Below are 56,302 nucleotides of genomic sequence, written 5' to 3' on the forward strand. Positions count from 1 at the left end.
AAGGCGGCGCTCGGCCTATGACAACTCCGTCTTTGGACAATTGGGAAAAGCGCAAACGTTTTGTCGAATTGCCACGCAAGCGCCAAATGGCCTTTATGGACACTGGCGGTCCGGGGCCGGTGCTGCTGATGCTCCACGGTTTTTCCGACACCAGCCGCAGCTTTTCCGTTATCGAACCTTATCTCAAGGAATATCGGCTGATTGCTCCTGACCTGCCCGGTCATGGCGCATCCTCCGTAGGACACGGTTTTCATGTCACAGACTTCGCTGAAACGATTGACCGCTTCCTGACGCTTATGGGCGTCTCGCGGTTCTTTGTGCTTGGCCATTCCATGGGTGCCATGACGGCAATCGAACTGGCGGCCCGGCGGTCCTCTTCCGTTCGAGGGCTTGCGCTCATCTCAGGGACGCTGGAGCCCGATTTCGGCACCGAAAGCAAACTTGCCAGGGATATTCTGGCGCTACGCGATCCGATCAAACCGGCGGGCGGTTTCCTGCATGACTGGTATTCCTGCAGTCGACCGGTCGACGAGGAATTCCTGTTCCGAATGAAACGCGACGCGGCAAATATGGCGGCCACGACCTGGCATGGCGTTCTGAAAGCTTTTGCGGAAACTGATCTGCATTACAGCGCGTCGAAAATAAATGCGCCCGTGCTTTGCCTCGCCGGTTCTGAAGACCCTCTGTTCGATGATTCCCATCGCCAGCAACTCTTCGAGGCTTTCCCCCTGGCGCAAACCGTAACCTTGCCGGGCCATGGCCACAATCCGCACTGGGAAAATCCGCAAGGCGTTTCCACCTTGGTCACCGAATTCTTCGCCGAAGTGATGACGGATGCAAGCCCTGTCCGCGTCGAGACAGCCGCCGACAAGCGCTGACGTCCCCGCATGATTTCGGCAAACGCGGAGAATTCGATTTCGATTCCGGCGCCGATGCGATAACGCTTCGCAGCGTAAACGAAATCCGGCCCGCCATGACAGAAACGACGCATCTCCGCCTGAACCCGCTGCATCTCGCCGCCGCCTTTGCGAGCGGCTGCCTTTTGACATTGATGGTACATTTCAACGGTCAGCTTGCCCATTATGGCAATGCGCTGTTTTCCTCCTGGACGGCGCATGGAACCGGCACGGTGGCGGCGTTGATCTATCTCGCCATCATGCGCCCAAAAAAAGACACCGCGGCACCGGCAAAACCGAAGGCCCCGCTCTGGGCCTATTGCGGCGGGGTCGTGGGTGCCGCCATCGTCATCCTCACCTCCACGGCCGTCAATTCGCCTCTGGCGCTTTCCGGCACCATTGCGCTCGGTCTTGGCGGACAGGTGATCTTCAGTCTTCTGGCCGATCTTTTCGGCCTCTTCGGCCTGCCAAAACGGCGGCCGGACGTGCAGGACATGGCAGCGGTGGCCCTCATTCTCTGCGGCAGCGCATTGATCATTCTTGTCGGGAGAGCGGCATGATCGTCTGGATCGCCATGGCCTTTGCCGGCGGCGTCTTCGTGGCGCTGAGCCGGCAGATCAACGGCCGCCTCAGCCTGTCCAACTCACCGCTGATCGCCTCCTTCTGGAACCACATCGTCGGTTTCGCGGTGCTGACCGTCATCGGCCTCATCGTCGGCGGCCTCATTCCGCCGGGCGCTGCCGACGCGCCCTGGCTTGCCTTTATCGGCGGCCCGATCGGCGTCGTTTTCATCGCTTCGGGAAGCTGGCTCATTCCCCGCATCGGCGCGGTCAACACCGCCCTTCTCGTCATCAGCGGCCAGATGGTATCGGGCGTCGTGCTCGATCTTTTCAGCGATCACCCGCCAAAAATCTGGGCAAGCGCGCTTGGCATCCTGCTCATCCTTGCCGGCATGGTGCTGACACAGCGCCGCCGCCGCTAGGCATTCCGTTAAAATCAAAGGCGATCAGGAATCGCTACCGCGCGAGAACATGCCGAGCAGCGTCTTGCCGCCGCTTTTGCCGCCACTGCTCGCAAGCGTCGGTCGGTTGCCATTCAGCTTCGGCACCACCACCATGCGCTTGATTTCGCCGCGCTTGAAGGCCGCGAGGAAGCGCGGATAGTCGCGGAACACGACACAGCCATTCGATTCGCCGCGTTTCGCCAGCATGTAGGTATGGGCGAGAAGGCCGTCGCGGCCATGCGGGTTGACGCCGCTTTCCGGTGTCAGGCGAATGGCTTCGACGCCATGGAAGCGAGCCTCGCGCATCGTCAAGCGGTAGCTGGAAGGTGGCGTCGAGCCGCGCATCCGCACATGCACGTAGTCAGGATTGTCGCGCATCTTGCCGATGCCGGAATGCGCTTCCAGCTTTTCGCCATTCGGCATATGCACCACGCCGGAGGAAATATCGTAGATCGCCGTGCCATTGCCGCGATCCGGCCACGGAACAGCATCCATCTTGCTCGGCTCACGCATGGGATTGTCAGGCTTCGCAAAGGCGAGCATGGCGCCGGTGCTCTGCTTCGGTGACGCGGGCGCGCGCAGGGGAACCGGCGCATCGAAAGCGGGCGCGGAGGCAACAGCGGGAACATGGTCCTCGGCCTTGGACGGCGTGGCAGGACGCGGAGACGGCTCGACTGCCTGGGCGCTCGCGGCTTCAGGCCTGAAACTCGGCAGCGGCACGTCGTCGGGAAGCAGGCTGCTTGCCTCTTCTTCGATCTGCGGACGCGCCAGCGCCACTTCAAATGCCGGATGCTGCGAAACAGCGCTCTGATAGGCAACCTCGGAGGTGCGACCCAGCGCCGAATCGACGATTGCCGAGGGTTTCAGCGCCGCAAGTTCCTTCACCGTCGCCTGCCCTTTGGCATTGGCGGCCGCACCGAAGCGCTCGCGAAATTCCTTTGCGCCGATTTCGGGCATGATGCCGGCAAGGCGGACGGCCTTCTGCTGGCCGTGGCTGTGATCGCTCAGGCGGGAAAACTTGCGGACGTGAATATCCCGCGCGGCCGCGTGACCGATCGCCGTCTCGGCGGAATCGAGCCGTGCCACCAATGTCTTCTCAAATTGCCCGACGCCATGCGACGCCGCCGCCATGCTGTGCAGCGAGGCAAAGGCGGCAAATGCGAAAAGACCGGCGAAAGCGCCGCCGCCGAGAATCGCGGACATGCGTCCGAGCGAAGAGGATTTGCCTCTCTTGGCGGAAGACGAACCGGCAAAGCCGGCACCATTATAGGCCGCAGCAGAAAACGCCATGATACTCGTTACTCGAACCGTTCACGCACACCCGGACGACGCCGGAGGGATTTTGGGACATCCGAAGGGCGGGCGGACACCACGCCGGTTTCGGAACTGACTGGCTCGAAGCATGACGAATTATGGTAACCAAAGTGTTTACGAGTCCCTGCAAAAATATTTCGTTAAGGTCTGCGCATTGTAAGGCGAAGGCAAAACAATGACTTGCGCGGGTACTGCGTGCATCGGCACTGCATCGTCCCGGGAAATGCCCCTCAAAGGAGCGTCATCGGCCTAAAAAATTCCGTCGCCGCATTGTCAGGTAAATTCTGACTTTGCCGGAAATTTGCTGCAAATGCGGCAGGACTTTGACAAGCTCAAGCCCCTGCCGGAAACACCCGGGCCTGCCGGATAGGACGAAAGGGGCTTGATCAGCCAAAGCCGGCTTGGCATCCTGCGAAAAAAGGGAGGCACATCATGAAGGCGCTGCTGCTCATCGATATCCAGAACGGGTTTTGCCCGGGTGGCAATCTGGCCGTTGCCGATGGAGACGCGGTCGTACCCATTGCCAATGCCCTGATCGACAATGGCGGCTATGATCTCATCGTCGCCTCGCAGGACTGGCACCCGGAAAATCACGGCAGCTTCGCATCCCAGCATCCCGGCAAGAAGCCCTTCGACATGGGCGAACTTTCCGGCAAGCCGCAAATGATGTGGCCGGACCATTGCGTGCAGGGTACGCCGGATGCGGAGTTTCACCCCGACCTGAAGATGGAAGCCTTCGATTACATCCAGCAGAAGGGCGAAAACCCCGCCATCGACAGCTATTCCGCCTTTCGCGACAATGACCAGGTGGCCACGACAGGACTGTCCGACTATCTGGCGCGCCAGGGCGTGACGCAACTCGACGTCTGCGGCCTTGCCACCGATTATTGCGTCAGTTTTTCAGTGCAGGACGCCCTCGACATGCTGCCCGGCGTCAAGGTGCGCTTCATCGAGGACGCCAGCCGCGGCATCGACTCGCAGGGCATTAAAGCCGCGGTTGTCGCCATGCGGGAAAAAGGCGCGGTCATTCTCAAGAGCCGCGACATATTGCGGGACTAGCGCCGCGCCCTTAGCGCAGCTTCGGCTTCTCCAGCACATCGATATCAGCAGCCGCATCGTCAAGACGCCTCAGGATCGCTGCGTGGGCATCCCTAAGTCCCTGATTGTAAAAAACATACCCCATTTCGTCGGCCAGAAAATCCACGAAGATTTCCGCCTGCAGAAGGCCGATTTCGGTTTCCGTCTCACGGGTGAGATAGTCCCGGATGCGTGTGGCCAGAGCCGCCTTTTCCTGCTTTTCCAGCATCGATTCTCCACCATCTGACCACATAAGCGCACGCGCGAAGAAAATGGCGACGCAGCCCTCCACGGCACGGGCCGCGTGAGCCGCTACCGTAACGGAAGCTTCAAGTTAATCAATCGATCCATTCATGCAATTCGTTTGCCAGCCGGGCGGGACGGCGATAGAGCGGCGGCAAGGAGTTTCCAGACATGTTCAATGCAGATTTTCGCGAGGGATTGAAGAGCGGTTTCCCGATCGCCCTCTCCGCCGCCCCCTTCGGTGCGCTGTTCGGCGCGGTCGCAGTCGATAATGGCCTGAGTATCACCGAAGCCACGATCATGAGCGGCACCGTCTATGCCGGTGCCAGCCAGCTCGTCGGTATCGAGCTGTTCGGCCAGAAGGTAGCGCCCTGGCTGATCGTTCTTTCCGTCTTCGCGGTCAATTTCCGCCACATCCTCTATTCGGCCGCCATTGCCCGGATGATCTCGAACTGGTCGCTTCTGCAAAAGGCTGCGGGCTTCTTCGTGCTGGTTGATCCGCAATTCGCCGAATCAGTCCGGAAATATGAGAACACCGGGACGGTCGGTTTTTCCTGGTACATGGGCTTTGCCGCACCGGTTTATGTGCTGTGGCTCGCCATGACCATTCTCGGCGCCTCGCTCGGCAATCTCGTCGGCGATCCGAAAGCCATTGGCCTCGATGTGCTTTTGCCGATCTATTTCATGGGCATGGTCTTAAGCTTCCGCCAACGGGAGAATTTCTATCCTGTCATGCTGGCAAGCGCTGCCGGCGCGACGGTCGCCTATCATTTCGTCGGTTCGCCCTGGCATGTCAGCCTCGGCGCGGTTGCCGGAATTGTCGTCGCGGTCCTCTATCCGCCGAAACCGAATGCTGAAGCGGCCAATCCCGAAAGCAAGGCGGAAACACCATGAGCGACATGCTGCACGCCGATACGCTGATCCTGATCGCACTCGCCGCCGTCGCCACCTATCTCACCCGCATCGGCGGTTATGTGTTGATGACGCGGATGAAATCTATTCCGCCGCGCATGGAGGCCGGGCTTAACGCCGTGCCGGTTGCGGTTCTGACCACGCTCGTCGCACCCGCCTTTTTCGAAGGCGGATACGAGGTGAAGATCGGCATGGTGGCAGCCCTTCTGGTCTGCCTGCGTTTTCCCGGCCTGACGATGCTCGCCATCGGCTGGGCCATCGTCATCGCCATCAGGCACTTCTCACTGTTTTAACCGGCCCGCTCCAACGGCTTCGTCGCGGCAACGAGCCACGCCTTCACCTCTTCATCGGTGATGAGCGGAGAGAGCTTCTCGAGAACGTCGGCGTGGTAGGCGTTCAGCCAGTCGAGTTCCTCGTCAGTCAGCAGGGACACGACGACCAGCCGGCGGTCGATCGGGCACCAGGTCAGCGTCTCGAAGGAGAACATCGGCTGGTCACCGCCGGCGACCTCTTCCGCCTCGCGCACATAGATCAGGTTCTCAATGCGGATGCCGAAAGCACCGGGTCGGTAATAACCCGGCTCGTTCGACAGGATCATGCCGGGCAGCAGCTCCTGCGTCGAAAGCCTTGCAATGCGCTGCGGCCCCTCATGCACGGAGAGATAGGAGCCGACGCCGTGGCCCGTGCCATGGGCATAATCTGCCCCCGCCTTCCATAGCGCGATACGCGCCAGCGGATCGAGGTCGCAGCCACGCGTTCCCTTAGGGAACCGTGCCGCACTGATGGCAATCACGCCCTTCAGCACCAGCGTGAAGAAACGCCTCTGCTCTTCCGGCACCGCACCTATCGCAACTGTACGGGTAATGTCGGTAGTGCCGTTGACATATTGTGCGCCGGAATCGACGAGGAACATCTCACCATCCGCAAGAGTGCGGTCCGTGTCCGTCGTGACGCGGTAATGGATGATGGCGGCATGGTCGCCAGCGCCGGAAATCGTGTCGAACGAAACATCCTTCAGCGGGTTCTGCATCGCCTGCCCCACCTTGGCGCGCGCTGCCTCCAGCGCCTTGACCGCAGCGATTTCGGTGACGCTGCCCGGCTGCTGGCGATCCAGCCAGCAGAGATATTCGACCATCGCCGCACCATCCTGCACATGCGCGGCAGCAGAGCCGGCAAGCTCCGCCTTGTTCTTGCGCGCCCGCGGCAGGCGGACAGGATCGGCTTCTTCAATCAGAGAGCCACCCGCCGCCGTGATCGCGCCGGTCAGCGCGACAGGCGTCAGATCGGCATCGACCATCACCCGGCCCTTGGCGCTGGCAATGGCGTGCAGACGGTCGGCAATCTTGGAGGGTGGCAGCTGCGTCGCCAGCTGCGCCAGATAGGCCTCGGTCTCGATTCCGGTCTTGCGCTTGTCGAGAAAAATATCCGCCTTGCCGTCGGCATAAATGATCCCGCGGGCGAGCGGATGCGGCGTGTGCGGCACGTCATTGCCGCGAATGTTGAAAATCCAGGCGATGGATGACGGGTCGGTAACCAGCAGGGCATCCGCGCCCTTGGCCGAGACCGTTTCCGCGAGCGAGGCGATCTTTTCCTTCGCCAGTATCCCGGTAAAGGCTTCCGGCTGGATGACAACGGGTTCCAGCGGCTCGGCGGGACGGTCCTGCCAGAGGGCATCGAGCGGGTTCTTTTCCAGAAGCACGACCGAGCCGCCCTTACCATCAAGCGCCTTTTCCAGCCGCTTCAACTCGGCGCCGGTATGCAGCCATGGATCGATGCCGAGCCGGAAACCCTGTGCCGCATGTTCGGACAGCCAGACGGAAGGCGGCGCGCCGACCAGATCACCGCCGGTAAACACCGACTGATCGACCTGAGACTTGAGCTGCGTCGTATATCGGCCATCGACAAACACCACCGCTTGCGCGCGCGTCACCAGAGCAATGCCGGCCGAACCGGTAAAGCCGGTCAGCCATGACAGGCGCTCGGCGCACTCAGGCACATATTCCCCCTGATATTCATCTGCGCGCGGCACGAGAAATCCGTCGATACCGAGGGCATCGAAACCGGCGCGCAGCGCCTCGACACGGGCCTTGCCAAATTGCGGTGCGGATTTGTTGTCGAAGGTCTGGAACATGTGTGTCTTTCAGAAACTGTCATAAGAAAAGCCGCCAACCGCGCGATAGGATCAGCAACCGGACAGGACCATGCCATGCCGATCAATCCGGTTTCAAGCCATATATGACAGAGCGGATTGCGGCGATAAATTGTGCATTTTTTGCGGAATAAGTCGTACTCAAGGCGGATTGATATGCGTCTTACGCATGCCTACCGTGAGCTTTCCCACCTAACCAAACAAAAACACATCGCTTATATCAAGGTCAACACAGCGAGAGAGACACTCTCCTGGCAAACAAGGATTTGAAGCAATGGCAAAATCTTTCCTCCGTACCGCCTTCGATCGCGTCATTGAAGCACGCGAGCGTCAGGTCAGCCGCCATGTCAACGCCGCCCTTCTGAACCTCGACGACAAGTCGCTCGAAGCGCTCGGCATGAACCGCGCCGATCTGCGCCACAAGGCAAAGTCCAGCTACGTATTCTGATGACATCTGGCGCGGCGATCCTCCCTCCACCGCGTCTGATCAGGAATACGTCGACCCGCTTGAGCAAGCTCCTCCCATGCTCGCGGGTTTCCAGGCGGCGCGAAAGCGCCGCCTTTTCTTTTGTCCGAAATAGCTGTTGCGAGAACTTCAGTCCTTGCGCAGATGCAGCGTCACCCAGCCATTGCGCCAGATAGTGCGAACATGGGAAAGCCTGGCGCCATTATAGGCGGAAAGCACCTTCCAGCGCTGCGATGCGAGAATGCCCGACAGGATGACGGTGCCGCCGGGCGCCAGATGCGTGACGAGCTGCGGCGCCATCTTGATGAGCGGCCGCGCCAGAATATTGGCGATGATGAGATCGAACGGACCATGCTTGCGGAAGGCATCCGAGTGGAAACCCGGTGCGGTTTCCAGCGCCATCCCGGAAACAATGCCGTTCAGCCGCACATTCTCCTTGGCCACCTTGACGGCAACGGGATCGATGTCCGTTGCCAGCACGGGAATGGGACGCATCTTGCGCACCGCAATCGCCAGCACACCGCTGCCGGTGCCGAGATCGAGCGCATTGCGCACGGTGCGCGCCCGCAAAACATCCTCGATCATTTCAAGGCAGCCGGCCGTCGTGCCGTGATGGCCGGTGCCGAAGGCCTGCCCCGCCTCGATCTCGATCGCCAGATCGTGCGGCTGCACCTTGTCGCGATCATGCGCGCCATGAACGATGAACCGCCCTGCCCGCACCGGCTTCAGCCCCTCGAGCGATTTGGCGATCCAGTCGACATCGGGAACGATTTCCTTCTCAATGACGAGACCGGGAAAGGCGGGGGCAAGCAAAGCGCTGACGCGCTCGCGGAACTCCTCTTCCTGCTCGGCCATCAGATAGACGGAGGCTTCCCAGATGTCGCGCTTCTCATCCACCTCGGTCGTGGCGATCGCGACATCCTCCTCGCCGAAATAGTCCGACATGAGATCGAGGATTTCACCGGCCTTGATTTCGGTCGTGGTGACATAGAGGCGGATTTCGCTCACGGCGGCTGCTTTCTCTGGCTAGGGCTACTCAGTCTGCCTTTGCCACAAAACCTTCATCAGTCCAATAAGCCCGGCGTAATTATGCCTTCGCGCCTTTAAGAAGATTCTGGAGTTTCTGCTCGGCGACGTCAGGGTTTTCGCCATAAGCGATCGTTCCCGCAAAGCGGCCGTTGGCATCAAGCAGGATCACGGACGCCGTATGATCCATGGTGTAATCACCATTCGGATCCTTTTCATCCACCGGCACCTTCTTGGCATAGATGCGATAGCCTTTCAGCGTTTCGGCAATCTTGTCGGCCGGGCCGGTGATGCCGGTGATCCGCTTCGAAACGTTGGAGACATATTGCTGCATGATCTCAGGCGTATCGCGCTCAGGATCGACGGACACGAAATAGGCCTGCAGCTTGTCGCCGGCCGGGTCAACCTTTTCCATCCAGCCGTTCAGCTCGAACAGCGTTGTCGGGCAGACTTCCGGGCAATGGGTAAAGCCGAAGAACAGCGCCGTCGGTTTGCCCTGAAACGCCTTTTCGGTGATCGGCTGGCCATTTTGCGCGGTCAGCGCGAAAGGCACGCCATAGGCCGTTTCCACCATTTCCTCACGGGTCTTCGTCATCTCGATCGTCAACCAGCTGACGACACCGGCAAGAACGACCACCACGGCCCACAATACGATGCGAATATTTCTCATTGTCCAATCCTACCCCGAAAGCCGGCGGCATATCGCAGGCCCTGCCCGACTGATAGCGAACGGCAGCGGTGACCGCAAATCAACTGGCCGTATTTGGGCTGACCGCGCTGATTTGTCACAAAGCCGCAATTGGCATTGGGATCACAGGCACCAGGCAATACCGCTCTGCACGGTAGAAAGGAAAATATCCGTGCTGTGCCGCACCCAGCCATCGAAGGCAAGAAGCACGATGGCAAGCGAGGCCACAGCCGCAAGGCTTGCCAGAATAAACTTCAGCGGATGAGAAGTGAGCGCGTTCATGTGCTTATGATAACCCGTTTCGACCAGCGCGAAAACCGCCAAAATACTGGGTTTTGGCCGCACGGGAGAGGCAATTGTTAGGGAAAGTTTAAAATCTTGCTGCGCATGATGCCGGCAGCGGTTTTTCAATCCTCGACATGATGTCTCCCGGTCCATCCGGCCACCGCATAAAGCTCAATCCTGCGTGGGCCTGTTAGAGAGCCATCAGAGGAAACCTGCCGTCATGTCCAACGCCATCAAGCAATCCGGCGCATATCTCGAAATCGTTTCCTTCCATCTGAGCGATCAGGAATTCTGCATCGACATCATGGCGATCCGGGAAATTCGCGGCTGGGCGCCGGTTACCCCGATGCCGCACACGCCGCCTTATGTTCTCGGCCTAATCAATCTGCGCGGCGCCGTCATTCCCGTCATCGACATGGCCGGCCGCCTCGGCATGAAGATGACCGAGCCTTCCGAACGCTCCGCCATCATCGTCACCGATATCGGCGGCAAGCTGGTCGGACTTCTGGTGGAACAGGTCTCCGACATGATGACCATCCGCTCCGAAGACCTGCAGCCTGCACCGGATATCATTCCGGAAGAACAGCGCAGCTTCTGCCGTGGCATCGTCGCGCTGGAAAAGAGCATGGTCTGTTTCCTCAACCTCGACACCGTCATTGCGGACGAGTTGGCGCGCGAAGCGGCCTGATCGGGTCACCGAGTTTTCGAATATAACGGGCAGGTTCTGCGGCTCGCACTGAGGGAAACGACAAAGTCGTAAACCTCTCCTCCGTCATGCTCGGGCCTGCTCCGAGCATCTGCAACCTAACGATTTACGATACGTGATTGGATCCTCGGGACGAGCCCGAGGATGACGTCGCGGGTGGATTATGCGCAGCAGAGCCGGTGGTAAAATATCACGGCTTGCCCTTTTCCCACGTTACCTGCTGGTTATAAAGCGGCACCGTCGATATCGCCATCTTGGCCGAACCGTCCTTCAGTTCGCGCGCGTGCACGAGGTAGATCAGCGTATCATTCGCCTTGTCATAGACGCGGCTGACGACGAGCTTTTTCCAGATCAGCGACATGCCCTGCCGGAACACCTCTTCCCCGCCCTTGGAGAGATCGATGTCGCCGATCTCCACCGGCCCCGTCTGGCTGCATGAAATGGCGTTATTGGAAGGGTCTTCGAACCAGTTGCCGTTCTTCAGCCGGTCGATCACGCCGCGGTCGAAATAGGTAACGTGGCAGGTCACACCCTTGATCTTCGGATCGGCGATCGCCTCGATGACGATGTCATTGCCCATCCAGTCGACGCCAACCTTGCCAACGACCTCGGAATGCGCCGCTGTTACCGGCAGCAATGCCAGAAGGCCCGCAAACAAACCCGACAGAGTTTTCTTCCTCATCGCATCTTCTCCGTTACGCTGCATAAGACATAGGTGGGCGAAGCCGTTACGCAACCCGGGAGACGGCGCGTTTCTTCATGCTGCACGGCTGGTAACCCGCCGAAGTGAGACGACCGGCGACCATACCGATCTTTTCCGGCAGATCGCGAATATGGGCAACACCCAGAGCCCGCGCCGCCGCAATCGACGCGGCCGCGCAGACAACCGCATCCTCCGCAGCATTATGATGCACAAAACGCAGCTGCAGATGGTGGGCAATGACATTCAGCTTGTGCGACACCAGATGTGGCCACACATGCCGGGCAATCTTGACGCTGCAGAGGTAGGAAAGATCGGGATAGGACTGCCGGTACTTGTCGAACGACGCCCGCATTACGCTAAAATCGAAGGCGGCATTATGGGCAATCATGGTCGCGCCGTGGAAGTCGTCGATGAACTCCTCCATCACTTCAGGAAATTCCGGCGCATCCTCGACATCAGGAGGGCGAATTCCGTGCACAGCAATGTTGAAGGGCGAAAAGCGCATATCCTTCGGCCGGATGAGACGTTCCTCGACACGAACGATCGCGCCCTCTTCTATCCACGCAAGCCCGACGGAGCAGGCGCTGCCCCGCTCCTCATTGGCGGTCTCGAAATCGATGGCGATGGTTTTCAAGAGTGATTCCCGTTGTTCCCTTCCGGCATAAACCGGATTGGCATCAAAGAGAACCGGCCTCAGTGGAACCCGCTTCCGAAAGCATCCAGTCAATGAGCGTCACGAGATCGGGATTATCAAGCATGCGCCGGGGATAAACCAGGAAATAGGCAAGCGTGCTGGCCATGTCCGTGCCGAAGGGCGCTATCAACGCGCCCTCCACAAGTTCGCGGGAAACAAGCGAACGCCGCGTCAGCGCAATGCCGTGCCCGGCCTTGGCCGCATCCAGCGCGCCATTGCTGTCGATGAAGACCGTGCCGCCGGAAGCGTCCACCTCGGATGCGCCAGCCGCCTCCAGCCAGCGCCGCCACTCGTTGCGGTTTTCGTCATGCAGCAGCGGCACGGATTTCAGGTCTCCCGCCTCCCGAAGCGGCCCGTATTTTTCCAGCAGTTGCGGTGCGCAGACCGGCAGGGTGCTGTCATCGATGAAGCGGATGCTCTCCAGCCCTTCATAACGCCCGAAACCATGCCGCACCGCCAGATCGACATCATCCCGCGAAAAATCCACCAGCCGGTTCGTCACGCTGATGCGGACATCCACATGCGGGTGTTGCTGCTGGAAGGAAGGCAATCGCGGCATCAGCCACTGTACGGCGAAGGTCGGGGTACAGCTCAGCGTCAGAACCGTGATCTCGGAGCGCGCCGTCAACTCCGCCGTGGCCTCGCGCATCATCCGGAAGGCGGTGCGGAGAGCGCCATAATAGCGCTCCCCCTCCCGCGTCAGCTGGATGCTGCGCGGTTTGCGAAAGAACAGCTGCACACCAAGACGCGCCTCCAGCTCCCGGATCTGCAAGCTGACCGCACCGGGGGTGACGTTCAACTCGTTGGAAGCAAGCGTGACGCTGCGATAACGCGCCGCGGCCTCGAAGGCCTGCAGCCCCTTCAGAGATGGAAGTTCCGTCGCCATGGTTTAGCTCAACTCAATTATCCAACGAGAAACAATCGTTTGAAAACATCTTAAAACAGGGAGTAAATAGACGCAACAGGACATGAAAGCTGCGGAACGCCAGCAATATGAGCTTCAGATAAACTCAACCGATATCGGGTGGATGGTAGCACCCCCGATCTGCGACCATGTCAATATTCATACCCCGAGGGAGACGAAGATGGCGATACAGAAACAGATGGATGCCCGTGAATGGGCGATGCTGATAGCACTTTCGCTGCTATGGGGCGGATCATTCTTTTTCATCGGCGTCGCGGTGAAGGAATTGCCGCCCGTCACCATCGTCACCTTGCGCGTCAGCCTTGCGGCCATGGCGCTGCTGGTCGTCTGTCGCATCATGGGCCTTCGTCTGCCGCGTGAATGGGCGGTGTGGCGCGCCTTTTTCGGCATGGGCCTGCTCAACAACATCATTCCCTTCTGCCTGATCGTCTGGGGCCAGACCCAGATCGCCAGCGGTCTCGCCTCGATCCTCAACGCCACGACGCCGCTCTTCACTGTCATCGTTGCCCACTTTCTGACCGCCGACGAAAAGATGACCGGCAACAAGCTCGCCGGCGTGCTAATCGGTTTTGTCGGCGTGGCGACCATGATCGGACCGGCAGCCTTTGGCGGATCATCCGGCCTGTGGGGCCAGATCGCCATTCTCGGCGCGGCCATCTCCTATTCCTTCGCGGGCATCTTCGGCCGTCGCTTTAAGGCCATGGGCGTGCCGCCGCTGATGACCGCCACCGGGCAGATATCCTCGTCGACATTGATGCTTATCCCCGCCGCACTCCTCATCGACAAACCCTGGACACTCGCCATGCCAGGCCTTGGCACCTGGGGGGCGCTGATCGGCATCGCCCTGCTATCGACAGCGCTTGCCTATCTCATCTTCTTCCGCATTCTTGCCAGCGCCGGCGCCACCAACCTCGCCCTTGTCACCTTCCTCATACCGGTCAGCGCCATTTTACTCGGCTCGCTCATTCTCGGCGAGCAGCTGGAAATCAAGCACTTCGCGGGCATGGCGATGATCGCCGCCGGACTGGCCGCCATCGATGGAAGGTTACCGGCAAAACTTCGAAGCCTGCTGCGCAACGCGCCCGCTTGACAGGGACACGGGGCAAAAGCATTCTGCGCGCATGATCGCAACGAAACACAACATCACCCGTCGCCATACCATGACCGGCCATTCGGCAGGGGAAGGTATGTCGTCGCGTTAAGCGATCCACTTCCACCCTGCCAGCCAGAGCAGGGTTCGGACACCTGCTCCACACACGCCCAAGGAGACAGGCATGCACACTGTAAAAATTGCCGACAATGAAGACAGACAGTTCCAGTTAAGCGACGTTGTCCTGCGTGCTGCACGTCTGGACGATGCCGAAGCCTTGATCGAACTGTTCAATCTGCCGGGGGTTCGTTACGGCACGCTTCGGCAACCGTTTCAATCGGTGGAAAAGACCAGGAAGGCAATGGAAAACCGCGGTCCGAACGATATTGCGATTATCGGCGAATGGCACGGAAAGATCGTTGCCAATGGCGGGTTGTATCGCCGGGCGGGACGGCAGGCCCACATCGCCGATCTGGTGATCAGTGTTCATGACGATTTCGCGGGAAAAGGTGTGGGATCGCATCTTCTTGGGGTTTTGATCGACACGGCTGACAATTGGCACGATATCCGCCGCATCGAGCTCAACGTCTTCACCGACAATCTCCCGGCCATCCGGCTTTACGAGAAATTCGGTTTCGAACGCGAAGGCACCCTGCGCAACGATGCCTATCGTGATGGAAAATACGTCGATGCCCATGTGATGGCACGGCTTCGATAGGCGGTCAGTTTTCCAGGTGATCCGCAAATATCTCCCGAATGATCCGCCGCGACCATTCGGCCATTTTTTCGTTCCGCCCGCGCTCGGCATCCAGCACGATAAGCGCCTTCCACAGTGCCCAGCCGCGCCCGCGCTGCCATGTGGCCTCATCCAGATCCAGCGCCCGGCGAAAAACAGCCCGGCTGTGCGCATCAAGCACATTCCACGCGAGAATGAGATCGGACGACGGATCACCGACGCCGGAACTGCCGAAATCGATGACCGCCGACAGCCGCCCGTCCTGCACCAGCAGATTGCCCTCGGCAATATCGCCATGCACCCACACGCCCTGGCCCTGCCAATGGCTGGAAAGGGCAAGCTGCCATATCTCCATGGCCAGCGCATGATCCACTTCATCGGCAAGGCGCGCCGCCGAGGCCCGCGCCTCCCCGTCATAGACTGCGAGCGAGCCGCCACGATGGAAATTATGCGCGCCGGCAGGTGGGCCCGCCGAAGCATCTATGCCGTGCAGGGCCTTTAAAAACGCAGCAACATCGATGGCAATGGCCGAAAGCTCGATACTGTCCAGATACCGGGCGAGAGGTTCGCCCTTGAGCCAGCGGTAGACGGACCAGCAGAATGGATATTGCTCGCCCGGCTGTCCAAGCGCCAACGGTGCCGGAATTGGGAAAGGCAGGAGAGGTCCAAGCTCCGGCAGCCACCGATGTTCCTTCTCCACCTGCGCCACATAACGCTCGGCACTCGGCATGCGGACAAGCATATCTTCGCCAAGGCGAAAGCTGCGATTGTCCCAGCCGCTCAGGTCCACCGGCTGAACATCCAGCGCCGCCCATTGCGGAAACTGGCCGGCAATCAGCGCGCGGACCTGCTGAGTGGTGACGACAATGCGGTCATCCATGATGCGTTCCCCGTTTCAGGCGCAAACCTCTAGCGGTGCAAGGCAACACAGCGATGACGCCGTATCAGCCGCCGATCAACGCCAGCCACTCATCCTCGTCCATGGTCTGCACACCCAGCTCTGCCGCCTTGGCAAGCTTGGAGCCCGCCCCCGTCCCTGCGACCAGAATATCCGTCTTTTTCGAAACGGAACCGGCAACCTTCGCGCCGAGGCTTTCGGCACGCGCCTTCGCCTCGTCACGGGTGAATTTTTCCAGCGAGCCCGTGAAGACGACGGTCTTGCCTGCCACCGGGCTGCCCTCAGTTGAAGGCTTCTCGGCCTCCTTCGGCTGAAGCTCCCGTATCAGCCGGTCGATAACATCGAGATTGCGCGGCTCCTTGTAAAACTCGATGATGGCACGGGCCACCACCTCGCCGATGCCGTCAATACTGTTGAGTTCCGCCCAGGCATCGCTCGCCGGATCGGCCGCCGCCTTCATCGCCTCCTCGAAATGCTCATAAGTGCCATAGGAACGCGCCAGAAGCTTCGCCGTGGTCTCGCCGACGTGACGGATGCCGAGCGCGAAAATCAGCCGGTGTAGATCAATCGCACGGCGGGCATCGATCGCATCGAACAGCTTCTTCACGCTAACCTTGCCGAAGCCGTCGATATTCTCGAGCTTGGTCAGATGGGATGCTTCCTGCCGCGCCTTCAGCGTAAAAATGTCAGGCGCGGTCTTGATCGAAAGTGCCGGATCGTCGCTTTCGAAGAAGAAATCGATCTGCTTGGTGCCCAGCCCTTCAATGTCGAAGGCATTACGCGAGACGAAATGTTTCAGATGCTCCACCGCCTGTGCCCGGCAGACAAAACCGCCGGTGCAGCGCGTGACCGAATCGAGCTTGCCGGTCTTTTCGTTGCGTTCCCGCACCGCATGGCTGCCGCAGACCGGACATTTCTCCGGAAAGACATATTTCGCCGCCCCAGCCGCGCGCTTCTCCAGAAGCACATCCAGCACCTGCGGAATGACATCGCCGGCGCGCTGCACGATGACAGTGTCGCCGATGCGAATGTCATGATCCTCCGGGCGGATACGCTCGCCGCTATTGCCGATGCCTTCGATATAATCGGCATTGTGCAACGTCGCATTGGTGACGACCACGCCGCCAACGGTGATCGGCGTGAGGCGCGCCACCGGCGTCAAAGCGCCGGTGCGTCCCACCTGAATTTCGATATTCTCGACGGTGGTAAAGGCCTGCTCGGCCGGAAACTTGTGTGCAGTGGCCCAGCGCGGGCTGCGGGAGCGGAAACCCAGACGTTCCTGAAGATCGAGCCGGTCGACCTTATAGACGACGCCGTCAATATCGTAATCGAGATCGGGCCGTGCGACACCGATTTCATTATAATGCTCAAGCAATTGCTGGGCGGAGGTGAATCGCTTCATCAGCGGATTGACCGGGAACCCCCACTCCCGGAACTTCTCGACGATGCCATATTGCGTATCGGCAATCCGCGCCGGCTGGCCGCCATTGGAGACTTCACCCAGCGCGTAGGCAAAGAACCGCAGCTTGCGTTTCGCCGTCACATTCGCATCGAGCTGGCGCAGAGAACCGGATGCCGTGTTGCGCGGGTTCACATAGGTCTGCTTGCCATCGGACTCCATCTGGGCGTTCAGCGCCAGGAAGTCGCTCTTGGCCATATAGACTTCGCCGCGCACCTCAACCACGTCGGGCGCGTCCGAAGGCAGTTCATTCGGAATTTCCTTGATGGTCCTGATATTGGCGGTGACGTTCTCGCCCGTCGTGCCATCGCCGCGCGTCGCCGCCGTCTTCAGCCTGCGGTTCTCGTAGCGGATCGACATGGAAAGCCCGTCGATCTTCGGCTCGGCGGTAAAGGCGATGGAATCATCCGGCAGATGCCCGAGGAAACGATAGACCGAACTGACGAAATCCCGCAGATCCTCTTCCGAAAACGTATTGTCGAGTGACAGCATCGGACGGGCATGCACGATCGGCGCGAAGGTCGGCAGCGGTGTGAAGCCGACTTTTTTCGACGGGCTGTCAGCCCGCACCAATGCCGGGAAGGCCGCTTCGATGGCATCGTTGCGCCGCTTCAGCGCATCATAGTCGGCATCGGAAATCTCCGGCGCGTCCTTGCCGTGGTAAAGCGCATCGTGACGGGCAAGCTCGGCTGCCAGAAACGCCAGCTCAGAAGAGGCTTCAAGCTCGGTCAGGTTTTCGACGGGAATCTGGTCTTTCGACATAGCGGCCTCGTTTCAGAATTACCGAACGCTTTTAGCCGAAATGAAACAGCAATAAAATCAGTTTTGCCGCCAGACTCACAAGACCCACAACACCGAAGGCGCTCTTGCAGCGCTGGGCGAACGATCAGTCCTTTGCCGCGAGCAGACGGGCCGCCGCAGCCCTCGCCTCGTCGGTCACCGACGCGCCGGCAAGCATGCGAGCGATCTCTTCGGTACGGTGGTTCGGTTCCATGGTCGCGACGCGCGTAGCGATGCGCTCGCTGCCATCGCCCGATGGGCCTTTGGAAATGAGAAGGTGGGTGGCCGCCCTCGCGGCCACCTGCGGCGCATGGGTGACGGACAGAACCTGCACGGTTTTCGACAGGCGGCGCAACCGTTGGCCGATGGCATCCGCCACCGCGCCGCCGACGCCCGTATCGATTTCATCGAACACGAGCGTCGGTGCCGAACCGCGATCCGCCAGCGCCACTTTCAGGGCCAGCAGGAAGCGGGACAATTCGCCGCCCGATGCCACTTTCATGATCGGCCCCGGCCGTGTGCCCGGATTGGTCTGGACGTGGAATTCCACCGTATCGATACCGTCGGCCGTCGCCTGCTCGGGATCGGAAGTTACCTCGACGGTAAACCGCGCCCGCTCCAGCTTCAGCGCCGGAAGTTCGGCCATGACAGCCCCGGATAACGCCTCCGCCGCATTGCGGCGCTTTTCGGAAAGTGAGCGGGCGGCCCGGTCGAAATCAGCCTTCACGACGCCGAGATTGGCCTCGAGCTTGCCAAGCTTTTCTTCGCCAGCATCGAGATCGGCGAGATCCGTCACCATTTTTTCGGCAAGCGCCGGCAGGTCAGGCACAGCAACATTATATTTGCGGCCGGCAGCGCGCAGGGCGAACAATCGTTCCTCCACCCGCTCCAGCTCACGCGGATCGAATTCGGTGCGGCGCAGCGCCGCCTCCACTTCCATCTGCGCATTGGAAAGGCTGTCCAGCGCAGCATCCAGCAACTGTACGGTATCTTCCAGCAGGCCGGGCGCTTCGTGGCTCTTGCGCTCCAGTCGGCGCATCATCGAGGCGATGACAGGCACGGGCGAAGCATTGCCGTTCAGGAATTCGCTGGCTTCGGCGATATCGCCGGCAATGCGTTCGGATTTCTGCATCACCGCCCGGCGCTCGGCCAGTTCGTCCTCTTCGCCGTCGCGCGGCGAAAGTGTTTCCAGCTCCTCGACGGAAGACCGCAGATAATCCGCCTCGCGCGCCGCCGCCTCCACCTTGGCCCGGTGCGTCTTCAGAGCACGGTCGGCATCCTTCCAGGTACGGTAGAGGCCCTGAACGCTGCGCGCCTCATCACTAAGTCCCGCAAAGGCATCGAGCAGCGTGCGGTGGGCGTCGGTATCGACCAGCGCGCGGTCGTCATGCTGGCCATGAATTTCGACCAGCATCTGCCCAAGCTGGCGCATCATCTGCACGCTCACGGCCTGATCGTTGACATAGGCCTTGGTGCGCCCGTCAGCCGATTGCACGCGGCGGAAAATCAGGTCGCCATCGTCATCAAGACCGTTTTCGCGCAGGAGAAGCCGGGTGGGATGATCGTTCGGGACTTCGAAAGCGGCGGTCACCTGCCCCTTGTCTTCGCCATGGCGCACAAGGCCGCCATCACCACGACCGCCAAGCGCAAGCGAAAGACTGTCAAGCAGGATGGATTTGCCGGCACCCGTCTCGCCCGTCAACACGGAAAGGCCCGCCTCAAAACTGAGGTCGAGCCTTTCAATCAGAACGATGTCGCGTATGGAGAGCTGGACCAGCATGGCCTATGCCCCGTCTCAGGCGCCGATGAGCTTCTTGCCGGCGCGCGAAATCCAGGACCCCTTGTTTTCTCGCGGCTCCAGGCCTTGGCCCTTCAGCAGCTTGTAGGAATCTGCATACCATTGGCTGTCGGGATAGTTGTTGCCGAGAACGGCGGCCGCGGTCTGCGCTTCGTCCACCAGGCCCATGGCGTAATAGGCTTCGGTCAGACGCGCCAGCGCTTCCTCGATCTGGTTGGTGTTCTGGTACTGCTCGACGACGATGCGGAAGCGCGAAACGGCGGCGAGATATTCCTTGCGCTCAAGGTAATAACGACCGACCTGCATTTCACGGCCGGCGAGCTGGTCGCGGGCGAAACGAATCTTGGCCTGTGCATCGGCGACATATTCCGAAGACGGATAGTCGTTGACGACCTTGTTCATCGCTTCGATCGTCCGTTGCGCGGCGCGCTGGTCCTGCGTCACGTCGGAAATCTGCTTCGAATAGGCAAGGCCGATCATGTACTGAACATAGGCGGCATCCTTGGAGCGCGGATACTGACGCAGGAAACGGCTGCCGGACGTGATGGCCACATCGTTCTTGTTGGTGCGCGTGGCAATGAATGTCTGCATGACAAGCGCCTTCTGGCCCCACTCGGTGAAGGGGTACTGCTTGTCGATCGCCTCGAACTTGCGTGAGGCTTCCGTCATGTTGCCGGCGTTCATGTTGGCAAGCCCCTGCTTGTACAGAACGTCAGGCGGATCGGTCTCGACGCCGAGCTTGGTAATGTCGATATCCGGATCGGACTGGCAGGCCGTGACGACGACACTTGCGCCGACCAACATCAACGAAACGGCGATCCCCCGCATCGTACCCTTCATTGCACCAGACCCTACATGCTTCATTCGACAGTTCCCACTTCCCGCGCAAATACATAAGCATCGGCTTTGCACTGGCGTTCTAGCCATAAAAGCATCCGCAGGGCAACGCAATGATGACGCATTAACGCATTTTTATGGCATCGGCCCATGCAATCGCACGATTATCGGGCGATAACATGCAACTTCCTGCCCCGCCTCACAAAAAAGCCGCTCCAAGGGGAGCGGCTTTTTCTGTCAATTGATAGCCTGCAAATAAATTTACGCAGACCAGGGTGCAAATTCCGGCATGTTGACCGCCACGAATTCGCGGGCGCGAACCTGATTGCGGGCAGCCGGCGCTTCCACGATCTCATAGGCCGAAGGGTCGCTCAGCAGCGCCTTCAGTGCATTCGCGTTGACCTTGTGGCCGCCGCGATAGGAGCGGTAGCAGCCGATGAACTGCGCACCGGCAAGTGCCAGGTCGCCCACGGCGTCCAGCGTCTTGTGACGGACGAATTCGTCCTTGGCGTAACGCAGGCCTTCCATGTTGATGACGCTGTTGTCGTCGGAGATGACGACCGAATTCTCAAGCGAGGAACCGAGCGCATAACCGGCGGCCCACAGACGCTCCACGTCACGCATGAAGCCGAAAGTGCGGGCACGCGACAGTTCATTCTTGAACGTCTCTGCCGTCAGATCACCCTTCCAGGACTGCCTGCCGATCAGTGGCGTGTCGAAATCGATATCGACCTCGAAACGCGTACCGTCATAAGGGCGGAAATCAGCCCAGGACGCACCCGAATCGATGCGCACCGGCTTGGTGACGCGGATGTAACGGCGCTTCACACCAAGATTCTTGATGCCGACCGATTCGATCGCCTCGATGAAAGGAGCGGAACTGCCATCCATGATCGGCGCTTCAGGACCGTCGACTTCAACGATGAGGTTGTCGAGGCCCATGGCGTAGATGGCGGCCATGACGTGTTCGATCGTCGCCACTGACTGGGATAGTGAACGGCCAAGCACGGTGCACAGATCGGTATTGCCGACATTGGCCGAAACCGCCTTCAGCTCAGTGACGCTGCCATTGTCGTGAAGGCGCTGAAACAGAATGCCCGTTCCGGCTTCCGCGGGCTGGAACGTCATCGACACCGGGTTGCCGGAATGCACGCCAATGCCTTTAAGCTGAACAGCATGTGCGATAGTTGTCTGAAATCCGAGCAGTCCGATGGTCATGCGTCTATGCCTTGTTTTGCAAACCGCGCCGTTTGAGCCAGCGCCGTTCAAGTTTTCAAGCCGGTTTTGGCAACCGGCCAAGTCCGTATTTTCCCTTACCCAGCCTCATACATACGCACATGAAGGTGCCACGACAAATCACTGTTCGTTTCGGATTGTTACATGCACAAGCCATTGAAAATGCAAATTAATTTAGTATTAATAACGTAAAATAAACAAAACGCCCGGATCGTGAGATCCGGGCGTTTCGAAGGGCGTATGGAATCGCCTTTAGTTGGACTGGCGGCGCAGGAAGGCCGGGATTTCCAGCTGATCGTCGTCGTGATGGCTGGACGAGGAAGGCGTCGCACGGCCGTGGTCGTCAAGCTGGCCACGACGCGGTGCGTAGAGGCTGGCTTCCGGCGAAAGCGGCGCGCGGCGCTGCGGCGCCATGCTCGGCGCATCCATCATGTCGGAGGGAACTTCCTCCTCTTCGCGGCGACCAAGCGAGTTGGTGATGCGCTTCAGAAGACCCATCGGGCCACGCTCTTCCTGTGCAACCGGAGTAGCGCGATCACGGTGATCCATCTCGGCCTTCACGACCGGCGGAAAGTCTTCGACCTTCGGCATGCGTACCGGCTCGGGCTGGCGGGCAACCGGAGCAGGCTCCTGATAGACTGGAGCCTGCGGCTGCTGCATGCGCGGTGCCGGAGCGGCAACCTGTTCCGGAGCGTGGTAGACCGGTGCCTGAGCAACCGGCGCCGGAGCAGCCTGCTGCACCGGCTGGGCCGGACGAAGAGCCGCCGGCGCTTCAGCCGGGGACGATGCGAACAGCTTGCTCTGCGGACGGAAGTCCTGAGACGGCTGCTGGTGTGCGGCAAAACCGAGTTCGCGTTCCATTTCAGCTTCCGCCGAACGGATGGTCTGGGCGATCTGGTCTACGGTCTTTGGTGCCTGCGATACTGCATGTGCAGGCTGAACTGCGGCCGGAGCGGGAGCAACGGCCGCGGAAGGACGGATAAGCGGCTTGGCGGCAGCAGCGCGCATTTCGGCAACGTTCTGTTCTCCGATGCCGGCAACGCGGTCGATGCCGGTGGCGACGACGGAGACGCGGATGAGGCCTTCAAGAGCTTCGTCGAAGGTCGCGCCGAGGATGATGTTGGCATCCGGATCGACTTCTTCGCGAATACGGGTCGCCGCTTCGTCGACTTCGAACAGGGTGAGGTCGCGACCGCCGGTGATGGAGATCAGCAGGCCCTGTGCGCCCTTCATCGAGGTTTCGTCGAGCAGCGGGTTGGCGATTGCCGCTTCCGCAGCCTGCATCGCGCGGCCCGGACCGGACGCCTCGCCGGTGCCCATCATCGCGCGGCCCATTTCACGCATGACCGAGCGAACGTCGGCGAAGTCGAGGTTGATGAGACCTTCCTTCACCATCAGATCGGTGATGCAGGCAACGCCGGAATAGAGAACCTGGTCGGCCATGGCGAAGGCGTCGGCGAAGGTCGTCTTGTCGTTGGCAATGCGGAAGAGGTTCTGGTTCGGAATGACGATCAGCGTATCGACGGACTTCTGCAGTTCCTCGATGCCCTGTTCGGCCAGACGCATGCGGCGGCCGCCTTCGAAGTGGAAAGGCTTGGTGACGACGCCAACCGTCAGGATGCCCTTGTTGCGGGCAGCCTGTGCGACAACGGGTGCAGCACCGGTGCCGGTGCCGCCGCCCATGCCGGCGGTGACGAAGCACATGTGGGTGCCGTTCAGGTGATCGATGATCTCGTCGATGCATTCTTCAGCGGCAGCGCGGCCGACTTCCGGCTGGGAACCGGCGCCGAGACCCTCGGTGACGTTGACGCCGAGCTGGATGACCCGATCTGCCTTCGTCATGGTCAGAGCCTGCGCATCCGTGTTGGCGACGACGAAGTCGACGCCCTGGAGGCCAGCCGTGATCATGTTGTTGACAGCGTTACCGCCGCCACCGCCTACACCGAAAACGGTAATGCGTGGCTTCAGCTCGGTGATATCAGGCTTTTGCAGCTGTATCGTCATTTTACCATTCCTTCTTTCTCTGGCCGCATCGCCCCGCTGGCCGATTCTTGAAAACTCAACTCAGAAACCTCCGGCTTTCGCCTTGAGGCCACTCAAAAACTCTCTTTAAGCCATTGCCCTACCCGGGCGATCCGGCCGCTACCGTTGCCAAACGGCGAAAACATTCCGCCTTGCGCCGCATGAATTTCGATGTCCGCCACCTGCGGATAGATCATCAGTCCGCAGGCGGTTGAAAATGCCGGTCCCTTGGCCGCTACCGGAAGACCGGCCACGCCCATGGGGCGGCCGATACGAACGTTGCGGGCGAGAATGCGCCGTGCCGTTTCCGGCAGCCCCGTCAGCTGGCTTGCGCCGCCGGTCAGGACAACGCGTTTGCCGACGATGGGGCTGAAGCCGGACTTCTGGATACGATCACGGATCAATTCCAGGGTCTCTTCGATACGCGCCCGCACGATGCGGGTAACAAGGGCTCTTGAAACTTGCGATGGTTGATCGCGATCATCTTCGCCAATCGGCGGGATCGAAATCATGTCGCGCTCATCCGCGCCATTCAGCAAAGCCGAACCATGCACCACCTTCAGTCTCTCCGCATCTTCGATTCGTGTCGAGAGGCCTCGTGCAAGATCTGTCGTAACGTGATGGCCGCCAAGGCCGATCGCGTCGGTATGAATGAGACGGCCTTCGGCGAAAACCGAGATCGTCGTGGTGCCGCCGCCCATGTCGATGGCTGCACAGCCAAGCTCGACTTCATCGTCGACAAGCGCCGCAAGACCGCTGGCATAGGGCGTTGCCACCATGCCCTCGACCGAAAGATGCGCGCGGTTGACGCAAAGCTCAAGGTTCTTCAGCGCCGTGCGCTCCACGGTCACCACATGCATGTCGACGCCGAGAAGATCGCCATACATCGACAGCGGATCGCGGATACCGCGCTCGCCATCCAGCGAATAACCCGTCGGCAGCGAATGCAGGATAGCCCGGTCCTGGCGCATGGACTGCTGGCTTGCCGCCACCAGAACCTTGCGCAGGTCGCTTGCTTCCACTTCCTGTCCGCCGAGATCGATGCTCGCGGTGTAGATATCGCTCGCCAGCCGCCCGGCCGAAACATTGACGATCAGGCTGTCGACGGTCAGGCCCGCCATACGCTCGGCCGCATCAACCGAAAGACGGATCACGCCTTCGAGTGCGTCGAGATCGGCGATCACGCCGGATTTCACGCCGCGCGAGCGCTGATGGCCGATGCCGATGATTTCGACCTTGTGGGTGCGGCCCGGCAGAATTTCGCTTTCCTGGCGCGGCGTCAGCCGGCCGATCATGCAGACGACCTTGGTCGAGCCGATGTCGAGTACGGAGACGATGTGGCTGCGCTTGGAAGAAAGCGGCTTCAGACGAGGCAGGCCGAAATGGGAAGAACCAAAAAAGCTCATGTGTTCTTCTCCGCTTTCTTGAGTGCCTTCGTGCGTGCATCTACCGCGGTCTGGCGGCGTTCGGCAGCGCCTTCGGTCAACTGGATCGTGGTGCGGTCCGTCAGTCTGAGGTCCACCGCTGCGACATCGCGCGACAGCACCTTTTCCTCGAGATCGAACCGCGCCAGCAATTGCAGCGCCTGCGGCAGGTTTTCTTCCGGCAGCTTGACGACGATGCCGTTGTCGAGATGCAGATCCCAGCGGCGGCCGGCAATGCGAACATAGGCGCGGACGCGGTTGCGGATTTCCGGCCAGTCGGCCAGTTGCGCGACGAAACCGGCAGCACCCGTTTCCGCGTCACGTCCGACGAACAGCGGCAGGGCGGCAAATTTATTGTCACGCAGCGGCGCGATAACACTGCCGCTCTTTTCGATCAGCGACAGTTCCGTGCCGTGCTGCCAGATGCCGAAGGCCTGGCGTTCCTTCAGGCGAACTTCCACCGTCTTCGGATAGACCTTGCGGATATCGACGTCTTCCACCCAGGGAAGCTGAACGAGCTTGCGGCGTGCCGCATCGATATCAAGCGCAATCAGCGAGGTGCTGCCATCAAGGCCGAGAAGCTGGAAGACTTCGATTTCCGAAGTCTGCAGATTGCCGGAGACTTTCACGTCCTCAACCGCGAAACCGGCGGCCGAGGTCGTCGTCTGGGTGACGATATTGGTGTGGCCACCGAGCGACATGCCGTAAAGCCCGATCATCGCGTAAAAGGCGACGGCCGAAATCGTGCCGGTATGGGCGGGAATATGAATGCGTCCGGTCGCAAGGCTGACACCGAAACGCACGAAGCGACGCAGCGGACGCGGCAGCACCCTGCGATCGTCGGCATTGGCCGTCGCCGCGTATTGCTCGCGCTTTTTTGCCGTCGACTTTTTGCCGGTCACCGCAAACACGAAGCGTCCTCCACCATCCAGCTGACAAGGTCACCAAAGGAGCGGCCAGCATGGGCCGCCATTTCCGGCACCAGGGAGGTCGGCGTCATGCCCGGCTGCGTATTCACTTCAAGCCAGATAACTTCGCCATCTTCTGAGAAGCGGTCGTCGTAACGAAAGTCTGAACGGCTTACGCCACGGCACCCGATCGCCTGATGCGCCATAACCGCCAATGTTTGAATCTTTTGGTAAATTTTCGGTGAAATTTCTGCGGGAATGACATGTTTCGAGCCACCAGCAGCGTATTTCGCGTCATAATCATAGAAATTGTGACCCAGCGGCACCACTTCGGTAACGCCCAGCGCTTCGCCGTCCAGCACGCCACAGGTCAGTTCGCGCCCATGGATATAACGCTCGACCATGACCTGATCGCCATAACGCCATTCCGACGAGGTAAGGATTTGCGGCGGATGCGACTGGTCTTCCTTGACGATGACGACGCCGAAGCTCGAACCTTCGCGCACCGGCTTCACCACATAGGGCGGCGCGAGCGGATGTTCGCTGGTGAAATCGAAGCGGTTCATGACGCGCTCGGCAGCAACCGGGATGCCGGCGGCGGCAGCAACTTTCTTGGCCTGCGCCTTGTCCATGGCAAGGGCGGACGCCAGCACGCCGGAATGGGTATAGGGAATGGCCAGATATTCGAGGATGCCCTGAATGGTGCCGTCTTCACCGAAGGGGCCATGCAGGGCGTTAAAGGCGACATCCGGGCGCAGTTCATCGAGTACGGCGGCGACATCGCGCCCCACATCAACGCGGGTGACCTTGTAGCCCTCGCCCTCAAGAGCAAGCGCGCAGGCGTTGCCCGACGAGAGGCTGACCGGCCGCTCCGACGAAAATCCACCCAAAAGAACAGCTACGTGCTTGCCGCCCATCGAACCCTCTGACACCAACTCTCCGTTACGAACCATGTCCGAACCGACCGAATGAAACGGACGGTGATTCTGGCACATGATCCTTGAGATCAGTTAAACGCCATTAAGGTTAATGAATCGTTTACTTTCGTTAACCGCCGCGTCCAACATGCCGAGTTCCGTTAAAGAATCAGCATCGATCCCGATTACCTCCTTGGAATCAGAGAGTTGCACCGATTGCAACATGCAGGTTTTGAATGGTCGGAAATAAAATCGGCGCGAAGCCGTCTTCCACTGCCGATAAAGGCAAGAGACAAACGTTAACGGCGCGCGTTTTTCCACGGCTAAATCATCTGGCCTTTCAGCGTTTTAAATCCGGAGCCTGAATCAGTCTCTCAAACGCTGAACGACAACATGCACCAAGCGAATGCGCCTGCGGTCACATTATCTGCATTATTTCTTTTTAAGCATTTCAAAAGAACAAAAATTGCGTTAACGCAGTCCTCGCCTCCCAAGGGCAAGACATTCCAATCATCCGAAATGGAACCCAAACCATGACTGACGCGATATCTCGGGTATCGTCGACAGCTGGCAATTCGAACGCTGTAAAGACAAATTCGCCTGCACGAGTTCTCACTGCCAGCCTGGTCGGCACGACCATCGAGTTTTTCGATTTTTACGTTTACGCCACGGCCGCGGTGCTCGTGTTTCCGGCCCTGTTCTTCCCGAACAGCGACCCGACGACGGCGCTTCTGGCATCCTTCGCCACCTTCTCCATCGCCTTTTTCGCCCGCCCGCTCGGCGCGGTGGTTTTCGGCCATTATGGTGACCGCGTCGGCCGCAAGGCGACGCTTGTCGCAGCTCTGCTCACCATGGGCGTGTCGACGGTCGTGATCGGCCTTCTGCCGACCTATGAGACGGCTGGCGTTCTGGCGCCGCTGCTGCTCGCGCTTTGCCGCTTCGGCCAGGGTTTTGGCCTTGGCGGAGAATGGGGCGGCGCAGTGTTGCTGGCCACGGAAAATGCCCCGCCCGGCAAACGCAGCTGGTACGGCATGTTCCCACAGCTCGGAGCACCCGTCGGTCTGTTCCTCTCCTCCGGCGTCTTCTGGATTCTGCTTCACTTCATGTCGCAGGAAGCGCTCTTAAGCTGGGGCTGGCGCATTCCCTTCGTCGCTTCGATCATCCTGATTGCGGTTGGCATGTGGGTTCGCCTGTCGATCACTGAAACGCCCGACTTCCAGAAAGCGATCGAAAAGGAAGAACGTGTGGCCGTGCCGATTGCGGAACTGTTCCGCAACCACAAGCGCAGCCTCGTGCTCGGCACCTTCGTGGCGCTGGCCACCTTCGTGCTGTTCTATATCGGCACTGCCTATCTGCTGTCTTACAACGTCAAGGTTTTGAAAATCCCGTTCCTCGACGCGCTGGAAGTTCAGATTCTCGGCTCCATCGTCTTCGGCATCTTCATCCCCGTCGCCGGCAAGCTCGCCGAGAAATTCGGCCGTCGTGAAGTCCTGATCGTGACGACGATACTGATCGGCCTGTTCTCCTTCCTGCTGCCCAGCCTGATGACGGGCGGCGAAGGCTCGATCTTCGTCTTCGCGGCTCTGGCGATGATGCTGATGGGCATGACCTACGGCCTGATCGGCACGGCGCTTGCAGCCCCCTTCCCGACCCGCGTGCGCTACACCGGCTCGTCCATCACCTTCAACATGGCCGGCATCTTCGGCGCATCGCTGGCGCCTTACATCGCCACATGGCTGCAGGTGAATTACGGCATGGGTTATGTGGGTTATTACCTCTGCATCTCCGCCCTCATCACGCTGGCCTGCATTTTTCTGTCCCGCAAGGACGAAGTCTGATCTGACGCCATCGACGTCAAAAAGCCCGCGAAACCATCGTTTCGCGGGCTTTTCCTTGTCTATTTCTGCTTAAGCCACCGCCTGGCGCCGCTCGACATGACCGCTCATGCAAACGCGATTGCGTCCTCCGCCCTTGGCCCGATAAAGCGCGAGATCGGCATTGTGCATGACCTTGTCGAAGATTTCGGCGTCGCCGCGGAAGGCGACGCCAATGGAAATCGTCACCGTAATTCGCAGATCCTGATACTCCACCGGCGTCGTCTCGATCGCCGCACGAACCCTTTCGCACATCTGCAGAAACGCGAGCGGGCTGGTTTCCTGCACGACGACGAACTCCTCGCCACCCAGGCGGGCGACATGAGCGGGAGGCTCGAAATGCTCCCTGATCCGGCGGGCAACGCTTGCGATGACGAGATCACCAACGAGATGGCTATACCCGTCGTTCACCGCTTTGAAATGATCGATATCGAGAAAGGCGACGCAATATTCACTGCCGAGTTCGGCGCATGCCGCATAAAGGCCTAGCCGGTTGCTAAGTCCAGTCAGCGCGTCCGTATGACTAAGATGCAGGAAGCGTTCGTGGGATTGGACGAGAATTTGCACTTCCCTTGCATTCAGCCAGCAGACCAGCAACGTCACCGTAAACGCAACAGTTCCGCCGAGTGTCACCGCCAACATGATCCCGTTGAAGAGATCGGTCACGAGCCCGAACTGCGCGAGAAGCGTCAGGCCACCCGTGCACATCACGATGACAATGAGCGTCACGAGAAAAGCGATACGAATGGAGAATTCAAGCGGCTCGAGCCGTCGACGGCCCTCCACTGTGGCGACCGAAAAGCTCATCATCTCGATCGGTTTTTTCCAAAGACCCAACATCATGCTCAAAGGCACCCAGATCACGTATTTCCGTTAGTATTTCCTAATAAAAAACAATATAAAATTCAAAAACGAGACCTCGACCGGGCCGATCAAGTATTTACCTCAGAAGATAGAGTAAAAAACATTGATCGACCGTTACGATACACGTAACAGTCGATCAAAAGCAAAATTTTCTTGTAATAAGCAGCATCCACCGGGGCTTACGCCCCGAGGAACGGCTCCACTTCACGGCCCGGCATGAAGAGGCCAAGGCGCTTGATTTCCCATTCCAGCCGGATACCCGACTTCTCGAACACGCGCCTGCGGATGGTCTCGCCCAGATATTCCAGATCGTAACCGGTCGCATGGCCGGTATTGATCATGAAATTGCAATGCAGCGACGACATCTGCGCGCCGCCGATGACCAGGCCACGGCCACCCGCTTCGTCGATCAGTTCCCAGGCGGAATGACCTTCGGGATTCTTGAAGGTGGAACCACCGGTCTGTTCGCGGATCGGCTGCACGGTCTCGCGGTGATGCCGCACGGCGTCCATATCCGCACGGATCTTCGCCTTGTCTTCCGGGTAACCCTCAAACAGTGCGCCGGTGAATATCAGGCCCGCATCGGCGCCGGAATGACGATAGCTGTAATCCATATCCGCATTGGAGAGGACATGCTGGTTGCCCTGACGATCGACCGCATAAACCTCGACCACACGCTCGCGCGTCTCACCGCCATTGGCGCCCGCATTCATGCGCAGCGCACCACCGATGGAGCCGGGAATGCCGTAATAGAAATGAAAACCGCCAATGCCATTATCCATGGCCATCGCCGCAATATGCTTGTCCGGGCAGATCGCGCCGGCCTTGATGCGGTTTTCGCCCGCAAGCTCCACCGAGCCGAAGCCTTTGGCGGACAGACGCACGACAACGCCCGGAATGCCGCCATCACGCACCAAAAGGTTCGAGCCGACGCCGACCACGGTCAACGGCACGTCTTCCGGCAGAATTTTCAGGAAGGCAATCAGATCATCCGTGTCGTGCGGCTGGAACATCACCTCCGCAAGACCGCCGGCTCTGAACCACGTCACGCGGTCCATGGGCGCATCCGGTGTCAGACGTCCCCGCAATTCATTTACCCCGTCGCCGAGCCTCCCCAGCAATTTAACCCCATCGACCTGTCTCATTCAGACTTTCCTGATATGCTCTTCAATTCCGAAGGCAGCGCTGCTGCCCATTGTGTGATATTTCCAGCCCCCAAGAGAACCACAAAATCACCCGGATTCGCAATGGCTGCGACCTGCGACGCAAGGTCTTCCCGTTTTTCGAGGAAACGGGCATCGCGGTGACCGGCGGCCTTGATGGCTGAAACCAGCGCTTCCGAGCTTGCACCTTCAATCGGATCTTCGCCCGCAGCATAGACCGGGGCAAGAAGAATCGTATCGGCATCGTTGAAACAATGGGCGAAATCGTCAAACAGGCTGGAAAGACGGCTGTAGCGGTGCGGTTGGTGCACGGCGATGATGCGACCTTTGCAGGCTTCCCGCGCCGCCGCCAGCACGGCCTTGATCTCAACCGGATGATGGCCGTAATCGTCGAAGACCTGCACGCCATTGGCTTCGCCCGTCAGCGTGAAGCGACGCTTGACACCGGCAAAGGAGGCAAGTCCCTTCTTGATGTCGGCTTCCGAAATACCGAGACGATTGGCAACGGCAATCGCCGCCGTTGCATTGGACACATTGTGGCGTCCGGGCATCGGCAGGACGAGGTCCTCGAAGGAGAATATCTTGCCGGTGCGGCGACGACGGATTTCCACGTCGAAGATCGACCGCGTGCCGTCGATGCGGACATTCGAGAACCGCACGTCGGCTTGCGGGTTTTCGCCATAGGTGATGACCTTGCGGTCCTCGATCCGGCCGACCAGCGCCTGAACCTCTGGATGATCGAGACACATGACGCCGAAACCGTAGAACGGCACATTCTCGACAAACTGCCGGAAGGCCGCGCGCACGGCGTCGAAATTGCCGTAATGGTCCAGATGTTCCGGATCGATGTTCGTGATGACAGCCACATCGGCCGGCAGCTTCAGGAAGGTGCCGTCGGATTCGTCAGCCTCCACCACCATCCACTCACCCTCGCCCATGCGGGCATTGGTGCCATAGGCATTGATGATGCCGCCATTGATGACGGTTGGGTCGAGATTGCCGGCTTCGAGCAGCGTCGCGACCATGGAGGTCGTCGTTGTCTTGCCGTGGGTGCCGCCAATGGCGATGGCATTACGGAAACGCATCAACTCGGCCAGCATTTCGGCACGGCGAACGATCGGCAGGTGCTTTTCGCGGGCGGCGATGAGTTCCGGGTTGTTCTTCTTGATCGCGGTCGAAACGACCACGACCTCGGCATCACCGAGATTGTCAGCCGTGTGGCCGACAAAAACCTCGATGCCCTTGTCGCGCAGGCGCTGCACATTGGCGCTGTCGGCCTGATCCGACCCCTGAACGCGGTGGCCGAGATTGTGAAGCACTTCGGCAATGCCGCTCATGCCGATCCCGCCTATGCCGATGAAATGCACAAGGCCTATGGCTTTCGGCATCTTCATGCCCCAACTCCTTCATTCTTCTTCTTGAATTCCTGTACGGAACGGCCTTCGGCAATCGCCTCGACCAGATCGGCCAGCACATCCGCCGCATGCGGTTTTCCGGTCGCCTTGGCCGCTGCTGCCGTTGCCGAAAGACGATCCGGCTCGGCAAGCGCCGATGACAACAGGCTGGAAAGCTTCTGCGGCGACAGTTCCGCCTGCTTGATGACGCTTGCCCCGCCGGCTGCCGAAAGTGCGGCAGCATTCGCCGCCTGATCATGGTCCAGCGCATGCGGATAGGGAACGAGGATCGACGGACGGCCAATCACCGAGAGCTCCGATACAGTCGAGGCGCCCGAGCGGCTGATGACGAGATCGGCCTCACCGATGCGCGAGGCCATATCGCCGAAGAAGGGCGAAACGTCAGCCTTCACGCCAAGCTTCTGGTAGGAGGCGATAACGCTGTCCTTGTCTTCAGGGCGCGCCTGCTGGGTCACGACGATACGTTTGCGCTGCTCGTCCTTCATCAGGCAGATCGCTGCCGGAACGGCGCTGGAAAAGAACTGCGCGCCCTGGCTGCCGCCGAAAACCACAAGCTGGAAGGTCTCGCCCGTCTGCGAAGGCGTATAGGGAATTTCAGATGCCGCCAGCACCGCCGGGCGCACCGGATTGCCGGTCGCAACCGTCTTCTCCGAATATTGGCCGTTGGCGGGCGGCAGGAAGCCGCCGGCAATCGCCTTCACGCGGGCAGCGAGCGCCTTGTTGGCGCGGCCCATAACCGCATTCTGCTCGTGAATGATCGAGGGGACGCCAAGCCCGGTCGAGGCCAGCAGCGGCGGCACGGTGGGATAACCGCCGAAACCGACAACTGCGACCGGCTTCAGTTTCGTCACCAGCCGGCGCGCGGTGCGCAGGCCCACCCACAGCTTCCAGAGCGACCGCACGACCGAAATCGGATTTTTCGAGCCGATGGTGGCTGAAGGCACGACGTGAATTTCATCGGCCGGGAACTTGCCGGCATAACGTTCGGCGCGGCTGTCGGTGACGAGATGCACCTGATAACCGCGCGCCTTCAGCGTATGCGCCAGGGCTTCCGCCGGAAACACATGGCCGCCGGTTCCACCGGCGGCGAGAAGAACAATACCCTTGCTCATGATCGTTTACTCCGCAGGAACGCCGGAACCGACCCGGAAGAAGCTGCGCTCCTGCGCCCGCTTTTCAGGTCTGTGGCGTGTCAGCGCCAGAAGGAAGCCAGCCGTGACGCAAATCGCCATCATCGACGAACCGCCATAGGAAATCAGCGGCAACGTCATGCCCTTGGCGGGCATCAGCTCCAGATTAACGCCGATATTGATCATCGACTGCATGCCGATTTGAAGGACCAGACCGGCCACTGCAAAACGGCAGAAATCGTCCTTTTCCTTAAAGGCGTGGGAGAGGCCGCGCAGCACGATGAAGGCGAAGATCGCAACGAGGAACATGCAGAATATAATGCCGAATTCTTCCGCCGCCACCGAGAAGATGAAGTCGGTATGGCTGTCTGGAATGATGCGCTTGACGATGCCCTCGCCCGGTCCACGACCGAACCAGTCACCGCGAATGATCGCCTCGCGCGCGGTATCCACCTGGAACGTATCGCCCTCACCCGTCCAGAACCGGTCGATACGGCCTGCGACGTGCGGCAACATGAGATAGGCGGTCACGATGCCGCCGACACCAAGACCACCGAGCATGATGATCCAGAACCACGGCACGCCCGCCATGAAGAACATGCCGCCCCAGACCACCGATGTCAGGATCGTCTGACCAAAGTCCGGCTGGGCGATCAGAAGTGCCGCCACGATGCCGAAGGTGATGATGGCGAAGAGATTGCCCGGAATTTCAGGATGGCGCGCCCGCTCAGCAAAGAGCCATGCACAGACAATGACGAAGGCCGGCTTCATGAATTCCGAAGGCTGGATCGAGAAAGTACCGATGGAAATCCAGCGCCGCGCGCCCTTGACCTCGATGCCGAAGAACAGCGCAAAGATCATCATCAACAGTGCGGCAATCAGCATGATGACCGCCACACGCCTGACCTGCCGGGGTGACAGGAAAGAAAGGCCGACCATGATTGCCAGCGACGGCACCATGAACATCGCCTGACGTTCGACGAAGAAGAAGCTGTTGAGACCGATACGCTCGGCAACCGCAGGCGACGCTGCGAAGGACAGCATCAGGCCGATGCCCATCAGCGCGACAAACGCCGCCAGAAAGAAACGGTCGATGGTCCAGAACCACTCCGCGACCGGACCGCGATCAACTCGGCTTACCATGGCCTCAGCCCCCTTTTCCAGAGTGAACGAGCATCGTCATGCCATCGAGCGCCGCAACCTGCGCGACGAACGAATCACCTCTGATTTCAAAGTTCTTATATTGATCGAAGCTTGCGCAAGCCGGGGATAACATCACGACATTGCCGGCCGTCGCATCTTTTTCCGCATCCGCCGCGGCATGCTGCACCGCCTTGTCCAGCGTACCGGATATTTCATAAGGCACCGCCTCGCCTAGCGTCGCTGCAAATTCTGCTGCCGCCTCGCCGATCAGATAGGCCTTGGCGATGCGCGGGAAGAGAGGCGACAAGCTGGCGATGCCGCCCGCCTTGGGCAAGCCGCCAGCGATCCAGTAGATGCGGTCGAAGCTCGAAAGTGCGGGCGCTGCCGCATCGGCGTTGGTCGCCTTGCTGTCATTGACGAAAGTGACGTTGCCACGTCGACCGACGGGCTGCATGCGGTGCTTGAGGCCGGGGAAGGACTTGAGACCGGCACGAATTTCCTCTTCTGAAACACCGACGGCAAGGCAGGCAGCAATCGCTGCCGCTGCATTCTGTGCATTGTGGCTGCCGCGCAGGGTCTGGATACCATCAAGATCGACCAGCAGTGAAGACGTGCCGCCATGCGCCCTGAGGATTCGGCTGCCTTCGGCATAGAGACCTTCGGAAACGACGTTCCGCTTGGAGATGCGCTCCACCTTCACGCCGGCCCTCTCGATGCGATCGGCAATCAGCGTCGAATGACTGTCATCCACGCCGACAATCGCAGTGCCGCTGCCGGCCACCAGCCGTTCCTTGACGTCGGCATAATGCTGCATCGTGCCGTGCCGGTCGAGATGGTCAGGCGTCAGATTGAGCAGAATGCCGGCGGTCGGATTGATCGTCGGCGCCAGATCGATCTGGTAGGACGAGCATTCCACCACGTAGAAACGTTGCGCCTTCGGCGGATCGAGGCTCAGCACCGCCGTGCCGATATTGCCGCCGAGCTGCGTATCGCGGCCCGAAGCCTTGAGAATATGGGCGATCAGTGCCGTCGTCGTCGACTTGCCGTTGGTGCCGGTAATCGCGATGAAAGGGCAATCCGGCGCATGGACCCGGCGCTCGCGGATGAAAAGCTCGATATCACCGATCACTTCGACACCGGCCGCCTTCGCAAGGTCCACCGACCAGTGGGGCTTCGGATGCGTCAGGGGCACGCCGGGCGCCAGCACAAAGGAAGAAAAGGAGGACCAGTCAATCGTGTGCAGGTCCGCCGTGGTGATACCTTCTGCCTCAGCCTTCGCCACGCTGTCGGGATTGTCGTCGAAAGCAACGACATCAGCACCACCGGCGACCAGCGCGCGGGCGGTGACGAGACCGGAACCGCCGAGCCCCAAGAGAGCGACTTTCTTACCCCTAAACGACGTGACCGGGATCATCGCTCACCTCAGCTTCAGGGTGGCGAGGCCGAGCAACGCGAGGCCGACGGAAATGATCCAGAAACGGATAACCACCTGGCTTTCCGTCCAGCCCTTTTTCTCGAAATGGTGATGGATCGGCGCCATCAGAAACACGCGGCGGCCGGTGCGTTTGAACCAGAAGACCTGGATGATGACCGACAGCGTTTCCATAACGAATAGACCACCGACGATGACCATGACGATCTCATGCTTGGTGGCGACGGCGATGGAGCCGATCAGACCGCCGAGCGCCAGCGAACCCGTATCGCCCATGAAGATGGCGGCGGGCGGCGCATTGAACCAGAGGAAACCGAGGCCCGCGCCGATGACCGCGCCGACGATGACGGCGAGTTCACCCGTGCCGGGCACGAAATTGATCTGCAGGTAATTGGCAAAAACCGCGTTACCGGCGAGATAGGCGATCACGCCGAAGGTGGCGGCGGCGATCATGACCGGCACGATGGCGAGACCATCGAGGCCATCGGTCAGGTTCACCGCATTACCCGCACCGACGATGACGAAAGCACCGAACAGCACGAAGAAGTAACCGAGATTGATCACGAATTCCTTGAAGAAGGGAAAGGCGATGGAGCTGCCGAGCGTGCCGCCATGCGGTGCGGAGGCAAGCGCCATCTTCATCATGAAGAACACGGCGATCGCCGCAATCAGAAATTCGATGCCGAGACGGGCCTTGCCGGAGAAACCCTTATCGCTCTGCTTCGTCACCTTCAGATAATCGTCGTAAAAGCCGATGGCGCCGAAACCGAGCGTCACCATCAGAACGGCGACGACATAGACGTTGGACAGATCACCCCAGAGCAGCGAACCGCCGAGAATGCCGGCAAGGATCATCAGTCCGCCCATGGTCGGCGTGCCGGCCTTCTTGAAATGCGTCTGCGGCCCGTCGGCGCGGATCGGCTGGCCCTTGCCCTGGCGCACGCGCAGCGAGTTGATGATCGCCGGTCCGAACAGGAACACGATCAACGCAGAGGTGAACATTGCAGCACCCGCCCGGAAGGTGATGTACCGGAAGAGGTTGAACAGTTGAACTTTGTCCGACAGTTCGACGAGCCAGATCAGCATAATTGCCCTTTCAAAAGGCTATTTCAGACTTGGCGTTCCGTCTCGGGGAATGCCGGATACTTGTCAAGCAGGGCGGCGACAATCTTGCCGAAACCAAGCCCAAGTGACGATTTTACCATCAGCGCGTCTCCCGGTTGCACCCATTGCAGGGCAAAATCGGTGAGCTCCGCCGTCGTCGGGAACCAGATGACGGTGACGCTGTCAGGCAGCGCGTCGCGAAGCGCGGCCATGGCCTCGCCCGCGAGCCAGACATGTTCGATACCGGCCGCGAGCAGCGGACCGGCCAGTTCTTCGTGCAATTGCGCCGAAAACTCGCCCATTTCGAGCATATCGCCGAGAACGGCGACGCGGCGGCCGTGACCCTGCGTTTCCGTCTCCGCCAGCACGGCAATCGCCGCACGCATGGAGGCCGGATTGGCATTGTAGCTTTCATCGATCAGCAGGAAGGATCCGCCATTGATCGTCAGGTGGTGGCGCTGGCCACGTCCCTTCACCGCCTCTAGCGTTCCAAGCGCCTCAAACGCACGGTCGAGATTGGCGCCGGTGACGGCAACGGCACCAAGGACCGCCATCGCATTATCAGCAATGTGCCGGCCAGGAATGTTGATGTGCAGCTCGCTGGTTTCGCCGTTGATAATTGCCCAGATCGTCGAACCCGTCGTCGTGCTCTCGAAATCCGCAAGGCGGAAATCAGCCTTGGCGTGCTGGCCGAAGGTGAGGATGTGTTCGATACCCTCCTCCTGCGCCGCCTCTTCGAGCTGCTCGAACTGGGCGTTGTCGCGGTTGAGGATGACGGAGCCGCCATCTTCCACGCCTTCGAAAATTTCGGCCTTCGCGGCAGCGATCTCTTCGATATTCTGGAAATTGCCGAGATGGGCTGCCGCGATGGTGGTGATGATCGCCACATGCGGGCGGACCATCTTTACCAGCGGCCGGATTTCGCCGGAATGGTTCATGCCGATTTCGAAGACACCGAATTCCGTATCGGCTGGCATGCGTGCGAGCGTCAGCGGTACGCCCCAATGGTTGTTGAAGGACGCCACCGCCGCATGCACCCGGCCCGAAGGGGCCAGAGCCTGCCGCAGCATCTCCTTGGTCGTCGTCTTGCCCACCGAACCGGTCACCGCGATGATGCGCGCCGAGGTTCTTTCGCGCGCCGCAAGGGCAAGCTTGCCAAGGGCTGCAAGGACGTCCTCGACCACGATCATCGGCACGGTCAGGCGACCAAGCGCCGGCAGCTTGGCTTCGGCAACCATCAGAAGGCTGGCGCCGTTGGCAACGGCAAAGCTGGTATAGTCATGGCCGTCCACCCGATCACCCTTGATCGCGAAGAAGGCTTCACCCTGTTTGACCGTCCGGCTGTCGATGGAAATGCCGGTGATACCGGTCGGCAGGTTGCCCACGGGGCGGCCTGCCGTGATGGCGATCATGTCGGCGACTGTCCATAACCAGCTCAAATCTTCGATCCTTCCAGCCCTGCCAGTGCAGAGCGCACCTGTTCATGATCGGAAAACGGCAGCGTCACGGAGCCGACGATCTGCCCTTCTTCGTGCCCCTTGCCCGCGACGATCAGCGTATCGCCATGCGACAGCATCGACACCGCATGACGGATCGCCTCTGCCCGATCGCCGATTTCCAACGCGCCGGCTGCCGCCGCCATGACCTCGGAGCGGATCGTTGCGGCATCCTCCGAACGCGGATTATCATCAGTGACGATGACGATGTCGGAAAGACGCGTCGCGACCTCGCCCATGATCGGGCGCTTGCCCTTGTCGCGGTCGCCACCACAACCGAAAACGGTGATGATGCGCCCGGAGGTGAAGGGCCGGACCGAGGTCAGCACGTTTTCCAGCGCATCGGGCTTGTGGGCGTAATCCACATAGGCGAGCGCGCCATTCTTCGTCTGGCCGACGAGTTCCAGCCGGCCGGCAGCGCCAACAAGCTTTTCAAGCGCTTTCAAAGCGGTTGCGGCGGGAACGCCGGTGGACATGGCAAGACCGGCGGCAACAAGCGCGTTCGCAACCTGGAAATCACCGGCCAGGGGAATGTCGACTTCAAAGATGACGCCGTCATGATGCACTTCGATCATCTGCTTGTGACGGAAATGCTCGACACGCTTCAGCGTCAGATATTGACCCTTGCGGCCGACGGTACGCACATCGAGACCCGCTTCGCGCGCCGCCTGGATCGCCTTGTCCGACCAAGGATCGTCGGCAAAGATCACGGCGGGAGCGCCCTTTTCCATCAGCGTATCGAAGAGCCGCATCTTGGCAGCCATATAGTCCTCGATGGTCGGATGGTAATCCATGTGATCGCGGCCGAGATTGGTGAAGCCGGCAGCGGAGAGGTGCACGCCATCAAGACGGCGCTGGTCCAGACCGTGGCTGGACGCCTCCATCGCCGCGTGCGTGACGCCTTCCGCGGCAAGTTCGGCCAGAAGCGCGTGCAGCGTCACCGGATCGGGCGTCGTCAGCGCGCCATAATCCTCGCGGTCGGGAGCGATGACGCCCGTGGTGCCGATCTGTGCCGCGGCATGGCCAGCAAAAGCCCAGATCTGCCGCACGAAGGAGGCAACGGATGTTTTGCCCGCCGTGCCGGTGACGGCAACCATGATATCAGGTTGTTTTCCGTAAAAGCGGGAAGCGGCAAGCGAGAGATAAAGCCGCGGGTCCGTAACCACCAGCACCGGCACGTCGGCTTCTACTGCGTGCCCGGAAACAACGGCGACCGCACCTTTGGCAACCGCGTCCTTCACATAGGCCGCACCATCAGCCTTGGTGCCCGCAACCGCAACGAACAGGCTGCCCGGCGCAGCCTTGCGGCTGTCTGCGGTGATCCCCCCGATTTCGATCCCCCCGATTTCAGACAGGAGCAATTCTTTCAATTCCGGAAACGCATTTCCGGATATATCTCGCAAATTCATCGACTGTGTCCGTCTTGTCCCCCCGGCGCGAATCGCCGGAATATCATAAGCTAACAATCAATAAGACACGAGCAAGGCCGAGCCATCCTTGCCGAACTTCGGCTTCACGCCCAGCACCGCCGCCGTGCGGGTGATGATATCGTGCACCATCGGTGCTGCCGACGTGCCGGCAAGCGCCGCGCCATTGCCCTTGTCCGTCTTCGGCTCATCGATGAAGGACAGCACCACATATTGCGGGTCGTCCATCGGGAAGGCCGACAGGAAGGCGTTGAAGTTCTTGTCGTGCACGTAACGTCCGTTGACGACCTTATCGGCCGTGCCGGTCTTACCGCCGACGTTGAAACCGTCGACACGCGCATTGCGGCCGGAACCATTGACGCCGTTCCATTCGAACAGGAAACGCATGTCCTTGCTGGCGCCCGGTTTCAGAACCTGTTTCGCCACCTGATCCGCCTGTTCGCGGGTGCGCGGCAGGAATGTCGGCTCGATCAGCTTGCCGCCATTGACGAGCGCGGCACCGGCAACCGCCGTCTGCAGCGGTGTCGTGGAAACGCCGTGACCGAAGGAAATGGTGATGGAGTTGATCTTCTTCCATTCGCGCGGCTGCGATGGCAACGCCACTTCCGGCAGTTCGGTCTGCATGCGGGTCAGGAGACCAAGACGCGTCAGGAATTCCTTGTGGCCTTCGGTACCAACGGTGTCGGCGATCTTGGCCGTACCGATGTTCGACGAATACTGGAAGATTTCCGGCACCGAGAGCATGCGGCCCTTGCCGTGGAAGTCCTTGATAGTGAAGCCGCCGATGCGGATCGGATAACGCGCATCGAACATATCACCGAGACGGACGCGCCCCGAATCGAGGCCCATGGCAATCGTGAAGGACTTGAAGGTGGACCCCATTTCGAACGTGCCGTTCGACATGCGGTTGAGCCAGCCTTCCTTGGCGCCTTCGGCCGGGTTGTTCGGATCGTAATCCGGCACAGAGGCCATGGCGAGAACTTCACCGGTATGCACATCCAGAACCACGGCACCCGCACCGATCGCCTGGAACTTGGCGATCGCCGCAGTCACGACTTCACGCACGATGGACTGCACGCGCAGATCGATCGAAAGCTTCACCGGCTCCAGCGGCTGGTCGCTGGTCATGCCGAGCGCCGTCAGATCTGCCAGACCCTGGCTGTCGACGTAACGTTCCATGCCGGCAACGCCGCGATTGTCGATATTGACGTGGCCGACGACATGGGCGGCGGTCGGACCGCCGGGATAAAAGCGGCGCTTTTCCGGGCGGAACCCGACGCCGGGAATGCCGAGCGCCAGAATCTGGCTCTGCTGCTTCGGCGTCAGCTGACGGCGCAGCCACTGGAAGCGCGAATTGGAGGTGAGCTTCTGATAGGTGCCCCGCTGGTCGAGATCAGGCAGCACAGTGCGCAGCTTTTCGATGGCCTCGTCGATATCGACAATGCGATGCGGCTCGGCAAACAGCGAGACGGTGCGGATATCGGTGGCCAGCACCTCGCCGTTGCGGTCGAGGAGATCGGGGCGCGACGCCATCAGCCGGTCTGCGGGCGCGATGCTCGACACCGTTTCCTGTTCCGCCATGCCATATTGCACCAGACGCCCACCGACGACGGCATAAAAGGCAATGAAACCGAAGATGAGAAGACCGACGCGGCTTTTGGCCTGGGCGGCGCGTCTCTTGCGGGCGCCCTCAAAAGCAGCGTGGTCGGTATAGACACCGGTGGTGCTGGCGGAAAAGTGAGCCTTGCTCTTCAGGACCATGACACGGGAAAGGAAAGACATCAGCGGTTCACCGATCCTGTTATGGTTTCATCCATCTCGCCGGTTTCATCGCCAGTGGTGGCGGAGGCAACCGGTACAGGCGCCGGCGCCGGACGTGAAACCCGTGCGCGGGGCGTCGGAACCGGAACGCCATTCACGGCGATCTGACCGGCGGGCGGCGATTTCGGCTTCGAGGCGCCACCGAGCGTGGCGCCCGGCTTGGAACCATTGACGGCGGCAGCAATCACGTCCTCGACGCTCATGCCTTCAGGCTCGGGCGGCTGCGGCAATTGCGAGCGCAGCATGGGAAGCTCGCGCGGCTGCGCCAGTTGCGTCGGCAGCGTCGGCGAAAGGCCAAGCTCGGTCTGATAGGCGTTCACGACACGGTGCAGGCGGTTCGGCTGCGTCAGAAGCGCCCAGTCGGCTCTCAAAAGATCGATCGTATCCTTTTCAAGCTTGATCTCGGCCTCGAGCTTGCGGACCTCCTCAAGCTTCAGATCGGCCTTGTGCTTGATCGAATAGGTCACGACGGCCGCAGCGACCATCACACCCATCAAGATGACATCGAAAGTGCGCAGCATATCAGCCTCCCATCTTTTCAAGGCTGGCGAGATCGGGAAGCTCGAAGATCGAGAAATCCGCGGCCCGCGCCGGTGCGGTGGTGCGCAGGCCGGCACGCAACTTGGCGGAACGGGCCCGCGGATTAAGTTCCGCCTCCTCGTCGCTGGCGGCGATCATCGGCTTGCCGATATTCTCGAAAATGGCCGGCTTGTCCTCAACCATCGGCAGATGCCGGGAACCGGCGGCCTTGCCCGAACGGTCGGAGAAGAATTTCTTGACGATACGGTCTTCCAGCGAATGAAAGGTGACGACGACCAGCCGGCCGCCGGGCTTCAAGGACCGTTCTGCAGCGAACAGCGCCTGCGCCAACTCGCCAAGCTCATCATTGACGAAAACGCGCAGCGCCTGGAACACCCGTGTTGCGGGATGAATCTTGTCCTTCGCCTTGCGTGGCGTGACGATCTCAATGAGACCAGCCAGATCGCGGGTGGTGCGGAAGGGCTCTTCCGCCCGCTTTTTCTCGATGGCGCGGGCAATACGACCCGGCTGCTTTTCCTCACCGAGAAAACCGAAGATACGAATGAGATCGCCAACCTTTGCACGGTTGACGACATCGGCCGCCGAAACACCCGAAGCGGACATGCGCATGTCGAGCGGACCGTTTTTCTGGAAGGAAAAACCGCGCTCGGCCTCGTCGATCTGCATGGAGGAAACGCCGATATCGAGAACAACGCCATCAAGCCCACCCTCGGGAGCATGCCTGGCCAGATCGGAAAATTGCGACTGGATGAGGCTCAACCGACCGCCATTGGCGACAACCATCGCCTCGCCGCCGGCGATTGCTGTCGGATCGCGATCGAGCGCGATGACGTTGGCACCCTGGTCAAGAATGGCCTGGGTATAACCGCCGGCGCCAAAGGTTCCGTCGAGAATGATCTTGCCGGGCGCTGGTTCCAGCGCGGCAATGACTTCGCGAAGCAGGACCGGGATGTGACGCTGAGGTCCGCCATCGGCATCAGAAGATCGCCCGCCAGAATTCGCCGCCATTCCGTGTCCCCGTCCTATGCGGGGCGAGCAGCCGAAAAACCGCGCCCCGCTCTTGCTTCCGCCTGCGCCGCCAGAAACGCATTCGGTTGCCAAAGCTGAAAATGATCCGCCCGTCCGACGAAGGTGACCTCGGTGGAGATGCCGGTGAATTCCCGCACAAAATCCGTCACCATCAATCGACCTTCCTGGTCGAGCTTCATGAAAACACCGCCGCCGTGAACCAGCAGCGACATCGCGTTCGCTTGCCGCGAGAAGGCATCCATGGACGCTATCTGCCGCTCGTAGCGCTCCAGCAGATCCGGACCGCCGACGCTGATTGCCGGAAAGGCGAAATCCTGGAGACAATAAAGCTCCTGAATGTCGCGCCTCGCCAGCACCGAACGAAACGGAGACGGAACCGAAACGCGCCCCTTGGCGTCGATCCTGTTCGTCACGTTCGATAAAAAGCGGTCCATTACTCAACTCGCCAAAACCGCATTCCGCAAAGCGATCCATCCGCTTCACAGACGACACCGGTACGCACGACACATCGCCAAGCGCCAGGGCAAGATGCCCTGCAGCAGCCCCTCGCAGGCTCCTCACTCGTTTCAGCGATTGCGGGTCAAAAACACGACCCAATGTGGTGTGCATTTGGGATATCATGGGACACTATGGGCGTCAATGGGATGAAGCCGGCACGATACCGACTTCGCATCGGAAATTCATAAGCCGTTAAGTTTAACGAATGGTTTACTTCAGGCGCACGGAGGCAGATTCACGGCGCGGGAATGCGCTGTGAAATCAACGTTTCTGTTGTAAAAACAAAGAAATGATTTGGAGCACCGCTCCAACTGCAAAAGGAAAGCAGCCCGACATCACTTACAGCTACACGACCTGTCCTTCATATGACCCGTTTGCATGCAGTCCGACGCCTCGCTGGCCTTCTCGAACAGGAAGACCCAATCTACCACCGTGTATATGTTCCCCGCCTCGATCAACGACGTAATCTTTTCGGGTCGCCCGACACTCGCGGTCATGAAGAAAAAGGAATAGATCACCGGCGGCGCTGATACGGACCACGTTGACATCGAATACGGCCAATGAGAGCTTGACTTTTTAAACTTTCAATTGATTTTATGCTTCTCAAATTGATTTTTATTGAGATATAATGATGACAATATACGCGGCCGGTTTACCCGCATTTCTAAGTTATTTCAGCATCGGTCTGGTGTGTTTTGCGATTTTCTCCACCATTTACACGCGCCTGACACCACACGAAGAAGTTGAGCTCATCAAGGCTGGAAATATTTCGGCGGTGGTCGCCTTTCTAGGCGCCCTGATCGGCTTCAGCCTTCCGCTGGCATCGGCGGCGGCCCATTCGGTCAGCCTTCCCGACTACGTGATCTGGGCAGCGATCGGCCTGCTGGTGCAAGTCCTTGCGTTCTACATCGCCAAGCTCACCATGACCGACCTGCACCTGAAAATTACGGAGGGTAATGTCGCGGCCGGGCTCTGGAGCGGCGGTATCGCCGTGGTCATCGGGACTTTGAACGCCGCCTGCATGGCGTATTGAGGAACAGACATGTATCTGGACGTGACAGAACATCCGCGTCTTGCCCTGGGTACGATTGCAGCGATAGGCCTTTTTATGGCTTTTTCAACCGAGGAAGAGGTGCTCTACACCTCCGTTGACAAGTGCGTCGCCTCAGGAGTTTATCCCAAGGCTTGCCAGGCGGCATCCGAAGACGCCAACCAGCATCACCTCGCCACGGCACCGAGATTTCGCAACATGGTCGCATGCGAAATGGAATATGGTGCGGGTAATTGCGCTCAGCTGAGACAGAACGTCGATTCCGGCAATTCCGGCGGCATGAGCGCCTTCGCCCCTTCACCGGCCGGATTCGTCATGCCCCGATCCGTCGAAAACTTTTCAGACTACAGTGAATATCGTCGCCGTCAGCAAAACAGCGAGTCTGGTTCCGCGGGTGCGATGTCGGCCTATCGAAAACGCAACGGCGACCTCGTCACACCGGACGTGAGTGCCCGCCAACAGAACAACGGCGGAGGCGGAGGCGCTGCAGGAGGCGGCGCGCTGGCCAGTGACGTGAAGACGCTCAACGCCAAAACGAACGTCAAGGGCCGCGGCGGATTCGGCGGCCACTCCTTTTCCGGAAGCTGACATGCGCCGCATCACAGTACCACCGCGCCCGGATTGGCGCGAAAAAGCCAATGCCGTGGGTTTCTCCTTCCATGAAATGCACGGCGAACCTTACTGGGTGGACGATGCGGCCTATTGCTTTGGACTCGAGGAAATCGAACGCAATATCGAAGAACCGAGCCAGATTCTACACGATATGTGCATGGATCTCGTCGCCGACATCGTAAACAATGAGGAGGCGCTCACCCGCCTTGCCATCCCGCGCGATTATCACGATGTGATCCGAAATTCCTGGCGGCGGGGTGACCGCCACCTGTATGGCCGTTTTGATCTTGCCTATGACGGACATGGCCCCGCAAAGCTGCTCGAATACAATGCAGACACGCCCACTTCCGTCTTCGAAACGGGATATTTCCAGTGTAACTGGCTGACCGATCAGGTCGCCCTTGGAACGCTCCCGGCGCAAACCGACCAGTTCAACTCGGTTCAAGAAGCCTTGATCGAGGCCTTTGGGCAATTCTCGCGAGACAGGATTTTCCATTTCGCAGCGGTGAGCGACAACGCCGAGGATTGCGGCACGACAATTTACCTGATGGACTGCGCCATTCAGGCTGGCCACCGCGCCCAATTTCTCGATATCAGGGACATCGGCATCGATGCGAACGGGCGTTATGCTGACCTTCAAAGCCGCGTCATCGAGCGCTGCTTCAAGCTTTATCCCTGGGAATTCATGTTACGGGAATCCTTTGCCGCAAATCTGCCTGCGGAAAGCGGCATTTTCATCGAGCCAGCCTGGAAAGCCGTGCTATCGAACAAGGGCCTGCTGCCCATGCTTTGGCAACGGCATCCCAATCACCCGAATCTGCTCCCCAGCTTCTTTCCCGACGATCCTGAAATATACGAATTACAGGATTACGTGGTGAAGCCGCTTCTCTCGCGTGAAGGCGAAAATATCAGCCTCTACCGAAACCGACGCGAAATTTTATCGGCCCCCGGCAGTTATGGCAAAGAGGGGTATGTTTTTCAGGCCTACGCACCATTGTTCAAGAGCGAGTTCGGATATGCAGTGCTGGGAAGCTGGATCGTCGGTGATCGATCCTGCGGGCTCGGCATTCGCGAGGACGCGTCGCCCATCACCGCAAATCTCTCCCGCTACGTTTCCCATATCATCGAGGGGTGAGCCCCGCCGAAAAATTCGGCAGGAAAATTCGCCAGTTGGCCTGTAAGCCGGGTTCTGTATGGCCCCGGTTTGACCCGGAACGTGGCAGCCATTCATCTGGGACGGCATTTGCATGCCGCCTCTCGCAACCCACCCGGATGACGGGCCCGGAAACCGGCTGTGAACGGGCTTACGCCCGCCCCGTGTCATCCCTATTCGGTCTTGCTCCCGGTGGGGTTTACCTTGCCACCACTGTCACCAGTGGCGCGGTGGGCTCTTACCCCACCCTTTCACCCTTACCATGCAAGGCATGGCGGTTTGCTCTCTGTGGCACTTTCCCTGGGGTCGCCCCCGCCGGACGTTATCCGGCACCGTATTTCCGTGGAGCCCGGACTTTCCTCACCTTACCGTCTTTCGACATTGGTAAAGCGCGGCTGCCCGGCCAACTGGCATGGGCTGCATAACCATGTTCCGCAGCGAAAGCCACCGAAAAGCGACGGCAAAGATCAAAGAAATTCCGGTTTGAAATCCGTCGAGAAAGCATCATCTGCGATTTTTCCGTCCCGCAGGAGCGCAGCACCCAGCCGCCCGATCTCATCGGAACTCTTGGCCGCCGTACCGTTACCGCCTGTCAGAACCGCAATGCGCGGCGACGCGATAAAGCCGATGGCCGGATAGCCGCTCTTTGTCTTGGAGACGACGCAGGCGGCCATCGAGACACGCGAGAGATCAACGGAAGGCACCAGTGTTCCGACAATCTCCGAAAGGTGGTCACGCACGCTTTCGCGCCCGCCGGAGCGGAACCATTCGCGGATCTCCGGGTCGCTGCCCACCCTTTTATCATCGGGATCACCGCCGATCTTTAGATAGAATTTGCCGTCGGGGTAACGCACCGGCGGCAGCAGATAGATATGTTTCGTGGTGTCGTGCGGCTCATAGATGAGCGACGGCATGCCCGCATATTGACCAAGATCGCCCTCGTCTATCTCGAAAAAAGCGACGGTGCGGGCATAAACATCGAGCCCGACCGGCTGCGGCAGCAAATCCCTGGTGATGGAGAAGCCACCAGCCGCCACCAGCACCCGGTCTGCGGTATAGACCGCGCCTGAAGCCGTCTGGACCGAGGCACGGCCATCCTCTTCCCGCGTCGAGACGACAATATCGTCGATCAGCGTAACACCCGCCTTTTCCGCGAGGATAGCCTGCGCTTTCACCAGCGCGCGCGGATTGACGTAACCGGCATTGTCCCTTTCGAACACGCCTTCACAACCTTGTTCGAAGGAGAAGTAGGGAAAGCGGCTTTTCAGGCTTTGATCACCAAGCAGTTGCGTGGAAACGCCGAGCCAAGCCGCCGCCCTGAGAACATCATCGACAAAGGGATTGGTACCGCCCCGTTCAGGCCCCACCATCAGGCAGCCGACCGGCGCGTAAAACTCGACACCGCTGCGTGCGGCAATATCGGCATAACGTCCGATGGAGCGGTTGGCGAGCAAGGCCCAGTCGGCATCGCCATCGATGGTGCGGGTAATCCGCGCTTCATCGTAATGGCTGGCGAAAACGCCTTGATGCGACTTTATCTCGGCAGGTTCGCCGGGACCGATCAAGGCCACGCCGTCCACCGTTTCCGCCAGATGACGAGCCGCAGCCGCACCCATCATGCCGCGACCGACGATGATATAATTGAAATGTCCCGACATGCCGCCCTCTTCATCCGTTCCGTTCAGCCGCATTCTTGTAGCTGCCTGCCTGGAGAATGTCAGACGAAAACCGGCGACATTTCGGCGGCGAATTCATCCTCGGTCAGCTGGCCATTGAGAAGCAGCTGCGCGCCCAGTCGCCCGATCTCGTCTGAAGACTTGGCGGAAACGAAATTGCCGCCGGTCAGAACCGCAATATTGGAGGATTGTGTATAGCCGATATAGGGATAACCGCTGCGGGTGATGGAGGCGACACAGGATCCTGATGTGACCGGGCAGCCGGCAAGCGCCGGCATCAGCGACAAGGCTTTTTTCGTCAGGAACTCCACCTCATCAGGCGTTCCGTCCGAGTGGAACCAATCGACCGCTTGGACCAGCGTTTCAAGCCTGCCCTTTTCGCTTTCGCCGCCGATTTTCAGATAGACCTTGCCATCGGGATATCGCACCGGTGGCAGGATATAGACGATATCGTCCTCGGTTTCCGCCAGCACGATGGTCGAGGGCATCGCGCTAAACAGCGCCTGCCGTGCCTCATCCAGCTCGAAGAACACGATGGTGCGGCCCGTCGCCGCCATATCGACCGGTGACGGCAGAAGCGCCGCCATATTGGTGAAACCACCCGCAGCGACGATGACTTTTTCGGCCGTATAGGTGGCCCCTTCCCGCGTCATCACGTCGACGCCACGGGAGGTATCGCGAATATGCGCCGCCGTCTCGCGCACAAGCCGGGCGCCCTGCACTTCGGCGATTGCGCATTGCGCTTTCACCAGCGCCCGTGGATTGATGTGGCCGGCATTGCGGGCCTCAAAGCTCCCGCCATGATCGGCAGGCAGCGCAAACATCGGAAAGCGGCCGGCCAGCGCATCAGCGCCAAGCGTTTCCACGCCAAGACCGAGACGATCTGCCGAGGAAAGTGCGCGCGATACATAGTCTCCCGCAAGCCCCTTGCCATTGCCGGTGAACAGGCAGCCCGCTTCGGTGAAAAACCGGATGCCGCTTTTCGCCTCGATCTCGGCATAACGCCGGATCGAGCGCAACGCGAGTTCGGCCCAGATCGGATCGCCATCAAAACCGCGGGTGATGCGCGCTTCGTCGTAATGACTTGAAAACACACCCTGATGTGTCTTGCGATCAGCCGGTTCGGCCGGCCCGATCAGCGCCACGCCATCCGTTTGCACTGAGAGATGCCGCGCCGCGGCCGCTCCCATCATCCCGGCCCCGACCACGATATATTTGAAATCCGGCATGTCATGCTCCGTATCAGATTTGTTTCTGACTACAGCATGGCGGCCCGAACCGGAATCGCTTTTCGCAATTTCGCAGACGATCGATACCGGCCTCAGCTCGCCAGCAGCGCCTGCACCTTGCCGCAATAACGCTTGGATACCGGGTTCATACGGGTGGCACCGTGGCCGGCATTGTAACGCAGGATGGTGCTGCAAACCTCGCCGCCGCCAAGCTGATGCGCCGTCGCCAGATATTGCATGCCCCAGCGAATATTCGTCTCAGGATCATAGAGCGCCTTGGTCGTGCCGCGAAAACCCATCATCCGCGCCGTTGCCGGCTTGATCTGCATTAGCCCGACCTCGCCGGCGCTGCCACGGGCCTTGGGGTTGAACTTGCTTTCCACCGAAACCACGGCATGCGCCAGATTGGTGGGAACGCCGTAACGCTTGGCATATTTGACGATCAGATCGGAATAGCCGTTCTTGAGAGAGGCAGGCAGGCTTTTTTCGGGAATGGGATAACCCGGCTTGCGCACGAAGGTCTCCAGCGTCACGGTCTTGGTCTTGACGTCCTCATCTTTGGCAAAAGAAATCCCCGCCTGCGAAGCGAGCGCAACAACGCCCGCCACGACAGCAACAACAAACCTGTTCATATGTAGAAAAAGTCTCCAGATCGGATGACAGAAACAGTGAAATTGCACAAATAGCTCAGGCCCGGAAAGTCGATTACGACATTCCGCTGTCCGGTCTCCTTCATTGATATTGACGGCAGGCTCCCCTGAAGAACGTCACCGCATACAGTGCCGTTCTTAGACTTCCTCAATGCGGATTAACTGTGGCACAACAAAAAAGCGACTTGGAGGCGCCGGAAAAACGGGAATGCTTTTCCAGAATCCGCCCTCAGGCGGCCGAAAATCTCGGCAGGCTGGAGATCAGCCGGTGCAGCGTGTCGATGGTGGAGAAATCCGCGATGCCATCCACGAGAGCGGGGCGGAAATGTCGCTGGAAGGCAGCCACGGCGCCTTCGGTTTTTTCGCAATAAGCGCCTGTAATTTCAGCGCCATATCCATAGATGGACAGCATCGATTGCAGCGCTTCGACCGGCTGGCCATGGTCGCCGCGCTGGAAAAAGCGTCCGCCGCGGATCGGCGCGGGCTCCACCCAATGGCCGACACCGTGCTGCGACAGGATGTCCCACGGGAATTTTTCACCCGGATCGACCTTGCGGATCGGCGCGACATCCGAATGGGCAAGCACCCTTTCAGGGGCGATAGACCAGCGCTGGCCGCAATCGCGACACAATTCGATGACGGCTGCCACCTGCGCTTTCGGGAATTCGGGCAGGCCGCCGGGGTGACCCTGATTGGCGATTTCTATGCCGATCGAGCGGGAATTAATGTCCTCATCCCCACCCCAGAAGCTCTTTCCCGCATGCCAGGCACGGCGGCTTTCCGGCACGAGCTGGATGACACGCCCGTCTTCGAAGACGAAATAGTGGCTGGAAACCTGGCTTTCCGGATTGCGGAGCCACGAAAGCGCACCATCCGCAGTCGTCATCCCGGTGTAGTGGAGGAGAATGATATCGGGGCCGGCCACGCCAAGTCTTTCGCCATGATTAGGCGAAGGCGCAACGGCTGCGCCCCCGAAATCCGGGATAAAATCCGGCAGACATTCATTCATGCGACGCGGCGTTCTTTCTCGATGGCCGCATAGGCGGCGTTGAGAGCCGCCATACGCTCATTTGCAGCAGCATGCAATTCCATCGGCACGCCGCGCGCAATGAGCTTGTCCGGATGGTGCTCAGCGACCAGCGAACGGTAACGCTTGCGAATATCCAGGAAGTCGTCCGACGGTGAAACACCGAGGACGCGATAAGGATCGCGCCCGTCCATGTGCACATGCCGCGCCATGATCGTTTCGAAATGATCTTCGGTGATACGGAAGATTTCCGCGATACGGCCGAGGAACGCCAGTTCCCGCTCGTGGATCAGGCCATCGGCCTTGGCAATGTGGAACAGGCCGTCGATGACGCTTTCCAGCATCTCGCAATTGGCATGACCGGAACCGCACAGACCCGCGAGCCGCTCCGCATAGGCCTCGTAACCGGCGACGTCCTGACGCGCGAGGTTATAAAGACGGGCAACGTTCTTGGCCTCTTCATCAGGGAAATCGAAAATCTGCCGGAAGGCACGAACCTCGGCATCGTTGACCACGCCGTCAGCCTTCGCCATCTTGGCGGAAAGCGCGATGATGGCAACGGAAAAGGATACCTTGCGGCGGGTTTCCGGGTCGCCCTCGAACAGGGTGCGGATGGCTTCGACAACGCGCCCGAGCGCATTGCCTGCCGCGTCGCCGATTGCGCCGAGCAGCCGTTCCCACAGGGATGAAATTTGCAGACAGGCGAAATCAAGCATCATGCTGGCAAGCATGAAGGGATATTGCCACGAATGCAATATGCCGGGCGGCCCGTCGGCATTAACTTTTATTCATCTTTGCGACAGTTTTGCTTCAGGAACAAGAGTGCGGCCAAAGGAGCAACCTTGGTTTTCCACAGGCACGGCGGGCGGAGGTCTCAATGCGGCCACGCCGATGCGGATTGAAACGATTATATTCGACTGCTTTCGTCAAGCCGCTGAAAAACCGCAAGAAATCAGCATTTTTCGTCATAAATTCACTTTACACCTACACGCGGCTGTCGCATCCATTTGCCAGACATGACTTTGGGTATACGCAAAAAGGAGAGCCATGATGGCCAAACAGAAAGTCGCAATGCTGACCGCGGGTGGCCTCGCGCCCTGTCTCTCTTCGGCCGTGGGTGGCCTGATCGAGCGCTATAGCGACATCGCGCCTGAGATCGACATCATCGCTTACCGCTCCGGTTATCAGGGCGTGCTTCTGGGCGACCGGATCGAGATCAACAAGGATATGCGCGAAAAGGCGCATCTGCTGCATCGTTACGGCGGCTCGCCGATCGGCAACAGCCGCGTCAAGCTGACCAATGCCGCCGATTGCGCCAAGCGCGGCCTCGTCAAGGAAGGCGACAATCCCTTGCGCGTCGCCGCTGAACGGCTGGCGGCTGACGGCATCACCATTCTCCACACCATCGGCGGCGACGATACGAACACGACCGCCGCGGACCTTGCCGCCTATCTCGGCGCCAACGGCTACAACCTCACCGTCGTCGGCCTGCCGAAGACGGTGGACAATGACGTCGTGCCGATCAAGCAGTCGCTCGGCGCATGGACGGCCGCCGAAGTTGGCGCTTCCTTCTTCGACAATGTCAGCAACGAGCAGAGCGCGGCACCCAAGACCTTCGTCATCCACGAAGTCATGGGCCGCCATTGCGGCTGGCTGACCGCCGCCACCGCCCGCGCCTATATCCAGAAAACCCGCGGCAACGACTATGTCGAAGGCCTGATGATGAACACACAGATGAAGAACATCGACGGCATCTACCTGCCGGAAATGGCCTTCGACATCGAGGCGGAAGCCGAGCGACTGAAGGAAGTCATGGACAAAAACGGCTATGTGACGCTTTTCGTCTCGGAAGGTGCCGGCCTTGATTCGATTGTTGCCGAGCGCGAAGCCTCCGGCGAAGCCGTCAAGCGCGATGCCTTCGGCCATGTGAAGATCGACACCATCAATGTCGGCGGCTGGTTCCAGAAACAATTTGCAGGCCTCATCGGCGCCGAGCGCTCCATGGTGCAGAAATCGGGCTATTTCGCCCGCTCCGCGCCCGCCAATGGCGACGATCTTCGCCTCATCCAGGGCATGGTCGATCTGGCGGTCGAAAGCGCACTCAACAAGGTCTCCGGCGTCACTGGCCATGACGAAGACCAGAATGGCAAATTGCGGACCATCGAGTTTCCGCGTATCAAGGGCGGAAAGCATTTCGACCTCTCGGCAAAATGGTTTAGCGAAGTGATGGAACACGTCGGTCAGCCGTTCACAGCGGCCTGATTTTACGATAGGCTAAAATAACGCGGTGACAGGGAGGGCAAGGAGGAAGAGAATGTCTGGACAGGCGTGGCTGATTTTCTGTGCAGCATGTGCCGTTGTGTTCGCACTCCCCTCTCCCCTTGTATTCTCTGTCGCCTCTTATGCCGCCATTCGCGGCAGGAAGACGATCTTCGCCTCCGTCGGCGGCGGCGCGCTCGGCATCGTCACGGCCATGACGATTTCCGCCATTCCGGTGACCGGTCTCGTCTATCTGCCGCAATCTTTCTTGGAAATCGTGCAATGGGCAGGCATCGGCTGGCTGATGCTGTTCATGTTATGGACGTTCGCCACGCCCGCAGCCCAGGCGGCCAATGCCGACAATGACAATCTGCCGGGCAAATCCTGGAGCGGCATTTTCCGCGATTGTTACGCCATTGCCGCCCTGCGGCCGCGCTATTTCTCTTTCTTCCTGGCGCTGTTGCCGCAATTCGTTTCCACCACGGGCAATGCCGTTGAAACGCTCGCCATGGCGCAGGCCGCTATCCTCATTCTGACATGTGTGATTCTCGCCGCGCAGGCCATGTTCGCCGCCTCGACGCTTACGCTGGTGCGCCGCATGTCCGGCGATAAAAAAATCCGGCCGAAATACCGCACCCACTTCATTTCCGGCCGTGCCGTCAGTGCCGGATACAGGCGCATCGCGGCCTGAAAATCCACCTGAAAGCCGGGGCGCCACGTCCCCGCTTGCCGCTTTCCTTACAATAGGTTAATGAAGGCGCGACGGGACACTGCCTGCTTCGCTTGACGCGGGGGTATCGAGAGACAGGCATAACGAAGGCGGCAACATGCGAAATTCGGGCAAATTCCGCGGAAGAAGTGCACTTCTTCTGTCTTCCACCGTAGGTCTGGCACTGGCATTAAGCGCATGCACCAGTGTCGAATATGCCGCGAAGGAAGGGCCGAACGGCCCGAAAATTGCAGCAGTTGCCCCTGTCTCTCCGGCCCAGACATCGACGCAACCAGCGACGGCTGAAGCCGTAGCGGGCACCACCCCGGCCGCACCGGCAGTTCAGACCGCCGACGCCGCAGCCTCTTCTCAAGCAGCAGCACTTCCCACCGCCGTCGCCGTCAAGGGCGGACGCGTGGCGCTGCCGCCTGCCTCCGAAATTGCAGCCGCCGCAGCCATCGCCACGCAGATGCAGCAGCCGACCGAAGTGGCTGGAGCCGCAGCAACGACAGCCGCGCCGACCACGGCCACGGCACTTGTACCGACACACGCCACGCCGGCGGCGGCAGCCATCGAAACGGCAAATGCGGCGGCAAAACCGGCCATGCACAATGCCGCCGTCGATCTGCCGCAGGTGGCTGCCGTCAAGGGCAGCTTCCCGGCCGCGCCACCACCACCCGGTTCGCCGTCCATTGGCACCGAGTTGACGGCGGAACGAAAAGTCATTCCGCTGCCGAAACCGGACAGCACGGTTCTCGCTTATACCGCCGGCCCGACCAATGGCGCGCTTGCCGCGATTCGCCAGAACGAATCAATGACGGCACCGCTGAGAACAGCACCGGTGGGACGCGAAAAGCTGAGCGGCCTGATTACCAAATACGCCACCATGTATGATGTGCCGGAAGATCTGGTTCACCGCGTGGTGCAGCGCGAAAGCCGATACAATCCCGGCGCCTATAGCAGTGGCAATTTCGGCCTGATGCAGATCCGTCATGCCACGGCCCGCTCCCTGGGCTTCGATGGGCCCGCCTCCGGCCTGTTCGATGCCGAAACCAACCTCAAATACGCGGTCAAATATTTGCGCGGCGCATGGGTTGTGGCGGGTAACAACCGTGACAATGCCGTCCGGCTTTATGCGCGCGGTTATTATTACGATGCCAAGCGCAAGGGCATGCTGCACGTTCTGCGGAACTGACGGCCTTTGACTATGCTGGAAACGCCGCGCAGCTGAGCGGCTCTTTTGAAAATGCTGCGACTCCCTTTCTGTCGTCATTCTTGGGCTTGTCCCAGGGATTTAAACATGCCGTAAAAAATCGATCTCTTGCAGAACCTCGGGAAAAGCCCGGGGATGACGTCTGAGTGGTCAGTGAGCACCTCGCCTTCCAGCGACGCCGCCGTTCTCTGGTGCCGGCTCGGGCTGGTGCGGGCTGGTTTTCCAATGGTCTTTTCTTTTCGCTCGCTCTGCCAGCAACCCCTGTCATCAAACTGTAGCGTGGCGGCTGTAGACGCCTCTCAATCGACTGAGAGGTGAACATATGACGAGTGCGGCACCCAAGACCGGCTTCAGCAAAAACACGAAACTGAAGTCCGCATTGCTCCAGCACAAGGCACTCTCCAAAAGCGGCCTGTCCGAGCGGTTTTTCGGCGTCCTCTTTTCCGGCCTCGTCTATCCGCAGATCTGGGAAGACCCCGAGATCGACATGGAAGCGATGGAGCTTGGCGAAGGCCACCGCATCGTCACCATCGGCTCCGGCGGCTGCAACATGCTGGCCTATCTCTCGCGCAACCCGGCCAGCATCGATGTGGTG

Annotated in this window: 56 protein-coding genes and 1 other RNA gene (2 of these 57 cut by a window edge); 20 read left to right on the plus strand and 37 right to left on the minus strand. The window is 59.9% G+C overall.

Annotated features, from left to right (window positions below; translation table 11 throughout):
* From choX to NYR50_RS08805, 4 genes are all read left to right on the plus strand, one after another.
* Positions 1-21 carry the 3' portion of a choline ABC transporter substrate-binding protein gene (choX, locus tag NYR50_RS08790; RefSeq protein WP_418135666.1) on the plus strand. The gene continues 918 nt to the left of window position 1, outside the view, so only the last 21 of its 939 coding nucleotides appear in the window; its start codon lies off the left edge, out of view; it ends in the stop codon at positions 19-21.
* Entirely contained in the window at positions 18-878 is an 861-nt protein-coding gene (locus NYR50_RS08795; RefSeq protein WP_418135667.1) for an alpha/beta fold hydrolase, read from the plus strand. The genes choX and NYR50_RS08795 overlap by 4 nt, the downstream gene beginning before the upstream one ends.
* A gap of 95 nt (positions 879-973) precedes the next feature.
* Entirely contained in the window at positions 974-1,456 is a 483-nt protein-coding gene (locus NYR50_RS08800; protein ID WP_418135668.1) for a DMT family transporter, read from the plus strand.
* Positions 1,453-1,878: a DMT family transporter gene (locus tag NYR50_RS08805; RefSeq protein WP_080807927.1), complete on the plus strand. Its 426-nt coding sequence runs from the start codon at positions 1,453-1,455 to the stop codon at positions 1,876-1,878. The genes NYR50_RS08800 and NYR50_RS08805 overlap by 4 nt, the downstream gene beginning before the upstream one ends.
* A gap of 24 nt (positions 1,879-1,902) precedes the next feature.
* On the opposite strand, the gene NYR50_RS08810 is transcribed toward NYR50_RS08805, so the two are convergent.
* Positions 1,903-3,189, minus strand: a complete 1,287-nt coding sequence (locus NYR50_RS08810) for a tlde1 domain-containing protein (protein WP_418135669.1) — start codon at positions 3,187-3,189, stop codon at positions 1,903-1,905.
* A 456-nt stretch (positions 3,190-3,645) separates the two neighbouring features.
* Between NYR50_RS08810 and pncA the strand changes: the two genes are divergently transcribed.
* Positions 3,646-4,272, plus strand: a complete 627-nt coding sequence (gene pncA / locus NYR50_RS08815) for a bifunctional nicotinamidase/pyrazinamidase (RefSeq protein ID WP_418135670.1) — start codon at positions 3,646-3,648, stop codon at positions 4,270-4,272.
* 10 nt (positions 4,273-4,282) lie between these two features.
* Here pncA and NYR50_RS08820 read toward each other — a convergent pair whose 3' ends face one another.
* Positions 4,283-4,519: a DUF2164 domain-containing protein gene (locus NYR50_RS08820; RefSeq protein WP_006310419.1), complete on the minus strand. Its 237-nt coding sequence runs from the start codon at positions 4,517-4,519 to the stop codon at positions 4,283-4,285.
* A 185-nt stretch (positions 4,520-4,704) separates the two neighbouring features.
* Between NYR50_RS08820 and NYR50_RS08825 the strand changes: the two genes are divergently transcribed.
* Complete coding sequence (locus NYR50_RS08825) at positions 4,705-5,427, plus strand: AzlC family ABC transporter permease (protein ID WP_418135671.1); 723 nt, start codon at positions 4,705-4,707, stop codon at positions 5,425-5,427.
* Positions 5,424-5,738 (plus strand): AzlD family protein, encoded by a 315-nt coding sequence (locus tag NYR50_RS08830; RefSeq protein ID WP_418135672.1) that lies wholly within the window; start codon positions 5,424-5,426, stop codon positions 5,736-5,738. The genes NYR50_RS08825 and NYR50_RS08830 overlap by 4 nt, the downstream gene beginning before the upstream one ends.
* On the opposite strand, the gene NYR50_RS08835 is transcribed toward NYR50_RS08830, so the two are convergent.
* Entirely contained in the window at positions 5,735-7,576 is a 1,842-nt protein-coding gene (locus NYR50_RS08835) for an aminopeptidase P family protein (RefSeq protein ID WP_418135673.1), read from the minus strand. The genes NYR50_RS08830 and NYR50_RS08835 overlap by 4 nt on opposite strands.
* 292 nt (positions 7,577-7,868) lie before the next feature.
* On the opposite strand from NYR50_RS08835, the gene NYR50_RS08840 reads away from it, so the two are divergent.
* Positions 7,869-8,042, plus strand: a complete 174-nt coding sequence (locus NYR50_RS08840) for a hypothetical protein (RefSeq protein ID WP_006310423.1) — start codon at positions 7,869-7,871, stop codon at positions 8,040-8,042.
* A 147-nt stretch (positions 8,043-8,189) separates the two neighbouring features.
* Here the strand turns inward: NYR50_RS08840 and NYR50_RS08845 are convergent, their stop codons facing one another.
* The 3 genes from NYR50_RS08845 to NYR50_RS08855 form a co-directional block, all read right to left on the minus strand.
* A complete protein-coding gene (locus tag NYR50_RS08845; protein ID WP_418135674.1) occupies positions 8,190-9,068 on the minus strand; it encodes a 50S ribosomal protein L11 methyltransferase in 879 nt (292 codons plus the stop codon).
* Positions 9,069-9,147: 79 nt separating this feature from the next.
* Positions 9,148-9,756 (minus strand): cytochrome oxidase assembly protein Sco, encoded by a 609-nt coding sequence (sco, locus tag NYR50_RS08850; RefSeq protein WP_006310425.1) that lies wholly within the window; start codon positions 9,754-9,756, stop codon positions 9,148-9,150.
* A gap of 141 nt (positions 9,757-9,897) precedes the next feature.
* A complete protein-coding gene (locus NYR50_RS08855) occupies positions 9,898-10,185 on the minus strand; it encodes a hypothetical protein (protein ID WP_418135675.1) in 288 nt (95 codons plus the stop codon).
* A 94-nt stretch (positions 10,186-10,279) separates the two neighbouring features.
* Between NYR50_RS08855 and NYR50_RS08860 the strand changes: the two genes are divergently transcribed.
* Positions 10,280-10,747 carry a chemotaxis protein CheW gene (locus NYR50_RS08860; protein ID WP_004430791.1) on the plus strand — a complete coding sequence of 156 codons (468 nt, stop codon included), beginning with the start codon at positions 10,280-10,282 and terminating at the stop codon, positions 10,745-10,747.
* A 208-nt stretch (positions 10,748-10,955) separates the two neighbouring features.
* Here NYR50_RS08860 and NYR50_RS08865 read toward each other — a convergent pair whose 3' ends face one another.
* From NYR50_RS08865 to gcvA, 3 genes are read right to left on the minus strand one after another with little or no spacing between them, the layout of a single operon-like run.
* Positions 10,956-11,447, minus strand: a complete 492-nt coding sequence (locus NYR50_RS08865; RefSeq protein WP_418135676.1) for a CreA family protein — start codon at positions 11,445-11,447, stop codon at positions 10,956-10,958.
* 46 nt (positions 11,448-11,493) lie between these two features.
* Positions 11,494-12,102, minus strand: coding sequence for a 3'-5' exonuclease (locus tag NYR50_RS08870; protein WP_418135677.1), 609 nt, complete (start codon positions 12,100-12,102; stop codon positions 11,494-11,496).
* Between the two features lie 43 nt (positions 12,103-12,145).
* Complete coding sequence (gene gcvA, locus NYR50_RS08875) at positions 12,146-13,048, minus strand: transcriptional regulator GcvA (protein ID WP_418135678.1); 903 nt, start codon at positions 13,046-13,048, stop codon at positions 12,146-12,148.
* Positions 13,049-13,247: 199 nt separating this feature from the next.
* Here gcvA and NYR50_RS08880 point away from each other — a divergent pair, with 199 nt between their 5' ends.
* Complete coding sequence (locus NYR50_RS08880) at positions 13,248-14,177, plus strand: DMT family transporter (protein WP_006310430.1); 930 nt, start codon at positions 13,248-13,250, stop codon at positions 14,175-14,177.
* A 184-nt stretch (positions 14,178-14,361) separates the two neighbouring features.
* On the plus strand, positions 14,362-14,895 hold the full coding sequence (locus tag NYR50_RS08885; RefSeq protein ID WP_418135679.1) for a GNAT family N-acetyltransferase: 534 nt from the start codon (positions 14,362-14,364) through the stop codon (positions 14,893-14,895).
* A gap of 4 nt (positions 14,896-14,899) precedes the next feature.
* Here NYR50_RS08885 and NYR50_RS08890 read toward each other — a convergent pair whose 3' ends face one another.
* The 9 genes from NYR50_RS08890 to NYR50_RS08930 all read right to left on the minus strand — a co-directional run bounded on the left by NYR50_RS08890 (position 14,900) and on the right by NYR50_RS08930 (position 27,192).
* Entirely contained in the window at positions 14,900-15,793 is an 894-nt protein-coding gene (locus tag NYR50_RS08890) for an aminoglycoside phosphotransferase family protein (protein WP_418135680.1), read from the minus strand.
* Between the two features lie 64 nt (positions 15,794-15,857).
* Entirely contained in the window at positions 15,858-18,032 is a 2,175-nt protein-coding gene (gene ligA, locus NYR50_RS08895; protein ID WP_418135681.1) for an NAD-dependent DNA ligase LigA, read from the minus strand.
* A gap of 124 nt (positions 18,033-18,156) precedes the next feature.
* Complete coding sequence (gene recN, locus NYR50_RS08900) at positions 18,157-19,830, minus strand: DNA repair protein RecN (RefSeq protein ID WP_006310434.1); 1,674 nt, start codon at positions 19,828-19,830, stop codon at positions 18,157-18,159.
* Positions 19,831-19,845: 15 nt separating this feature from the next.
* Positions 19,846-20,712, minus strand: coding sequence for an outer membrane protein assembly factor BamD (locus NYR50_RS08905; protein WP_010972044.1), 867 nt, complete (start codon positions 20,710-20,712; stop codon positions 19,846-19,848).
* Between the two features lie 234 nt (positions 20,713-20,946).
* Positions 20,947-21,903 carry a UDP-3-O-acyl-N-acetylglucosamine deacetylase gene (gene lpxC / locus NYR50_RS08910; protein ID WP_418135682.1) on the minus strand — a complete coding sequence of 319 codons (957 nt, stop codon included), beginning with the start codon at positions 21,901-21,903 and terminating at the stop codon, positions 20,947-20,949.
* Between the two features lie 270 nt (positions 21,904-22,173).
* The gene (gene ftsZ, locus NYR50_RS08915) at positions 22,174-23,925 is read right to left on the minus strand and encodes a cell division protein FtsZ (protein WP_418135683.1); all 1,752 of its coding nucleotides are present in this window, start codon (positions 23,923-23,925) and stop codon (positions 22,174-22,176) included.
* Between the two features lie 92 nt (positions 23,926-24,017).
* Positions 24,018-25,349, minus strand: coding sequence for a cell division protein FtsA (ftsA, locus tag NYR50_RS08920; RefSeq protein WP_004442783.1), 1,332 nt, complete (start codon positions 25,347-25,349; stop codon positions 24,018-24,020).
* The gene (locus tag NYR50_RS08925; RefSeq protein ID WP_418135684.1) at positions 25,346-26,278 is read right to left on the minus strand and encodes a cell division protein FtsQ/DivIB; all 933 of its coding nucleotides are present in this window, start codon (positions 26,276-26,278) and stop codon (positions 25,346-25,348) included. The genes ftsA and NYR50_RS08925 overlap by 4 nt, the downstream gene beginning before the upstream one ends.
* A complete protein-coding gene (locus NYR50_RS08930; protein ID WP_418137275.1) occupies positions 26,266-27,192 on the minus strand; it encodes a D-alanine--D-alanine ligase in 927 nt (308 codons plus the stop codon). The genes NYR50_RS08925 and NYR50_RS08930 overlap by 13 nt, the downstream gene beginning before the upstream one ends.
* 533 nt (positions 27,193-27,725) lie before the next feature.
* On the opposite strand from NYR50_RS08930, the gene NYR50_RS08935 reads away from it, so the two are divergent.
* Positions 27,726-29,030, plus strand: a complete 1,305-nt coding sequence (locus NYR50_RS08935; RefSeq protein ID WP_174008871.1) for an MFS transporter — start codon at positions 27,726-27,728, stop codon at positions 29,028-29,030.
* A 69-nt stretch (positions 29,031-29,099) separates the two neighbouring features.
* Here the strand turns inward: NYR50_RS08935 and NYR50_RS08940 are convergent, their stop codons facing one another.
* The 13 genes from NYR50_RS08940 to mraZ form a co-directional block, all read right to left on the minus strand.
* Complete coding sequence (locus tag NYR50_RS08940) at positions 29,100-29,909, minus strand: GGDEF domain-containing protein (protein WP_418135685.1); 810 nt, start codon at positions 29,907-29,909, stop codon at positions 29,100-29,102.
* Between the two features lie 200 nt (positions 29,910-30,109).
* Positions 30,110-31,075 carry a UDP-N-acetylmuramate dehydrogenase gene (murB, locus tag NYR50_RS08945; RefSeq protein WP_418135686.1) on the minus strand — a complete coding sequence of 322 codons (966 nt, stop codon included), beginning with the start codon at positions 31,073-31,075 and terminating at the stop codon, positions 30,110-30,112.
* Positions 31,072-32,487, minus strand: a complete 1,416-nt coding sequence (gene murC, locus NYR50_RS08950) for a UDP-N-acetylmuramate--L-alanine ligase (RefSeq protein ID WP_418135687.1) — start codon at positions 32,485-32,487, stop codon at positions 31,072-31,074. The genes murB and murC overlap by 4 nt, the downstream gene beginning before the upstream one ends.
* Positions 32,484-33,620 carry an undecaprenyldiphospho-muramoylpentapeptide beta-N-acetylglucosaminyltransferase gene (gene murG / locus NYR50_RS08955; RefSeq protein WP_092770949.1) on the minus strand — a complete coding sequence of 379 codons (1,137 nt, stop codon included), beginning with the start codon at positions 33,618-33,620 and terminating at the stop codon, positions 32,484-32,486. Before murG ends, murC begins: the two co-directional genes overlap by 4 nt.
* Positions 33,621-33,626: 6 nt before the next feature.
* Positions 33,627-34,781, minus strand: a complete 1,155-nt coding sequence (gene ftsW, locus NYR50_RS08960) for a putative lipid II flippase FtsW (protein ID WP_010972054.1) — start codon at positions 34,779-34,781, stop codon at positions 33,627-33,629.
* A gap of 4 nt (positions 34,782-34,785) precedes the next feature.
* Complete coding sequence (murD, locus tag NYR50_RS08965; protein ID WP_418135688.1) at positions 34,786-36,195, minus strand: UDP-N-acetylmuramoyl-L-alanine--D-glutamate ligase; 1,410 nt, start codon at positions 36,193-36,195, stop codon at positions 34,786-34,788.
* A 3-nt stretch (positions 36,196-36,198) separates the two neighbouring features.
* Complete coding sequence (gene mraY / locus NYR50_RS08970) at positions 36,199-37,299, minus strand: phospho-N-acetylmuramoyl-pentapeptide-transferase (RefSeq protein ID WP_006310449.1); 1,101 nt, start codon at positions 37,297-37,299, stop codon at positions 36,199-36,201.
* 23 nt (positions 37,300-37,322) lie between these two features.
* Positions 37,323-38,756, minus strand: a complete 1,434-nt coding sequence (locus tag NYR50_RS08975) for a UDP-N-acetylmuramoylalanyl-D-glutamyl-2,6-diaminopimelate--D-alanyl-D-alanine ligase (RefSeq protein WP_092770943.1) — start codon at positions 38,754-38,756, stop codon at positions 37,323-37,325.
* On the minus strand, positions 38,753-40,222 hold the full coding sequence (locus tag NYR50_RS08980; protein WP_418135689.1) for a UDP-N-acetylmuramoyl-L-alanyl-D-glutamate--2,6-diaminopimelate ligase: 1,470 nt from the start codon (positions 40,220-40,222) through the stop codon (positions 38,753-38,755). The genes NYR50_RS08975 and NYR50_RS08980 overlap by 4 nt, the downstream gene beginning before the upstream one ends.
* Before the next feature lie 57 nt (positions 40,223-40,279).
* Entirely contained in the window at positions 40,280-42,022 is a 1,743-nt protein-coding gene (locus NYR50_RS08985) for a peptidoglycan D,D-transpeptidase FtsI family protein (protein ID WP_080824687.1), read from the minus strand.
* On the minus strand, positions 42,022-42,582 hold the full coding sequence (gene ftsL / locus NYR50_RS08990) for a cell division protein FtsL (RefSeq protein WP_080807861.1): 561 nt from the start codon (positions 42,580-42,582) through the stop codon (positions 42,022-42,024). Before ftsL ends, NYR50_RS08985 begins: the two co-directional genes overlap by 1 nt.
* Position 42,583: 1 nt before the next feature.
* Entirely contained in the window at positions 42,584-43,609 is a 1,026-nt protein-coding gene (gene rsmH / locus NYR50_RS08995; protein ID WP_418135690.1) for a 16S rRNA (cytosine(1402)-N(4))-methyltransferase RsmH, read from the minus strand.
* Positions 43,610-43,623: 14 nt separating this feature from the next.
* Positions 43,624-44,064 (minus strand): division/cell wall cluster transcriptional repressor MraZ, encoded by a 441-nt coding sequence (gene mraZ / locus NYR50_RS09000; protein ID WP_418135691.1) that lies wholly within the window; start codon positions 44,062-44,064, stop codon positions 43,624-43,626.
* Between the two features lie 695 nt (positions 44,065-44,759).
* Here mraZ and NYR50_RS09005 point away from each other — a divergent pair.
* The 3 genes from NYR50_RS09005 to NYR50_RS09015 are packed head-to-tail and all read left to right on the plus strand — an operon-like array spanning position 44,760 to position 46,926.
* Positions 44,760-45,161, plus strand: coding sequence for a DUF350 domain-containing protein (locus NYR50_RS09005; protein ID WP_010972060.1), 402 nt, complete (start codon positions 44,760-44,762; stop codon positions 45,159-45,161).
* 9 nt (positions 45,162-45,170) lie between these two features.
* Entirely contained in the window at positions 45,171-45,767 is a 597-nt protein-coding gene (locus tag NYR50_RS09010; RefSeq protein ID WP_418135692.1) for a DUF1190 domain-containing protein, read from the plus strand.
* A gap of 1 nt (position 45,768) precedes the next feature.
* On the plus strand, positions 45,769-46,926 hold the full coding sequence (locus tag NYR50_RS09015; RefSeq protein WP_418135693.1) for a glutathionylspermidine synthase family protein: 1,158 nt from the start codon (positions 45,769-45,771) through the stop codon (positions 46,924-46,926).
* 27 nt (positions 46,927-46,953) lie between these two features.
* Here the strand turns inward: NYR50_RS09015 and rnpB are convergent.
* The 6 genes from rnpB to NYR50_RS09045 all read right to left on the minus strand — a co-directional run bounded on the left by rnpB (position 46,954) and on the right by NYR50_RS09045 (position 52,245).
* Positions 46,954-47,355, minus strand: an RNA gene (gene rnpB / locus NYR50_RS09020) — RNase P RNA component class A.
* Positions 47,356-47,411: 56 nt separating this feature from the next.
* Positions 47,412-48,602, minus strand: coding sequence for an NAD(P)/FAD-dependent oxidoreductase (locus NYR50_RS09025; protein ID WP_418137276.1), 1,191 nt, complete (start codon positions 48,600-48,602; stop codon positions 47,412-47,414).
* Between the two features lie 59 nt (positions 48,603-48,661).
* Positions 48,662-49,849 (minus strand): FAD-dependent oxidoreductase, encoded by a 1,188-nt coding sequence (locus tag NYR50_RS09030; RefSeq protein WP_418135694.1) that lies wholly within the window; start codon positions 49,847-49,849, stop codon positions 48,662-48,664.
* Positions 49,850-49,941: 92 nt separating this feature from the next.
* The gene (locus NYR50_RS09035) at positions 49,942-50,481 is read right to left on the minus strand and encodes a lytic transglycosylase domain-containing protein (RefSeq protein WP_230059505.1); all 540 of its coding nucleotides are present in this window, start codon (positions 50,479-50,481) and stop codon (positions 49,942-49,944) included.
* 247 nt (positions 50,482-50,728) lie between these two features.
* Positions 50,729-51,508 carry an N-acetylmuramoyl-L-alanine amidase gene (locus NYR50_RS09040; protein WP_418135695.1) on the minus strand — a complete coding sequence of 260 codons (780 nt, stop codon included), beginning with the start codon at positions 51,506-51,508 and terminating at the stop codon, positions 50,729-50,731.
* Positions 51,505-52,245, minus strand: coding sequence for a J domain-containing protein (locus tag NYR50_RS09045; protein ID WP_230059665.1), 741 nt, complete (start codon positions 52,243-52,245; stop codon positions 51,505-51,507). The genes NYR50_RS09040 and NYR50_RS09045 overlap by 4 nt, the downstream gene beginning before the upstream one ends.
* Between NYR50_RS09045 and NYR50_RS09050 the strand changes: the two genes are divergently transcribed.
* From NYR50_RS09050 to NYR50_RS09070, 5 genes are all read left to right on the plus strand, one after another.
* Entirely contained in the window at positions 52,244-52,546 is a 303-nt protein-coding gene (locus tag NYR50_RS09050) for a hypothetical protein (protein ID WP_418135696.1), read from the plus strand. The two genes, NYR50_RS09045 and NYR50_RS09050, sit on opposite strands and share 2 nt — an antisense overlap.
* A 30-nt stretch (positions 52,547-52,576) precedes the next feature.
* Positions 52,577-53,788 (plus strand): pyrophosphate--fructose-6-phosphate 1-phosphotransferase, encoded by a 1,212-nt coding sequence (locus NYR50_RS09055; protein WP_418135697.1) that lies wholly within the window; start codon positions 52,577-52,579, stop codon positions 53,786-53,788.
* A gap of 52 nt (positions 53,789-53,840) precedes the next feature.
* Positions 53,841-54,476 carry a LysE family translocator gene (locus NYR50_RS09060; protein WP_418135698.1) on the plus strand — a complete coding sequence of 212 codons (636 nt, stop codon included), beginning with the start codon at positions 53,841-53,843 and terminating at the stop codon, positions 54,474-54,476.
* 136 nt (positions 54,477-54,612) lie between these two features.
* Entirely contained in the window at positions 54,613-55,689 is a 1,077-nt protein-coding gene (locus tag NYR50_RS09065) for a transglycosylase SLT domain-containing protein (protein WP_418135699.1), read from the plus strand.
* 340 nt (positions 55,690-56,029) lie between these two features.
* Positions 56,030-56,302 carry the start of a DUF3419 family protein gene (locus NYR50_RS09070; RefSeq protein ID WP_174008886.1) on the plus strand. The gene runs 978 nt beyond the window's last position, so only the first 273 of its 1,251 coding nucleotides appear in the window; its start codon is at positions 56,030-56,032; the stop codon falls past the right edge of the window.

Origin of the sequence: Agrobacterium sp. El2ro-1b (assembly GCF_048298475.1) — a bacterium.
GTDB lineage: Bacteria > Pseudomonadota > Alphaproteobacteria > Rhizobiales > Rhizobiaceae > Agrobacterium > Agrobacterium fabrum.

What these genes read in the sequence shown, in the direction of transcription:
- NYR50_RS08880 (WP_006310430.1), top strand. Translation starts at nt 13,248, where the DNA reads ATGGCGATACAGAAACAGATGGATGCCCGTGAATGGGCGATGCTGATA.
- murD (WP_418135688.1), bottom strand. Translation starts at nt 36,195, where the DNA reads ATGATCCCGGTCACGTCGTTTAGGGGTAAGAAAGTCGCTCTCTTGGGG.
- NYR50_RS09035 (WP_230059505.1), bottom strand. Translation starts at nt 50,481, where the DNA reads ATGAACAGGTTTGTTGTTGCTGTCGTGGCGGGCGTTGTTGCGCTCGCT.
- NYR50_RS08885 (WP_418135679.1), top strand. Translation starts at nt 14,362, where the DNA reads ATGCACACTGTAAAAATTGCCGACAATGAAGACAGACAGTTCCAGTTA.
- ftsZ (WP_418135683.1), bottom strand. Translation starts at nt 23,925, where the DNA reads ATGACGATACAGCTGCAAAAGCCTGATATCACCGAGCTGAAGCCACGC.
- murB (WP_418135686.1), bottom strand. Translation starts at nt 31,075, where the DNA reads ATGAGACAGGTCGATGGGGTTAAATTGCTGGGGAGGCTCGGCGACGGG.
- NYR50_RS08860 (WP_004430791.1), top strand. Translation starts at nt 10,280, where the DNA reads ATGTCCAACGCCATCAAGCAATCCGGCGCATATCTCGAAATCGTTTCC.
- NYR50_RS09040 (WP_418135695.1), bottom strand. Translation starts at nt 51,508, where the DNA reads ATGAATGAATGTCTGCCGGATTTTATCCCGGATTTCGGGGGCGCAGCC.
- NYR50_RS09060 (WP_418135698.1), top strand. Translation starts at nt 53,841, where the DNA reads ATGTCTGGACAGGCGTGGCTGATTTTCTGTGCAGCATGTGCCGTTGTG.
- ftsA (WP_004442783.1), bottom strand. Translation starts at nt 25,349, where the DNA reads ATGAGCTTTTTTGGTTCTTCCCATTTCGGCCTGCCTCGTCTGAAGCCG.
- recN (WP_006310434.1), bottom strand. Translation starts at nt 19,830, where the DNA reads ATGCTGGTCCAGCTCTCCATACGCGACATCGTTCTGATTGAAAGGCTC.
- NYR50_RS08930 (WP_418137275.1), bottom strand. Translation starts at nt 27,192, where the DNA reads ATGGGCGGCAAGCACGTAGCTGTTCTTTTGGGTGGATTTTCGTCGGAG.
- NYR50_RS08865 (WP_418135676.1), bottom strand. Translation starts at nt 11,447, where the DNA reads ATGAGGAAGAAAACTCTGTCGGGTTTGTTTGCGGGCCTTCTGGCATTG.
- NYR50_RS08805 (WP_080807927.1), top strand. Translation starts at nt 1,453, where the DNA reads ATGATCGTCTGGATCGCCATGGCCTTTGCCGGCGGCGTCTTCGTGGCG.
- pncA (WP_418135670.1), top strand. Translation starts at nt 3,646, where the DNA reads ATGAAGGCGCTGCTGCTCATCGATATCCAGAACGGGTTTTGCCCGGGT.
- NYR50_RS08835 (WP_418135673.1), bottom strand. Translation starts at nt 7,576, where the DNA reads ATGTTCCAGACCTTCGACAACAAATCCGCACCGCAATTTGGCAAGGCC.
- NYR50_RS09010 (WP_418135692.1), top strand. Translation starts at nt 45,171, where the DNA reads ATGTATCTGGACGTGACAGAACATCCGCGTCTTGCCCTGGGTACGATT.
- NYR50_RS08820 (WP_006310419.1), bottom strand. Translation starts at nt 4,519, where the DNA reads ATGCTGGAAAAGCAGGAAAAGGCGGCTCTGGCCACACGCATCCGGGAC.
- NYR50_RS08810 (WP_418135669.1), bottom strand. Translation starts at nt 3,189, where the DNA reads ATGGCGTTTTCTGCTGCGGCCTATAATGGTGCCGGCTTTGCCGGTTCG.
- murC (WP_418135687.1), bottom strand. Translation starts at nt 32,487, where the DNA reads ATGAAGATGCCGAAAGCCATAGGCCTTGTGCATTTCATCGGCATAGGC.
- murG (WP_092770949.1), bottom strand. Translation starts at nt 33,620, where the DNA reads ATGAGCAAGGGTATTGTTCTTCTCGCCGCCGGTGGAACCGGCGGCCAT.
- NYR50_RS08980 (WP_418135689.1), bottom strand. Translation starts at nt 40,222, where the DNA reads ATGAATTTGCGAGATATATCCGGAAATGCGTTTCCGGAATTGAAAGAA.
- NYR50_RS09050 (WP_418135696.1), top strand. Translation starts at nt 52,244, where the DNA reads ATGCTGGCAAGCATGAAGGGATATTGCCACGAATGCAATATGCCGGGC.
- gcvA (WP_418135678.1), bottom strand. Translation starts at nt 13,048, where the DNA reads ATGGCGACGGAACTTCCATCTCTGAAGGGGCTGCAGGCCTTCGAGGCC.
- NYR50_RS09055 (WP_418135697.1), top strand. Translation starts at nt 52,577, where the DNA reads ATGGCCAAACAGAAAGTCGCAATGCTGACCGCGGGTGGCCTCGCGCCC.
- NYR50_RS09045 (WP_230059665.1), bottom strand. Translation starts at nt 52,245, where the DNA reads ATGATGCTTGATTTCGCCTGTCTGCAAATTTCATCCCTGTGGGAACGG.
- NYR50_RS08800 (WP_418135668.1), top strand. Translation starts at nt 974, where the DNA reads ATGACAGAAACGACGCATCTCCGCCTGAACCCGCTGCATCTCGCCGCC.
- ftsW (WP_010972054.1), bottom strand. Translation starts at nt 34,781, where the DNA reads ATGGTAAGCCGAGTTGATCGCGGTCCGGTCGCGGAGTGGTTCTGGACC.
- NYR50_RS08985 (WP_080824687.1), bottom strand. Translation starts at nt 42,022, where the DNA reads ATGTCTTTCCTTTCCCGTGTCATGGTCCTGAAGAGCAAGGCTCACTTT.
- NYR50_RS09005 (WP_010972060.1), top strand. Translation starts at nt 44,760, where the DNA reads ATGACAATATACGCGGCCGGTTTACCCGCATTTCTAAGTTATTTCAGC.
- sco (WP_006310425.1), bottom strand. Translation starts at nt 9,756, where the DNA reads ATGAGAAATATTCGCATCGTATTGTGGGCCGTGGTGGTCGTTCTTGCC.
- NYR50_RS09025 (WP_418137276.1), bottom strand. Translation starts at nt 48,602, where the DNA reads ATGTCGGGACATTTCAATTATATCATCGTCGGTCGCGGCATGATGGGT.
- lpxC (WP_418135682.1), bottom strand. Translation starts at nt 21,903, where the DNA reads ATGACCATCGGACTGCTCGGATTTCAGACAACTATCGCACATGCTGTT.
- NYR50_RS08795 (WP_418135667.1), top strand. Translation starts at nt 18, where the DNA reads ATGACAACTCCGTCTTTGGACAATTGGGAAAAGCGCAAACGTTTTGTC.
- rsmH (WP_418135690.1), bottom strand. Translation starts at nt 43,609, where the DNA reads ATGGCGGCGAATTCTGGCGGGCGATCTTCTGATGCCGATGGCGGACCT.
- NYR50_RS09030 (WP_418135694.1), bottom strand. Translation starts at nt 49,849, where the DNA reads ATGCCGGATTTCAAATATATCGTGGTCGGGGCCGGGATGATGGGAGCG.
- NYR50_RS08840 (WP_006310423.1), top strand. Translation starts at nt 7,869, where the DNA reads ATGGCAAAATCTTTCCTCCGTACCGCCTTCGATCGCGTCATTGAAGCA.
- NYR50_RS08830 (WP_418135672.1), top strand. Translation starts at nt 5,424, where the DNA reads ATGAGCGACATGCTGCACGCCGATACGCTGATCCTGATCGCACTCGCC.
- NYR50_RS09015 (WP_418135693.1), top strand. Translation starts at nt 45,769, where the DNA reads ATGCGCCGCATCACAGTACCACCGCGCCCGGATTGGCGCGAAAAAGCC.
- NYR50_RS09065 (WP_418135699.1), top strand. Translation starts at nt 54,613, where the DNA reads ATGCGAAATTCGGGCAAATTCCGCGGAAGAAGTGCACTTCTTCTGTCT.
- mraZ (WP_418135691.1), bottom strand. Translation starts at nt 44,064, where the DNA reads ATGGACCGCTTTTTATCGAACGTGACGAACAGGATCGACGCCAAGGGG.
- NYR50_RS08935 (WP_174008871.1), top strand. Translation starts at nt 27,726, where the DNA reads ATGACTGACGCGATATCTCGGGTATCGTCGACAGCTGGCAATTCGAAC.
- NYR50_RS08825 (WP_418135671.1), top strand. Translation starts at nt 4,705, where the DNA reads ATGTTCAATGCAGATTTTCGCGAGGGATTGAAGAGCGGTTTCCCGATC.
- ligA (WP_418135681.1), bottom strand. Translation starts at nt 18,032, where the DNA reads ATGTCGAAAGACCAGATTCCCGTCGAAAACCTGACCGAGCTTGAAGCC.
- NYR50_RS08890 (WP_418135680.1), bottom strand. Translation starts at nt 15,793, where the DNA reads ATGGATGACCGCATTGTCGTCACCACTCAGCAGGTCCGCGCGCTGATT.
- NYR50_RS08940 (WP_418135685.1), bottom strand. Translation starts at nt 29,909, where the DNA reads ATGATGTTGGGTCTTTGGAAAAAACCGATCGAGATGATGAGCTTTTCG.
- ftsL (WP_080807861.1), bottom strand. Translation starts at nt 42,582, where the DNA reads ATGCTGCGCACTTTCGATGTCATCTTGATGGGTGTGATGGTCGCTGCG.
- mraY (WP_006310449.1), bottom strand. Translation starts at nt 37,299, where the DNA reads ATGCTGATCTGGCTCGTCGAACTGTCGGACAAAGTTCAACTGTTCAAC.
- NYR50_RS08905 (WP_010972044.1), bottom strand. Translation starts at nt 20,712, where the DNA reads ATGAAGCATGTAGGGTCTGGTGCAATGAAGGGTACGATGCGGGGGATC.